Origin of the sequence: Amycolatopsis sp. CB00013, from assembly GCF_001905755.1 — a bacterium.
Lineage (GTDB): Bacteria > Actinomycetota > Actinomycetes > Mycobacteriales > Pseudonocardiaceae > Amycolatopsis > Amycolatopsis japonica.
In genome coordinates this window covers 168896-223742 of sequence record NZ_LIWC01000004.1, presented here as the reverse complement: position 1 = coordinate 223742, position 54847 = coordinate 168896, and the positions used below count along the sequence as shown (strand labels likewise).

The window sequence follows — 54847 nt, the reverse complement described above, 5'->3', positions numbered from 1 at the left end:
GCCGGGCATGCGCTGCACCACGGAGACGTCGACGGTGCCACCGCCGAGATCCAGGACCGCCAGAGCGTCTCCCGGGCGGCCGCTGAACTCGACGGTGCGTTCGGAGTTGAGGTCGGCCGGGGCGAACGTCGCCGCGTGATAGACCGCCGCGGCGACCGGCTCCGGCACGAGCGCGACCTGGCGCGCGAGCCCGCCCGCGGCCTGCCGGAGCAGCCGGGTCCGGGTCGCACCCCAATCCGCGGGATGGGTCAGGACGAGCAGCTCGACCTCGGCGTCACCGGCGAGCCGCCGCGCCTCGGTCACCGCGCGCTTCAGCACGGCGTGGACGACGTCGGTCACGCGCAGGACGTTGTCGCCCAGCAGCAGGTCGCCTTCGTCGATCCGGCGCTTCGGATTCGGCTCGTAGCGCGACGGGTCCACCGCCGCCTGCCGTTCCGCCTCCTGGCCGACGAACAGCGTCCCGTCCGGCGCGGCGTAGACCGCCGACGACATCAAGGGCTGCCCGTCCACCACGACGACCTGCGGCTCGCGGCCGTTGATCGAAGCGACTACGCAGGTGCTCGATGTCCCGAAGTCCACCGCAACCCGCACTGTCACAAGCCACTCCCGCAGATCGTCGTCGTCACCCCACGCCCGGCCCTTCCCTCACCTGGTTCCGCGGGAGGTCAGTCCGGCTGGATCCACGAGACCTGCATGAGCTGCTTGCCGTGCTTCCGGGTGACGAGGTTTCCTCGTCCCGGCGGCATCTGGCTCGGCTTCACGTTGGCGACCAGGTTGCCCTCGTCCCGCGAGCCGTTCATGACCATACCGGGCGCCGCGATCTCCCTGAGCTTGCCGAGGATCGGGTCGAACATCGCCCGGCTCGCGCCACCACTGCGGCGCACGACGACGATGTGCAGACCGACGTCCTTCGCCTGCGCGAGGAACTCGGCGAGCGGCTTCAGCGGGTTGCTCGTCTGCGTGGCGACCAGGTCGTAGTCGTCGACGATGACGAACAGCTCCGGACCGGTCCACCAGGACCGCGTCTTGAGCTGTTCCTGCGTGACGTCCGGGCCGGGGAGGCGCCGGGTCATCGACCCGTGGACGTCCTTGACCATGCTCTCCAGCTGCGCGGCGGACACCGCGTAGCCGAGCAGCTGGTCCCCGCCGATGAAGCCGAGCATCGTGCGCCGGTAGTCGACGAGGATGATGACCGCTTCCTGCGTCGTGTACCGCTCGGTGATGCCCCTGGTGATCTGGCGCAGCAGGTTCGTCTTGCCCGACTCGCCGTCCGCAAACGCGTAGAAGTGCGAGTCGGCGGCGAAGTCGAGGTAGATCGGCTGGAGGTCTTCCTCGTTGACGCCGATCGGCACCAGCTTCGTGTTGCGCTTGGAGTCGATGGACAGGACCTCGTCGTAGGTGACCATCTCCGGCAGCAGGCGGACCTGCGGCGCCGGGCGGCCCTTCCACGCGGCCTTGATCTTCGCTACCGCGTCGGCGACACCGGCGGCGACGTCGTCCGGGTTGCTCGATCCGTCGATCCGCGGCAGACCGGTCAGCAGGTGGAGCTTGTCCCTGGTGAGACCGCGGCCGGGGCGCCCGGCCGGGACGTTCACCGCGACCCGGCGGTCGATGTCCGACTCGCTCGGGTCACCGAGGCGGAGCTCGAACCGGGTACCGATCATGTCCTTGATCGCCGGGCGGATGTCCGCCCACCGGTTCGCCGCGATGATGACGTGCACGCCGTAGGAAAGACCCTGGGTGGCGAGCTTGGTGATCGAGGTCTCCAGCTCGTCGAAGTCGTCCCGCAGGGCCTTCCAGTTGTCGACGATCAGGAACGCGTCGCCGAAGGCGTCTTCCTCGGGCTTGATCTCGCCACGCCGCTTGCGGTTGCGGAACTCGTTCATCGAGTCGATGCCCATGGCACCGAACCGGCCTTCCCGCTCGGTGAGCAGGGTGGTCAGCTCGGCCACGATCCGGCGGGCCTTGTCCGGCTCGCGCCGCGCGACCGCGACGCCACCGACGTGCGGCAGGCCCTGGAGACCGGCCAACGTACCGCCACCGAGGTCGAGCGCGTAGAACTGCGCTTCCTCGGGGGTGTGGGTCAGCGACATCGACATGATCAGCGTCCGGAGCATGGTCGACTTGCCCGACTGCGGGCCGCCGACGATCACACCGTGCCCGGCGCCACCGGAGAAGTCGGCCCACAGCAGGTCACGACGCTGCTCGTACGGGCGGTCGACGATGCCCATCGGCACCTGCAGCCGTCCGTTGCCGAAGAACCCGACCGGGGAAAGACCGCGGTCGTCGGTGGGGTTCAGGTTCGGGAGCAGGGTGTCGAGCGAGTTCGGCTCCTTCAGCGGCGGCAGCCAGACCTCGTGCGCGGGCGGGCCCTGGCCGATCAGCCGGGACACGATCACGTCGAGCTCACTGGGCTCGACGGCCTCCTCCGACTTGGCCTCTTCCACCGGTGCGGCCTCGATCTGCTGCGGCTCCGGTTCCTTCGGCAGTTCGACGAAGTCCGGGACGAACAGCTGCGGGCGCTTGTCCGCGCGGACGACGGTCGCGACCGGGCCGGCGGCCTTGATACCCGCGGGTCGGTACGGGCCCGAGACGTACGAAGCCTTGAAGCGGACCAGCGTCGAGGTGTCGTACTTGAGGTAACCGCCACCGGGAACGGACGGCAGCTCGAACGCGTCGGGCACGCCGATCGCGGCACGGGATTCCGCGGCGGAGAACGTCTTCAGACCGATGCGGTAGGAAAGGTGCGAGTCGAGACCGCGCAGCTTGCCCTCTTCCAGCCGCTGCGACGCGAGGAGCATGTGCATCTGCAGCGACCGGCCCAGACGGCCGATGGCGACGAACAGGTCGATGAAGTCCGGCTTCGCGGCCAGCAGTTCGGAGAACTCGTCACAGACGATGAAGAGCGCGGGCAGCGGGTCGAGGTCGGCGCCGTTCTCGCGGGCCTTCTCGTACTCCCAGACGTTCTTGAAGTTACCGCCGTTCTTCAGCGCTTCCTGGCGCCGGTTCATCTCGCCGGCCAGCGCGTCCTTCATCCGGTCGACCAGCGTGACTTCGTCCGCGAGGTTGGTGATGACCGCGGAAACGTGCGGAGCGGCGTCCAGACCGAGGAACGTCGCACCACCCTTGAAGTCGACGAGGACGAAGTTCAGCGTGCTCGACGAGTGCGTGGCGAGCATGCCGAGCACCAGGGTGCGGAGGAACTCCGACTTACCGGAACCGGTCGCACCGATGCACAGGCCGTGCGGGCCCATGCCCTCCATCGCGGCTTCCTTGATGTCCAGCTCGACGGGCTGGCCGTACTCGCCGACGCCGAACGGGACGCGGTAGCGGTCTCGCACCGGGCGCGGCCGCCAGGCCTGCTGGACGTCGAAGGTCATCGGGTCGCCGGGGATGCCCAGCAGTTCGAGCAGACCGGGGTTGGACAGCAGCGGCTCTTCCTCGGCGGCGTCCTGCGCGGCGGTGCCGACGCGGTACGGGGCGAGGAGCCGGGCCAGGGCTTCGGACTCGACCACGCTGAGCGTGTCCGGGCGGCCGAACCATTCGACGCCGCCGGCGCTGCGCGCGCCGAGACGGTCTTCCTCGACGACCAGCCGCAGACCACGACGGGCCGCGAGGTTGCCGATGGAGTCGGAAAGGTCGATCAGGGTGACGCCGACCAGACCCTCTTCGAGGATGATCTGCTCTTCGCGGGTGACCTCGGCGTCGTCGACGATGATGACGATGTGCGGCTGGTCCGGGGCGGGCGTCGCGTTACGGGAGAACCGCTGGCGGTCACGGAGTTCTTCGTCGAGCCACTGCTCGATCTGCGCGAGGGAGCCCGCCATCATCCGCAGCTGGCCGATACCGTCGGCGAGCGCCGGGTGCTGGGCGTGCGGCAGCCACTTCGCCCACTCCCACTCCTCCTTGGCGCGGCCCGCCGTCGCGACCGCGATGAGGACGTCGTCGGGGCTGTGGAAGGTGACCAGCTGGGCCAGCATCGCCCGGGTCAGGCCGCGGGTGAGACCGCGGTCGCCCTGCATGCTGACCGCGGCGAACCCGCGGAGGGTGATCTGGGTCGGGAGGTCCGGGACGATCGAGTGCGCGCGGACGAACCGGCGCAGCGCGAGCGTGGCGATCGGCTCCAGCTCGTCGACCGGGCCGGTCTGCGGCGGCACGAGCCGCGTCGCGAGGCGGTGCGAGCTGCGGCCGACGCGGAGGTGGAGGAAGTCCTGGTCGTTCTGGCGGCGTTCCCACATGCGGCGGCTCGCGGCCAGTGACCACAGGGTCTGCGGGTCGGGGTGGACCCATTCGAGCGCGGCGCGCTGATCGACCATGGCCTCGCGGGCCCTGTCGCGCATCTGGCCGAGGTAGCGCAGGTAGTCCTTGCGGTCCTCGTCCATCTCGGCCTTTTTGGCGCCGCCGCCCTTGCCCGCGCCGCCGGCCATCATGCCGACGGTGCTGAGCACCATCATGCCGCCCATCATCATCATCATGGGATTGCGTCCACCCGTGGTGAACATGAAGACCATCATCCCGAGGGAAGCGACGATCATCACGGCGGGGAGCAGCTTCATGACGATGTTGCCCGGGATGGTGCGCGGCACCTCAGGCGGCGGTTCGAGATGCACCTCGCCGCCCGGCGGCCGCGGCGCCGCCAGGCGCGGTGACTTCTTGAACTGCAGCGTGCTCATCGAAGGACCCCTCTTCAAACTCGACGATGGCGGCCACCGTTGGTGCGCGTACGGGTGCGCGAGACAACCTATCGAACGTGGCCGGTGAAATCCGGACAACGCCGAGAACGGCCCCGACCGGGACCATACGCATTCCGGGAGTGTAGGGCTCCGGCTGCGCCGACGTGCGTTTAGCGGCCTAACTGCGATCCGGCCGCCCAGACGCCCGACGTGCGTTTCGCCCCCTAAACGCGATCCGGCCCGCCCAGACGCCCCACGTGCGTTTCGCCCCCTAAACGCGATCCGGCGGTCCGGGGCCCCCAGGTGCCCGGGGCTCCGGCGCGTCGCGTTTAGCCCGCTAAAGTCGACGCGCCGGCAGCCGGGAGCGGGCTTCGGAGGTCGCCTCTCCTACTTTTGCCGGTCTTTTTCCGACAGTCGATGATGTGGGCACCCGGGTTCGGTATAGGTTCCCCCGGGAGCAGACTCTCAGGGCAGGGGGAAGGCAGTGGCAACGGGCACGACGGTATTCAGCAGGGTGACGGTGGTCGCGCCACGCACCCGGATCGACGTGGCTTTGCCGGCTGACGTCGCGGTGGCGGACCTGCTGCCCATGCTGTTGGAGATGGCGAAGGAGGCGACGCCGGACGGCGGCGCCCGCCATGGCGGCTGGGCGCTGGCGAAGCTGGGCGACGCGCCACTCGACCCGAGCCGGACCCTCGCGTCCCTCGGCGTCGTCGACGGCGAGCTGCTGCAGCTGCGCAAGCGCAACGAGAACCCGCCTCCCCCGCTCTACGACGACGTCGTCGACGCGATCGCCGAGTCCTCCCCGGACAGCTTCCGTCCGTGGACCAAGGAGACGGCACGCCGCTTCGGGCACGTCGCGGGAGGCCTGGCGCTGTTCTTCGCGGCCCTCGCGCTCTTCACCAGTGGCTCTTTCTACGGCGGCAACGCACTCGCCGCCGCGATCGCCGGCGGTGTCGGCGCGATCGCGTGCGTCGCGATCGGCGCGACACTGGCCAAGGCCTACCAGGCCGAGGCGACCGGTGTGCTGATCGCCGCGGCGGGTGGTCTGCCGCTGGCGTTCGTGAGCGGTTTCTACATCGTGCCAGGGCTGTCCCTGTGGGCGAACCTGCTGCTCGCGAGCACTCTCGTGATCATCGTGGCGGCGGTCTGCATCCTCGTCATCGGACACGGGATCACCACCTTCATCGCGGCCGCGACGACGGCCACGATCTCGGCGCTGACGTTCTTGGCCGCGACGCTCATCGACACCCCGATCGCCGGGATCGCCGCCGGCGCGACCGCGTTCTCGCTGGCCTGCATCTCGATCCTGCCGCGCGCGACGATCAAGCTCGCGGCCCTCCCGACGCCGCACGTCCCCGGCAGCGCCGAAGAGCTCAAGGAAGACTCGGGCTTCCCGGACTACCGCGCCATCGAACGCCGCACCGCGGTCGCCCACGAGTACATGACCGGTCTGCTGACCGGTTGCGGCGCGGCCACGGCACTGTTCGCGATCATCGCTTCGACGTCGCCGACGGTCTTCGGCCCGATCCTCGGCGTGATCGCCACGCTGGTCCTGCTCCTGAGGGCGCGGGCGTACGCGAACGGCGCGCAGGCCATCGCCCTGCTGACCACCGGCATGGTGTCCGGCGCGGGCATCCTGCTCGGCTGGATGTGGTCGGCGAGCCCGCTGAACCGCGTTCTGTTCGTGTTCGGCGCGCTGTTGCTGATCGGTGCCGGCGCGCTCGTGGTCGGCGTGATCTTCCCGAACCAGCGTTTCTCGCCGCCGCTGCGGCGGACCGTGGAGATCTTCGAGGCCGTCTTCATCGCGACGGTGCTGCCGCTGGCGCTCGGCGTCATGGATCTCTACACGACGCTGCGCCACCTCAACTTCAAGTGACGACCCGATCGGATGATGCTCTGATGGCCGTAGCGCGGAAGTCCAGGGGGACGCGCGTCCGCCACCTCGGCCTCGCCGGACGTACCGGAACGGTGCTGCTGGCGGCCGGTATCGGTGTTCTCTCGCCGGCGTCGGTGGCTCTTCCCGCGTGGGCGCAGCAAAGCAGCGTCGCGCCGGACGCCGGTGGCTACTACGCGACCCCGCCGCCGGTGGACAAGTCCAAGAAGCCGACCGACGAGGGCAAGCCGGACAAGACCTACGAGAAGAAGACCGAGTGCGTCCAGCGCAGCAAGCTCGGCGGCGACCAGGTCGACATCAAGAACCGGCCGTGGGGCCAGGAGTACCTGCAGATCGAGAAGGTGCACCAGCTGATGCGCGGCGCCACCGGTTCGGTCGGCGCGAACGTCAAGGTCGCGGTGATCGACACCGGCGTCTCCGCGCACCCGTACTTCAAGAACCCCGTCGAATCGGGTGGTGACTACGTCGCGACCCCCGGCGGTGGCAAGGCACCGGGGCTCGAAGATTGCGACGGCCACGGCACCGAGGTGGCGGGGATCATCGCCGCGAACCCGCCCGACGCGAGCATCGGGTTCCGAGGGGTCGCGCCGGACGCCACGATCATGTCGATCCGGCAGTCCAGCCAGAACTACGAAGAAGCGGAGAAGAAGTCCGAGGCGCCGCCGGCGTCCCCTGGCAATTCGGCTCCGCCCTCTTCTTCGAACAATCCGGGTTCGCAGCTTCCGCCGTCCTCCGGGAACGGCACCGGAGGCGGCGCGGCGGACGGAACAGCGCCGGGGCAAGACAAGGGTGGACGGCAGCAGGAACAGGGCAAGACCGCAGGCACGCTGAAGACGCTCGCGCAGGCCGTGGTCCGGGCCGTCGACAAGGGCGCGAATGTGATCAACATGTCGGTCGACAACTGCCGCAAGGCCGACGGCGGCATCACCGAGGGCGAGCAGCAACTGCAGGCCGCGGTGAACTACGCCGTCGATCACGACGTGGTCGTCGTCGCGGCGGCGGGCAACGTCGGCGACAAATGCCCGCAGAACGATCAGCCGGACCCCAAGTCCCCCAAGATGATCGTCACGCCGCCGTGGTTCGCCGACGACGTCCTGTCGGTCGCGGCGATCGACGACACCGGTGGCGTGGCGGAGTTCAGCGTCCACGGGCCGTGGGTGAGCGTCGCCGCTCCGGGCACCAAGATCATCTCGCTGGACCCGGCTGAAGGGTCCAGCAGCCTGGCCAACCTGACCATCGAGGGCGGCAAGGATCCTGGCCCGATTCAAGGGACCAGCTTCGCCGCCCCGTACGTCGCCGGCGTGGCCGCTCTTGTGCGCGCGAAGTTCCCGGGGCTGAAGGCTCGTGACGTGATGACCCGGATCAAGGAGACGGCGCAGCACCCCGCGGCGCCGGGCGGACGGGACAACTTCGTCGGCTTCGGCGTCATCGACCCGATCGCGGCGCTGACGGCGATCGTGCCGGCGGAGGCGGACAAGGCGAAGCCGGTTCAGCTGCCCGCGAATCTGCCGCCCGCTGACGACCGTGACCCCGCCCCGATGATCGTCGCGCTCGCCGGAACCGGCGGGGGCCTGGTGGCGCTGCTCGTCACCCTGTTCGTGGTGCACTCGGTCCGCCGCAACCGGCCGGCCGCCTCACCAGGCCGCAAAACCCCGTAGCACGTGCGTTTCGCGGGCTAACCGCGATCCGGGCTCGCCTCAGACCGGCCCAGATCGCGGTTAGCCCGCGAAAGTCGCTCCGGGCCCCGGGCGCTCCTACTTGGCGGGCTTGGGCTTCGGGGCGGGCTTCGGCGGGGTCTCGTCCTCACCGATCACGGGCGGGACGACCTGGCCGGGCTCACCGACCACATCGGACGGTTTCGAAGCGGGCCTTGTCTTGGACTGGTGGGCCGTCTGGCCTCCACCACCCATGCCGCCCATCCCCATCATGGGCGCCATCCCCATCGGCATCATCGACGAACCGGCACCGGCCACGCCCGATCCCTGCGTCGGCGCGGCCTGAACGGGCGCGACCTCCGGGATCAACGCCTGTCCTTGCTCGATCAATGGTTCCTGCGATCCGGTCTGCCTGCCTTCGGCCGCGGACGGCGACGTCGACTGGTCGTCGGACGCGGCACCGGAATCGGTCTCGGCATCGGCGGAGGTCTTCTCCTGGACCGGCGCACCCGGCGCCTCGGAATCGTCGTGGAGCTTGAACTCGTCCTGCGGGTACCGATGGGTGATCTCGATACTCCGCGAGCCGGCGTCAGGATCGTCGACGCCGTCACAGAACCGCACAAAGCCCTCGAGGACGTTACGAGCGGCCTCGAAGAGCGCCTTGGCCGACTCCTGCGCCTCCTCCAGCTGCGTTCGCGCCCGCCGCACGCCGCCGACCGGCAGCATCGCGGTCTCGGAGGTCAGTTCCGCCGTGTCGACGAGGACCTCGACGAGGTCGGTCAGGATGCGACGGATCGACAGCACCAGTTCGTCGAGCGAACTCGCCAGCGTCGTGAGGGCGTCTTCGACGTCCGAGCCCGCGGCGTGGATGTCCACGATGTACGCGACGAACGCGTCGGCGTCCTTGCCGGACCACCCCGCGTCGAGACGCCCGAGGTCCTCGGAGAGCTCCTTCGAAACGTTGCCCGCGGTCTTCGCCGCTTTCCGGAGGAGGTCCGCCTCGTTCTTCAAGTCCTCCCAGCGTCCCACCAACGGGGTCAGGTAGGTCTCGACCGGATCGATCAGCCCCAGATGGCCGGACAGCTCCGAAACGAAGGCGAGATGCGGTGCCGCGGCCTCGACCAGCTCCTCCCCGCCCGAACCCGTCGCGTTTAGCGGGCTAAACGCGCTCGGGGCCGGCTCGGGGGCAGCCGGGCGGGCGGCGGCAGCCATCGGGTGCGGGATGGAATCCGTCGGGTTCTCCGATTCGGCGATCATGCGGTTCAGAGCTCCACGGCGCGCTTGATCATCTGCGCTGCCTCGTCGTCGTGCCCGGCATGCCGCGCGGTCACGGTGTGCAGGGCCTCGGACGCCGACCTCAGCGCGGCCGCGCCCTCCACCAGCTGACGCCGGATGGCCTCGGCCGCACGTCCGTAGGACGCGCCGAGGCCCAATTCCTCCCCCAGCGTGCCGTGGGATTCGACGGTGACGCCCTCACCGGTCACCTCCGCGGCCGCCAGGTCGAGCTCTCCGGCGGCCGCGTCCACCCGCTTCGCATAGTCACCGACGACGTCACCGTCGATCTTCAGGCCGGCCACTGCACCCTCCACTCACCCGATACCGCTCGGGCGTTGAGACGCTCGGGCCGTCCGGCGGGTTCCCGTGATCAGTTACCCGCCGGAGCCTGCTGCGACTGCGTGGCGACCGAACCGGCCCTGTCGTCGATCGGCACCGTGTCGAACGTCCGGAGCACGTCCTGCGTGTTCAGCGAAGCGCCGGTGGGCAGGATCCTGACGATGGCCTCGGGCGCCGGAACCCGCTTGTTGAGCCCGATCGAATCCGCTGTCACGGCGTCAGGGACGCCATAACGGATCCCTCGATCGGAGATCAGCTGGATCGGCCCCTTGTCGAAGGTCTCCTTGCCGGTCGCCGACTGGACGACGGCCGCGAGGCCGGGCTCCATGTAGAAGCTGTTGATCGGCGCTCCGACCGGGCCGGGGGTACCGATCTTGACGCCGGGCGCGGATCCGTCGGCGTTCCTGCCCTTCGGCAGCTTGTCGTCGACGAACACCGCCGTGTGCCCGTCCCGGGTGGCTCCGTCGCCCGCGATGGACCAGCTCAGGCAGGAGACCCGGGAACCCTGGGTCGCGTTGAGCACCGTCGGCACGGTCTGCGGGTAGGCGTCGAGCTCGACGACCTGGGAGACCCGCGTGAGGTTGCGGATCTTGCCCAGCGGCACGGACATGACCGACGTGCTGCCGTCGTTCTTCCCGGTCTGCACGATGTCGGCGACCGCCGGCGAGATGGCCTGGATTCCTTCCTTCGTGATGAGGTAGAAGTCCTTCCGCCCTTCGGCCTGCTCCGTCGAGAAGACGTCGCCGACCTTCATGTCCTCGATCTCGTAGTTGGGCCTCTCGCCCTTGCCCGGCACGTCCGGGAGCTTCAGCTCCGGCACTTCGGGGATCGCGTCCAGCAGGCCCTGCGAGATACCGCGGGGCTGGTCGGACAGCTTCAGCGCGGAACGGACGGCGTTCGCGTCGGGCTTGATCTCGGCCTTGACGGCGTTCGCGTTCCGGGCGTTGGGATCCGGCGTCTGCCGGTAGATCAGGTACTCACGGCCGTTGGCGCCCTTGGCGAGCAACGCCTCGTTCTGACCGAGTTCGCGGTTCCCGAGCTGCTTCACACCCGCGTAGACGGTCGTCTCCGTCTTCGAGAGATCCGGCTGGGGTACCGACGGGTCGTACATGACCTCGTCGCAGACGCCCCATTCCGGGGAGACGCGCTGGGTGTCCGTCGGCATCAGCTGCGGGCCGTTGGGAATGCCCATGAGCTGGCCGCGGGGAATGCTCTTCAGCTGTTCGTCCGAAACGACTGTGGGGTTCTTCACTTCGGAGGCCTGCGCGGGTCCGGAAGGCTTGCTCCCCGCCTGCTGCGCCCCTTGTTTCGACTGCGCGATGATCAGCAGTCGCGCGGAGGCGAGGTTGAAGGTCGGAATCAGTTTCTTCGGGTTCCCGGCGACGACGTACACCGTTCCGGACTGTTCGCCGATGACGATGTTGCCCGCGTCCGGCACGGAGGGCTTCGGGCTCAGCAGGCCCCAGATGACGAAGACCAGGACGCCCAGCGCGGCCAGCACGACACCCACGATGGTGGCCCGCGTGTGCGTGCGCATCGGGTCGTGGAGCATGACGGCGTCGCGACGGACCAGCGCCGATTGCATCCGTCGCAGAACGAACTGATAAGCCTGAACTTGAGACTTAGTAGTCGGTGTTGATGGCATTCTCGACCTACAGTCCTCCCCGTCGCGGTACGGTTCCGCAGGATAGCCGTACGGGGACCGTCTGGTGTGGGGTTTCTACCAACTCCAGCTAGTGTCAAGTTCCTCGGGACCGGCTTTCCGGGTACGCAGCAAGCACGAGGGGAAGAGAAAGCGCGGATGTCCGTCACCACTCCTCCACGTCCGCCCGGCCCTCCGGGGTCTCAACCTCCTGGTCGTCCGCCGGGGCCGCCGCCAAGGCCCGGCAGACCGGGTGGTCCGGGCGGCCCGGCCGGAGGCCCGGGAGGTCCCGGTGTTCCTCGCGGTCCCGGTGGCCCAGGCGGCCCGGGAGGTCCTGGCGGCCCGCAGGGTCCCGGTGGCCCCGGTGGTCCAGGAGGCCCCAAGGGACCCGGTGGCCCCGGCGGACCTGGTGGCCCGGGAGGCCCCGGTGGGCCAGGCGGCCCGGGCGGTCCTCCGTCCGGCGGCCCCGGCCCGCAGTCCGGTCCCCCGCCCACTCCGGCGGTGCGGATCGCCGCGCCCGCGCGGCGCCGGACCGGCGGGATCAACCTCGGCCCGCTGCCCGTGGCGAACCTGGTCGTGCTCGAACTCGGGCTCGCGATCGGTCTCGTCCTCCTCGCGATCGACATGAAGCTGAAGTACATCGCGATCGGCGTGCTCGGGTTCGCGATCATCGTCGCGTTCCTGCGCTGGGGCGGCCGCTGGTTCACCCAATGGGCTGGACTCACGATGCGGTACATGTTCCGTTCGCACGATCGGGTGGCGAATCCGCTTCCGCCGAGCAGCATCGAATCGCTCGCCGCCGAAGAGGACGCCGTCACCGGCCCGGACGACGCCCGCGTGAACCTGCTTCGCCTCGCCGTTCCCGATCTCGTCGTCGCGCACGGCGTGGACCACGAACGCCAGCAGGTCGGCATCGCGTGGAACGACGGCACGTGGACCGCGGTCCTGCTCGTCGAACCCGCGCCCGCGCTGATCACCCAGGCGGGTGGCGCGCCGAGCCTGCCGCTGTCCGCGCTCGCGCCGTGCCTCGAAGACCGCGGTGTGGTCCTCGACTCGATCCAGATGATCTGGCACTGCTACCCGGGCAGCGCCGCGCTTCCGTCGGACTCGCCCGCCCTCAGCTCCTACATGGAGGTGCTCGGCCCGCTCCCCGCGGCCGCGCGGCGGACGACGTGGGTCGCCATCCGGCTCGACCCGCGCCGGTGCCCGGCCGCCATCCGCGAACGTGGCGGCGGCGTCGTCGGTGCGCACCGCGCGCTGATCGGCGCGCTGTCGCGGGTGCGCAACGCCTTGGAATCGCAGGGCGTGCCGACCCGGCCGCTCGACCCGGACGAGTTGCTGCGGTCCAGCATTTCGGCCGCGGAACTGACCGCGGTCGCCGGCTCGCAGGGGAAGGTCGGTCTGCAGGAACGCTGGACCGGCGTCACCGCGGCCGGCATCGGGCACGCGAGCTACGCGATCACCAGCTGGCCGAAGGGCAAGATCAGCGGCAGCCTGAACGCGTTGACCAGTGTCCGCGCGCTGTCGGCGACGGTGGCGATGTCGATCTCGCCATCCGCGGACGAGGGCAAGATCGGCCTGCGCGGAATCGTTCGCCTGAGCGCGCGGAACCCGCGTGAACTGGACGCGGCCGACCAACGGCTGCAGGGCATCTCGGACCGGCTGGGTGTGACGCTGACGCCGCTGCGCGGCCTGCAGATCTCCGGGTTCTCCGCGACTTTGCCGATCGGAGGCACGGCATGAGCACCCGCATGCGCGACGCAGGCCAGAGCGCCGGTGTCGCCCCGGAATTCACCGTCGACCCGGCGATGCTCGACGCGATCAGCCCCTCCGGTGACCGCGGCGGGATCGTCCTCGGCTCCGGGCTCAAGGGTGAGCCGCTGACGATCTCCGCGCTGCGCTCGACGCCGACCCGGATCGTGCTGGTCGGTGGCCTCTACCTGGCTCGCCAGGTGGCGTTGCGCGCGATGGCGGTCGGGGCGTGGGTCGTCGTGGCGACCGGGCGCCCGGCCGCGTGGCAGGTGCTCCCCCAGGCCGCGGGGAATCAGCCCAACGGCAGGCCTTCGCCGCTGGTGCAGATCCGGCGGCTGTCGCCGGTGGATCTCCCGCGGCCGTCCGAGGACGCGCCGCTGCTGGTGGTGACCGACGGCGGTCCGACGCCGCAGGATCTGTTCCCGCCGCGGTCACCGTGGCAGACGACGGTGTACGTCCTGCCGTACCTGCACCCGCAGGCCGGGGCCACCGCGAACGCGGCCGACCTGGTGCTGATGCAGCGGCTCCCGCCGGGCCAGGCCGAACTGGCGGCCCGCATCTGGCGGCTCCCGCCCCAGATGATGAAGCAGCTCACGACGTTGAAGGACGACCAGGTCGTCGCGCTGGGCCGCAACCTGTGGCGTCCTCTTCGCCTGGTCACCACCGCGAAAGAGCAGCAGATCCTGGGCCCGGTCCGGCGAGGCGACTAACCCGCGCCCCGCATCGACTTTTGCGGGCTAATCGCGCTCCACGGGGGCACTGTCCATTTCGGACGGTGCCCCCTTTGCGTGCCGCCGCGTCGCGTTTTGCCCCCTAAACGCGATCCGGGGCGCGGGGTTTGCCAGTCAAGGGGCAATCGCGTCGGCTGTGGATAAGCCGGGGGTTGTGGATAAGTCGCCCTGAAATGGCATCGACGGCCACGGGTTGTCGGTCTTGTCGGTCACCGTGTCGACATGACCAGACCCTTCGATTCATCTCATCTCCCCGATGTCTTCCGCGGCTCGGAAGCGCGCAAGGCGGGTCTCATCACGGCCAGCCAGCTACGCGGCTCAAGCGTCCGACGGCTGTTTCAGGACGTCTACACGCGCGCCGGCGTCGAGGTCACCCACGAGCTGCGATGCCGAGGCGCCGCCCTGCTGGCCCCTCCGGAAGCAGTCCTGACCGGGCGATCTGCCGCGACCGTTCACGGCGTCGAGCTGGCCAACCCCAGCGACCCCGTCGAGATGATCGTGCCGGAGAAGAATCGCTTCGGCCCGATCGTCGGTATCAAGGTTCGGCGAACCGAGGTCAAACCCGAAGAATCGAGACCCTGGAACGGCATTCGCATCGCACGGAAACGTCGAATAGCTCTGGATCTCCTGCTTCGGCTTTCTCCCCGCAAATCCAGCTGGACGCGACGGCTCCGTATCGGCGTCCCGGATCTGGACCAGTTCATGAGAGCGAACAACCTGACCGACCTGCACCTCAACGGCGAGTTCTACGGTCGCCGAAATAGAGGAATCCGCTTGGCCAGACATGCTTTACGCCTGTCCGATCCTCGTGCGGAATCGCATCCGGAATCGGAGCTCCGCATCGTGCTCGCAGCCGGTGGCATCACGGCGACGCCCCAGGTCGAGGTCAAGTCCCGAACCGGCCGTTTCCTCGCTCGTCTCGACCTCGCGGACGAGAAGTTCCGGGTCGCCATCGAGTACGACGGCCGATGGCACAACACCCCGAAGGAACAAGCCTATGATCGCAAACGCCGAAGACGCGTGGAGGCCGAGGGATGGCGATTCGTCATCGCCACCGCGGAAGACCTGGCGAACGATTTCAAAGGCATCGTGGACGCCGTCTGGCAGGCCCGCCGCGGCGCGTTTAGCCCGCGAAAGGCGCCGCGTCCGGATCAGGAGGGGGTGCGCATGGCGCGCGTTTGATCGGCACGCGCCGCGAGTTCGGCGTCTGGCGGGTAGTCGACGGCCATCAACGTCAGGCCATGTGCGGGAGCGACTGCGCTGTCACGCGTCCGGCTCTCCAAAACGTCACCCGGCCAATCGAGCGGACGTCGGCCGTCGCCGACCAAGAGCAGCGCGCCCACCAGACTGCGCACCATCGAATGGCAGAACGCATCGGCGGAGACCTCGACCTCGACCGCGTGCGGCCCGGTTCGCCGCCACACGAGCCGCTGCAGCTCGCGAATGGTCGTCCCGCCTTCGCGCTGCTTGCAGAACGCGGCGAAGTCCTGGAGCCCCAAGAGAGCCGCCGACGCCTCATTCATCGCGTCGACGGAAAGCGGCCGCCCCCAGGCCAAGGTGTCGTGACGCCGCAACGGATCCACGCCCCACGGCGCGTCCGAAACGCGGTACAGGTAATGGCGCCGCACGGCCGAGAACCGCGCGTCGAATCCGGGTGCCGCCACCCGGGCATCCAGCACCCGCACGTCACCCGGCAGGTACCGATTCCAGCGGTGCCGCATCCGCCCCAGGTCAGGGATGCCCTGCTCGTCCAGTTCCAGACGACCGGATCGCGTTTTGCCCGCTAAAGGCGACGCATCGACGTGGACCACCTGGCCCGCAGCATGCACACCGGCATCGGTGCGGCCGGCGACGACGACGGACTTCGGGACCGAGGCCCCTGGGGGCTGCTTCGCGAGCGCCTCTTCGAGGACTCCCTGCACCGTGCGCCGTCCGGGCTGCCGCGCCCAGCCGGAGAAATCGGTGCCGTCGTAGGAGAGGTCCAGACGCAGACGAACGAGCCCGCCCTCCGCAGTGGGAGTGGCGGGCTCGTCCGGGGTGTTCGGTGCCGTCAGGACGTCAGTCCTTCTTGCTGTCCGCGTCCGCGGCGGGGGCCTCAGCGGCCTCGTCGGCGGCGGGAGCCTCGGTGGCCTCCGGAGCCTCGGTGGCGGCCGTGTCGGCAGCCTCAGTGGCCTCGGTGGTCTCCTCGGCGGCCGGAGCGGCAGCCTTCGGCTCGTCCTTGGCGAACTTCGTCTTGCGCGCGGCCTCGGCCTCGGCGGTGACGGTCTTCTCGGCCACCAGCTCGATGACGGCCATGGGGGCGTTGTCGCCCTTGCGCGCCATCGTCTTGGTGATCCGGGTGTAGCCACCCGGACGCTCCGCGAAGAACGGACCGATCTCGGCGATCAGCTTGTGCACGACGTCCTTGTCGCGCACGATGCGCTGGATCTGACGACGGTTGTGCAGGTCGCCCCGCTTCGCCTTCGTGATCAGCTTCTCGGCCAGCGGGCGCACCCGCCGGGCCTTCGCCTCGGTCGTCGTGATCTTGCCGTGCTCGAACAGCTGGGTGGCCAGGTTGGCCAGGATCAGCCGTTCGTGCGCGGGCGACCCGCCGAGACGGGGTCCCTTTGTGGGGGTGGGCATCGGTTCTCCTCGTTCAGCTCACAGCTGAAGGCCGGCGCTCCCCCACCCGACCGGTGAGGGAGCCGTAGCTGGCCTTACAGCTGCTCCGTCTCTGCGTAGTCCTGGCCATCGTCGTGGCCGTTGTCCGAAATTCCGTCCGTGATGCTGTCGACGCCCTCGGACCAGCCTTCACCGTCGTAGCTGGCCGCGGCCGCGGTCGGGTCGAACCCGGGCGGGCTGTCCTTCAGCGCGAGGCCGAGACCGACGAGCTTGAGCTTGACCTCGTCGATCGACTTCGCACCGAAGTTGCGGATGTCCAGCAGGTCGGCCTCGCTGCGCGAGACCAGTTCGCCGACGGTGTGGATGCCCTCGCGCTTGAGGCAGTTGTACGACCGGACGGTGAGGTCCAGGTCCTCGATCGGCATCGCGTAGGCGGCGATGGTGTCCGCCTCCTGCGGCGACGGGCCGATCTCGATGCCTTCGGCGTCGACGTTCAGCTCGCGCGCGAGACCGAACAGCTCCACCAGCGTCTTACCGGCCGACGCGACAGCGTCCCGCGGCGTGATCGACGGCTTCGTCTCCACGTCCAGGATCAGCTTGTCGAAGTCGGTGCGCTGCTCGACACGGGTCGCCTCGACCTTGTAGGTCACCTTCAGCACCGGGGAGTAGATGGAGTCGACCGGGATCCGGCCGATCTCCGCGCCCGCCTGCTTGTTCTGCAGGGCCGGAACGTAACCGCGGCCGCGCTCGACGACGAGCTCGATCTCGAGCTTGCCCTTGCCGTTCAGCGACGCGATGTGCAGATCCGGGTTGTGCACGGTGACACCGGCCGGGGGCACGATGTCGGCGGCGGTGACCTCACCGGGGCCCTGCTTGCGCAGGTACATGGTGACCGGCTCGTCCTCTTCCGAGGAGACCACGAGCTCCTTGAGGTTCAGGATGATGTCGGTGACGTCTTCCTTCACCCCGGGAACGGTGGTGAACTCGTGCAGCACGCCGTCGATGCGGATGCTCGTCACGGCCGCGCCCGGAATGGACGACAGCAGCGTGCGCCGCAGCGAGTTGCCGAGCGTGTAGCCGAAGCCGGGCTCCAGCGGTTCGATGGTGAACCGGGAGCGGGTCTCGTTGACCGTCTCTTCGCCGAGAGCCGGTCGCTGGGAAATCAGCATCTTTCCTAGTTCCTTTCCAAACGGCGCCCGCCATATGACACCGAAAGGGATGGCGAAGCGGCGGCGCACTCCGGGCGCCGCCGCCCGTGCCCACATCGGGCCGGGGAAACCCCGGCCCGATGATGGATCACTTCGAGTAGAGCTCGACGATCAGCTGTTCCTGGACCGGAACATCGATCTGAGCGCGCTCCGGGAGCTGGTGGACCAGCACACGGAGGTTGGACGGAACGACCTGGAGCCAGGCGGGAACGGGACGCTCGCCGAACGACTCCTTGGCCGCGACGAAGGGCAGCATCGCGAACGACTTCGGCCGCACGTCGATGATGTCCCACTTCGTGACCTGGTAGGACGGGACGTTGACCTTGACGCCGTTGACCAGGAAGTGGCCGTGGCTCACCAGCTGACGCGCCTGACGGCGGGTGCGGGCGATGCCGGCGCGGTAGATCACGTTGTCCAGACGGGACTCGAGGATCTGCAGCAGGTTCTCACCGGTCTTACCGGGACGCCGGACGGCTTCCTTGTAGTACCGGACGAACTGACGCTCGAGAACGCCGTAGGTGTAGCGAGCCTTCTGCTTCTCCTGCGACTGCAGGAGGTACTCGGACTCCTTGATGCGCCCGCGGCCGTGCTGGCCCGGCGGGTAGGGGCGACGCTCGAAAGCCTGGTCGCCGCCGATGAGGTCAACCTTGAGGCGACGCGAAATACGCGTCGCGGGGCCGGTGTAACGAGCCATTTCTTCTTACTCCTCCCCGTTCCTCAGACCCGGCGCCGCTTGGGCGGGCGGCAGCCGTTGTGAGGCTGCGGGGTCACGTCCTGGATGGTGCCGACCTCGAGGCCGGCCGCCTGCAGCGAGCGGATCGCCGTCTCGCGACCCGAACCCGGGCCCTTCACGAAGACGTCGACCTTCTTCATGCCGTGCTCGGCAGCCTTGCGGGCGGCGTTCTCGGCGGCCATCTGCGCGGCGAACGGGGTGGACTTACGCGAGCCCTTGAAGCCCACGTGACCACTCGACGCCCACGCGATCACGGCACCGGTCGGGTCCGTGATCGAGACGATGGTGTTGTTGAAGGTGCTCTTGATGTGCGCGTGACCGTGCGCGACATTCTTCTTTTCCTTACGGCGGACCTTCTTGGCCCCCGCCGCAGTACGAGACTTCGGTGGCATGTTCTGAGGGTTCTCCTGTTAGCGCGCGTTCTCTTGGTGAGCGGCGACCGCTTCGGCCTGTCCGCGCCGGATGATCGAACCGGCGTCGGTGTACAGGTTGCGGAGCGCCATCGGGCGGGCGTAAAGCGCCTTGGGCGAGACACAAGCCGAGCCGCGGCGGTGGACGCCGCCCATACGCACGACCTTCTTGCCCTGGACGCTCACTTCTTGCCAGCCTTCTTCTTGCCGGCGACCGTCTTCTTCGGACCCTTACGGGTGCGGGCGTTCGTCTTGGTGCGCTGACCACGGACGGGAAGTCCGCGACGCCAGCGAAGGCCCTCGTAGCACCCGATCTCGATCTTCCGACGGATGTCGGCGTTCACCTCACGGCGAAGGTCACCCTCGACCTTGAAGTTCTCCTCGATGTAGACCCGCAGCTTGGCGAGGTCGTCATCGCTCAGATCCTTGACGCGAGTGTCCGCGTTGAGCTCGGCAGCCGCGATGAGCTGCTTCGAGCGGGTACGGCCGATGCCGTAGATGTAGGTCAGCGCGATCTCCAACCGCTTTTCGCGGGGGAGGTCTACGCCAGCGAGTCGTGCCATTGGCGTTGATGCTCCTTCATAGAATTCATCTCCAGGTCTGCTCCCCGTCCGGTCCCGGGACCGACTCGCCTGTCGTGCCCTTGGCTTGCGCTTCGGGTGTCCCGGCCCCGGCCTGAAGTCCGGGGGTGAACCGGGCCGTTCACACGGCCCGGCAGGTGCGGGGAGATTGTGTAGCCGTCAATCCACTCTGTACGAGTGCGAGTGATCAGCCCTGCCGCTGCTTGTGCCGCAGGTTCTCGCAGATCACCATGATCCGGCCGTGACGGCGGATCACCTTGCACTTGTCGCAGATCTTCTTGACGCTCGGCTGGACCTTCACGTCTCCTGCTCTCCTGCTTGTGCTAACTCGTCGTGATCACTTGTAGCGGTAGACGATGCGACCACGAGACAAGTCGTAGGGCGAGAGCTCCACGACAACCCTGTCCTCGGGCAGGATGCGGATGTAGTGCTGCCGCATCTTGCCGCTGATGTGTGCAAGGACCTTGTGGCCGTTCTCCAACTCGACGCGGAACATCGCGTTGGGGAGCGGCTCGACTACGCGGCCTTCGACCTCGATGGCCCCGTCTTTCTTGCCCATGTCCTCCGCATTTCCTGTCGCTACGCTGTGTTATCAGTCAGAGCTTGAGTGCTTGGCTGGGTGGTGCATCGGCACACTCCTACCCGGCTCCAATGTCCGTTCGCGAGAATTCACGAGCGCGCAGGATCCGGGCGCGATGAGTACACCGACTTGACAGTGTACGCAACCCGTGTCGTGAGCCCCAAACGGGGGGTGACTGTGTTACGTGACCCCTGAGCCCGCCGGATGCGACCTCTCCATCGTACGCACGCGCCGACCTGCGTTTCGCGGGCTAATCGCGCTCCGATGGAGGCTGGACCTGGCGCGCTCGGCGGCCGAGGTGCACCCGATGGGGGTAGCTGGCATGGGCCCCAACGGCGGGCCCGGGCACTGCGCCGACCGGCGGGCCGACCTGCGTTTCGCGGGCTAATCGCGCTCCCGGACTTCCGTTCGCCTTTCGCGGGCTAAACGCGATCCCGGCGCGCACCTGCGTTTCGCGGGCTAAACGCGCTCCGGCGGGAGCAGGGGCAGGTCAGGCGTCTTCGGGGGCGGTCAGCACCCACGGGCCGTCATCGGTGATGGCGACTGTGTGCTCCCAGTGCGAGGCCCGCGAGCCGTCCGCGGTCACGACGGTCCACCCGTCCTCGAGCTCGACGGTCTCCCCGCCGCCGCCCGTCAGCATGGGCTCGATCGCGAGCGCCATACCGGTCTTGAGCCGCGGTCCCTTGCCCGGTTTGCCCAGGTTCGGCAGGAACGGGTCCATGTGCATCTGGCGCCCGATACCGTGACCGCCGTACTCGACGATCATCCCGTACTCGATGCCGTCTTCCCGGCCGGCCTTCTCGGCCGCGGTTTGCACCGCGTGTGAGATGTCCGTGAGCCTGCCGCCGGACGACACCGCGGCGATCCCGGCCCACATCGCCGCCTCGGTGGCAGCCGAGAGCGCGAGATCCGCCTTCGACACCTCACCGATCGCGAGAGTGACCGCGGAGTCGCCGTGCCAGCCGTCGAGGATGGCGCCACAGTCAACCGAGATGATGTCGCCGTCGTTCAGGACCTGCGTCTTCGACGGGATGCCGTGCACGATCTGCTCGTTCACCGAAGCGCAGATCGACGCCGGGAAGCCGTGGTAGCCCTTGAACGAGGGCACCGCGCCGGCGTCGCGGATCGTCTGCTCGGCGAGCTCGTCGAGGTCGGCCGTGGTCACCCCCGGCTTGGCGATCTCGCGCACCGCGGTGAGGGTGCGCCAGACCACCAGACCGGCGGCCCGCATCGCCTGGAGCTCGCCAGGGGTCTTGATTTCGATCATGCGCCCACGACGAAGCCGTTGCAGTACACGCAGTCCTCCGAGATTCACGTGCGGTCGCGCAGCGCTTCCAGCACGCGGGCGGAGATCTCGTCGACCGAGCCGACGCCGTCGACCGTGACCAGGATGTCCGCGTAGTACTCGAGCAGCGGAGCCGTCTCGGACACGTAGATCTGCTGGCGGCGACGGATGACCTCTTCGGTGTCGTCCGAACGGCCGCGGGACAGCAGCCTATCGACGACGACGTCTTCCGAGACCTGGAGCTGGATGACCGCGTTGAGCTTGGTGTCGACCTCGCCGAGGATCTCGCCGAGGACGTCGGCCTGCTTCGTGTTCCGGGGGAACCCGTCGAGCAGGAAACCGACCTTGGCGTCGGGTTCGGCGAGACGCTCACGCACCATCTCGTTCGTGACCGAGTCGGGCACGAGTTCACCGGAGTCCAGGTAGCGCTTGGCTTCCTGGCCCAGCGGCGTCTGCTCGCCCACGTGGGCGCGGAACAGGTCGCCGGTCGAGATGTGCGGGATCCGGAGCTTCTCCGACAGTGCTACCGCCTGAGTACCTTTGCCCGCGCCAGGAGGGCCAACGAGAACCAGGCGCGTCACTTCAAGAACCCTTCGTAGTTACGTTGCATCAGCTGGCTTTCGATCTGCTTCACGGTGTCGAGACCGACACCGACCATGATCAGCACAGCCGTGCCACCGAACGGGAAGTTCTGGTTGTTCCCGCTGCCGGTGACGGACAGGAAGAAGTTCGGAAGGATCGCGATGATGCCCAGGTACAGCGAGCCCGGCAGGGTGATGCGGCCGAGGACGTAGCTGAGGTACTCCGCGGTGGGACGGCCCGGGCGGATGCCCGGGATGAAGCCACCGAACTTCTTCATTTCTTCCGCACGCTCGTCCACGTTGAACGTGATCGTGATGTAGAAGTACGTGAAGAAGATGATCAACGCGAAGTACAGCAGGACGTGCGCCCAGCTGGACTGGTTGACGATGTAGTTCTGGATGAAGACCTGCCAGCCCGCGTTGCTGTTGGCGTCGCCGACGAGGCGGCTGATCAGGTCCGGCAGGTAGAGCAGCGACGAGGCGAAGATGACCGGGATGACACCGGCCTGGTTCACCTTGATCGGCAGGTACGTCGAGGTCCCGCCGTACATGCGGCGGCCGATCATGCGCTTGGCGTACTGCACCGGGATCCGGCGCTGACCCTGCTCGACGAAGATGACGCTCGCGATGATCACCAGGCCGAACACGCAGATCAGGGCGAAGACGACGCCACCCGCGCTGCTGAGGATGTTGCCACCCTCGATCGGGATCCGGGCCGCGATGTTCAGGAAGATGAGGACGGACATGCCGTTGCCGACGCCGCGCTCGGTGATCAGCTCACCCAGCCACATCATGACGGCGGTACCGGCGGTCATCGTGATGACGATGATGGCCAGCGTGTAGACGCTGTTGTCCGGGATGATCGCGGTGTCGCACTGCGGGAAGAGCTGCTTGCGGTCGGCGAGCGCCACCACACCGGTCGCCTGCAGGACCGCGAGGGCGATCGTCAGGTACCGGGTGTACTGGGTCAGCTTGCCCTGGCCGGCCTGGCCTTCCTTCTTCAGTTCCTCGAACCGCGGGATGACCACGGTGAGGAGCTGGACGATGATGCTCGCCGTGATGTACGGCATGATGCCGGTCGAGAACAGCGACAGCTGCAGCAGTGCACCGCCACTGAACAGGTTCAGCAGCTGATAGACGCCCTCCTGCGACCCGGTCTCCGTACATTGCTGCACGGCGGAATACGAGATACCCGGGGCCGGAATGGTGGCACCGATTCGGTAGACCGCGACGATGGCTAGCGTGAACAGGATCTTCTTACGTAGATCCGGCGTCGCTAGAGCCGAGCGGAAGGCGCTGAGCACGCGGGGAACCTCCTCGGCGTCGTCGGCTGTCTTACCGACGATCGGCTTGGCCGGCCTGGGGCCGGCGGGAACACACAGCTTTCTGGCACAAGCCAGGAACGCTTCGGGGCACACTCGTCCCGAAGCGTGCCGCCGACTCTAACAGCTTCACAGGGCGTGTCCGCAGTGCGTGTGGGTTTTCCGAACGAAGGTTGGTCCGCGGGGTTGATCGACTTGTGCTTCTCGCTCCGGAACCTTGACAGATCGCCTTACCGTTCCCCACTTTCCCGGCCCCGCCGGATCGCGATTAGCCCGCTAAACGCACTGTGATCAGGGAGGGCGTTCAGGAGCTCGAAGTTGCCAGGGCTCCCGCCATACCGAGGAGCACGACCCCGGTGCCGCGGTCGACGTTGCGGGTCGCCCGGCGGGACAGCCGAAGCGTCTTCACGAGCGCGCCCGCGCCGATGTAGGTCGCGCCCGCGACGAACTCGGCGAGCAGGTAGACGGCGCCGAGAATCGCGATCTGGGCGGAAAAGGACCCGTGAGCAGCGTCGATGAACTGGGGTACGAACGCGGTGAAGATGAGGATCGCCTTCGGGTTCGTGATCGCGACGACGAATTCCTTCCTCGCGATCTTCAGCGCCGGCACGGATTCAGTGCGTCGTGGCGTCTGGATGAGCGTCGCGCGACCGGCACGGAAGGTCGACCACAGCAGCCGCGCGCCGATCCAGGCCAGGTAGGCGACGCCGGCCCATTTGATCACCGTGAGTGCAAGTTCGGATGCCGCGAGGAGCTGCCCGAGACCTGCGGCGACGGCCGCGATGAGCACCGTGAATGCGGCCAATCGGCCTAACAGGCCGGCGAGCCCTTTCCAGGCCCCCTGCGTCATTCCGTGATGCAGGCCGAGCAGATTGTTCGCCCCTGGCGTAAAAGCCACGAGCACCGCCGCTCCGAAAAAGACCACCGCCCAAGTCATCGGTCACCTCCTCCCCCACCGTATCGGCGACCGCGAGCGCGTTTAGCGGGCTAATCGCGCTCTTTCGCGCCGGAATCCGGCGGCGGCGCGAAGGCCGAATAGTCCGGGACCTCCGGCTGTGGCTCCGGTGGGAGCACCGTGATGGAGATGCCGTCCTTCGGTGTGGGCATTTCCGCGAAAGCCGAGTCGCCGCTCATCGGGACCTCTTCGTCTTGGACACGGTGGCTCATGACCGCCGCCCCCGCCGCGGCGACGACTGCGGCGAACAGCGCCCACATCCCCGCGCCCACCGTCAGTGTCGTCTCACTGTCTCCGTCTACCGGGCGGCCGAACGCCAGCGTGGCGGCGGTGATGACGACTCCGGCGAGGAACACCGACCCGATGGTGCTGAGCCATCGGTCCAAGGCGACCGGACGACGGAGTCCGGCGGCGCGAGCGCAGACGATCGTGGCCGCCAGGAGGATCGCCGCGGCGATCAGGAGCGGGATGCCGACAGGCGCCGTCGACGTGGTGAAGGGCTGGTCGTTGGGCTGGATGAGCTGCGTATCCCAAGCTCCCTGCACGACCACGAGGACGACCGAGGCACTGCGATCGAAGCTGAGGCGATGCTCGATGTTGAAGAACGGGAAGAAGCAGCCCACGAGGGTCAGCACCAGGGCCAGTGCGGCCAATCCCGCCGCGACCAGCCTGCGGGGCTCGAGTCGGCCAGACCGCGCCGGCTCGCCTACAGGATCCATCGGGCCTGAAACCGATACGACCATCGGCGGGGCGTCCGGCTGCTGCTGATGGGGCTGCGGATCCTGCCCTGGAGGTATGGCCACCTCACGATCCTTCCAGCTCAGGCACCCCTCCGCCACGCTCGCGGCCGCCGGGGCCGACTTGCGTTTCGCGGGCTAAACGCGATCCGGGCGGCGGGCACCTGCGCGACCGTCGGAGCGCGATTAGCCCGCGAAACGCAAGTCGGAGGCGAGACGGCGGCCCACGGCCCGGATCGCGATTAGGGGGCGAAACGCAGGTCCGCGGGCGGGGCGAAAAGGGCCAGATCGCGGTTAGCCCGCGAAACGCAGGTCGGGACAGCCGGAGGGAGCGCAAGCGAAAGGCCCGCCTGGCGAAGCCTGGCGGGCCTTTCGGTGAAGCGAGCGAAGAAAGCTCAGAGCGTGGTGGCGGAGCCACCGGCGGCGGAGAGCTTCTCCTTGGCGGAGCCGGAGAAAGCGTCGGCGGTGACGTCCAGCTTGACGCCGTTCACGTCGCCGTTGCCGAGCACCTTCACGAGCTTGCCCTTGCGGACCAGACCGTTCGCGACGAGCTCCTCGGCGCCGACCTTGCCACCGTCCGGGAAGACGCGGGCGATGTCGCCCACGTTCACCGGCTGGTACTCGGTGCGGAACCGGTTCTTGAAGCCGCGCAGCTTCGGCAGCCGCATGTGGATGGGCATCTGCCCACCCTCGAAACCGGCGGGCACGTTCTTCCGGGCCTTGGTGCCCTTGGTACCGCGACCGGCGGTCTTGCCCTTCGAGCCCTCACCACGGCCGACGCGGATCTTGTCGCGCTTCGCGCCCGGAGCCGGACGAAGGTGGTGGATCTTGATGGCAGTCATGCCTTGACCTCCTCGACCTCCACCAGGTGGCGGACGGTGTGGATAAGGCCGCGCACCTCGGGAGTGTCATCACGCACGACGCTCTGGCGGATCTTGCGCAACCCGAGGGTGCGCAGCGACTCGCGGTGAGCGTGCTTCGTGCCGATCTTGCTCTTGACCTGGGTCACCTTGAGCTGAGTCATGATCAGACCCCCTGACCCGCGCGCTGACGCAGCATGCGAGCCGGAGCGACGTCCTCGAGCGGGAGACCGCGGCGGGCCGCGACCTCTTCGGGACGCTGCAGACCCTTCAGGGCAGCCACGGTCGCGTGCACGATGTTGATCGCGTTGTCGGAGCCGAGCGACTTCGACAGCACGTCGTGGACGCCCGCGCACTCCAGCACCGCGCGCACCGGGCCACCGGCGATGACACCGGTACCGGCCGAGGCCGGACGGAGCAGCACGACACCGGCGGCTTCCTCACCCTGGATGGGGTGGGGAATGGTGCCACCGACGCGGGGAACGCGGAAGAAGTTCTTCTTCGCTTCCTCGACGCCCTTGGCGATGGCCGCGGGAACTTCCTTGGCCTTGCCGTAGCCGACGCCGACCTGACCGTCGCCGTCACCGACGACCACCAGGGCGGTGAAGCTGAAGCGACGACCACCCTTGACGACCTTGGCGACGCGGTTGATCGTCACGACCTTCTCGAGGTGCGGGGTCTTCTCCTGGCCGGCCCCGCCACGGCCGCTGTCGCGCCGGTCACGGCGGTCGCGACGGTCATTGCGGTCGTTGCCGCCCTGCCCGCCGGGTCCGCCCTGGCCGCCGCCGAATTGCCGTGTACGTCCCGGCATCAGGCTTTCCTTCCATTCACGAGCATCTGCATCAGAACTCCAACCCCGCCTCACGGGCAGCGTCGGCGAGCGCCGCGATGCGGCCGTGGTAGGCGTTGCCACCACGGTCGAACACCACGGTCGAGACACCGGCGTTCTTGGCGCGGGCGGCGACGAGTTCCCCGACCTTGGCGGCCTTGGCCTTCTTGTCGCCTTCCAGCGCGCGGACGTCCGCCTCGAGGGTGGACGCCGACGCCAGGGTCTTGCCGGCGAGGTCGTCGATCAGCTGCACGGCGATGTGCCGCGACGAACGCTTGACGACCAGGCGCGGACGCTGGTCCGTGCCGTTGATCTTCTTGCGAAGGCGGAAGTGCCGACGGGCCTTCGCGACGCGGCGGCGGGTCGAGATGTCCTTGCCGACCGGCTTGCGCTTCGTAGTCGTGTCGCTCATGATCACTTACCCGTCTTTCCGACCTTGCGGCGGATCTTCTCACCCTCGTAGCGCAGGCCCTTGCCCTTGTACGGGTCCGGGCGGCGCAGCTTGCGGATGACCGCGGCGATCTGGCCGACCTTCTGCTTGTCGATGCCCGAGACCGAGAACCGGGTGGGGGTCTCGACCTTGAAGGTGATGCCTTCCGGAGCCTCGATCTTCACCGGGTGGCTGTAGCCGAGGGCGAACTCGAGGTCCGAGCCCTTGGCCTGCACGCGGTAACCGACACCGTGGATCTCGAGCTTCTTCTCGTAGCCCTCGGTCACACCGACGACGAGGTTGTTGACCAGCGTCCGGGTGAGACCGTGCAGGGCACGGCTGGTGCGCTCCTCGTCGGGCCGCTTGACCTCGAGCGTGCCGTTTTCGGCCTGCTCGACGGTGATGGGCTCGGCGATGGTGTGCTCGAGGGTGCCCTTGGGCCCCTCGACCTTGATCTGCTGACCGTCGATGGTCACCTTGACCCCGGAGGGGACGGCGACCGGCAGCTTTCCAATGCGTGACATGTCTGTGCCCCCTTCCTTACCAGACGTAGGCGAGGACTTCGCCGCCCACGCTGTTGCGCTTGGCCTGACGGTCGGTCTGGAGGCCGGACGACGTCGAGATGATCGCGACGCCGAGGCCACCGAGAACCGACGGCAGTTCGGTCGATTTTGCGTAGACCCGCAGGCCGGGCTTGGACACGCGGCGGAGGCCGGCGATGCTGCGCTCACGGTTGGGGCCGTACTTCAGCTCCACGATGAGGTTCTTGTGCTTCTCGCCCGGCTCGTCGCGGTAGCCCGAGATGTAACCCTCGCGCTTGAGGATCTCGGCGATGTTCGCCTTGATCTTCGAGTGGGGAAGCACGACCTCGTCGTGGTAAGCCGAGTTCGCGTTACGCAGACGGGTCAAGAAGTCTGCGATGGGGTCGGTCATCGTCATGGTGACCTGTCAACCTTTCTCGCCCTGGTTCCCTGCAATCTCTGCAAGGCCTGTGGCGAAGTGGGAGTTAAAAAAGACTCTTACCAGCTGGACTTGCGGACGCCGGGCAACTCGCCCGCGTGTGCCATCTCGCGAAGGCAGATCCGGCAGAGCCCGAACTTGCGGAACACCGAGTGCGGGCGACCGCACCGCTGGCAGCGCGTGTAACCGCGAACCTTGAACTTCGGCGTCTTCGCGGCCTTGTGGACCAGTGCTTTCTTGGCCATCGACTCAGTTCTCCTTGAACGGGAAGCCGAGCTTGCGAAGCAGCGCGCGGCCCTCGTCGTCGGTGTTGGCGGTGGTGACGACAGTGACGTCCATACCGCGCGGGCGGTCGATGGCGTCCGGGTCGATCTCGTGGAACATGGACTGCTCGTTGAGACCGAACGTGTAGTTGCCGTTGCCGTCGAACTGCTTCGGCGAAAGCCCGCGGAAGTCACGGATACGCGGCAGCGCGATGGTCAGCAGCCGGTCGAGGAACTCCCACATGCGGTCGTTGCGCAGCGTGACGCGCGCACCGATCGGCTGGCCCTCACGCAGCTTGAACTGCGCGATGGACTTGCGAGCCTTGCGAACCTCGGGCTTCTGCCCGGTGATCGCGGCCAGGTCGCGGATGGCGCCTTCGATCAGCTTGCTGTCACGGGCGGCGTCTCCGACACCCATGTTCACGACGACCTTGACGACGCCCGGGATCTGGTGGACGTTCTCGAAGGAGAACTCCTCCTGGAGCTGTCCCTTGATCTCCTCGCGGTACCGCACCTTGAGGCGCGGGGCGATCTTCTCTGCGGTGGTCATGATCAGATGTCCTTACCGTTCCGGCGCGAGACCCGGACCTTCTTGCCGTCCTCGCCGATGCGGTAGCCCACCCGGGTCGGCTTGCCGTCGGAGTCGACGACCATCACGTTCGAGACGTGGATGGGCGCCTCCTGCGTGACGATGCCGCCGGACTGCGCGCCGCGCTGGGTCTGGGAGATCCGCGTGTGCTTCTTGATCCGGTTGACGCCCTCGACCAGCACGCGCTCGCGCTCGGGGTAGGCCTGGATGACCTTGCCCTTGGCACCCTTGTCCTTGCCGGCGATGACGACGACCGTGTCGCCCTTCTTCACCTTCATGCTCTACAACACCTCCGGCGCGAGCGAAATGATCTTCATGAACTTTCGGTCGCGCAGCTCGCGGCCGACCGGCCCGAAGATGCGGGTGCCGCGGGGCTCATTGTCGTTCTTGATGAGCACAGCAGCGTTCTCGTCGAAGCGGATGTAAGAACCGTCCGGACGACGGCGCTCCTTGCGCGTGCGAACGATGACCGCCTTGACGACGTCACCCTTCTTCACGCCGGCAGCCGGCATGGCGTCCTTCACGGTGGCGACGATGATGTCGCCGATGCCCGCGTAGCGCCGCCCCGAGCCACCGAGAACGCGGATGCAAAGGATCTCCTTCGCGCCCGTGTTGTCGGCAACCCGAAGCCGCGACTCCTGCTGGATCACGTCTACTCCTGTATGTCGCGCTGGTTCTCGCGATGAACCGCGAGCCTTGCGGAACTAAGGGACTCAAAAAGAGCCCTACTTACTTGGCCTTCTCCACGATCTGCACCAGACGCCAGCGCTTGGTCGCCGACAGCGGGCGGGTCTCCATCAGGGTGACCCGGTCGCCCACGCCCGCCTCGTTGTTCTCGTCGTGCACCTTGACCTTGCTGGTGCTGCGGAGAACCTTGGCGTAACGGCGGTGCTTCTTGCGGTCTTCGAGCTCGACCACGATCGTCTTGTTCATCTTGTCCGAGACGACATAGCCCTCACGGACCTTACGGTCGTTGCGGCCGGCCGCCTCGGTGGGCTGCTCGCTCATGCGGCACCTTCACTCTCGGCGTCAGGGGAAACGGACAGGCCGAGTTCACGCTCGCGCATGACCGTGTAGATCCGCGCGATGTCCGTGCGGACGGTGCGCAGACGGCGGTTGTTGTCGAGCTGTCCGGTCGCCATCTGGAAGCGGAGGTTGAAGAGCTCCTCCTTGTATTCCTTCAGACGCAGAACGAGCTCTTCCGCGGTGAGCTCACGCAGCTCCGATGCCTGGGCGGCACCTGCCTTCGCCATCAGAACTCACCACCTTCACGGGTCACGATGCGGCACTTCATGGGCAGCTTGTGGATCGCGCGACGGAGCGCCTCACGGGCGGTCTCCTCGTTCGGGAACGAGATCTCGAACATCACGCGGCCCGGCTTCACGTTGGCGATCCACCACTCGGGCGAACCCTTACCGGAACCCATGCGGGTTTCCGCCGGCTTCTTGGTCAGCGGGCGGTCCGGGTAGATGGTCGTCCACACCTTGCCGCCACGCTTGATGTGACGCGTCATGGCGATACGAGCGGACTCGATCTGCCGGTTGGTCACGTAGCTGTGCTCAAGCGCCTGGATGCCGTACTCGCCGAAGTTCACCTTCGTACCGCCCTTGGCGGCACCGTGGCGCTTCGGGGAGTGCTGCTTCCGGTGCTTGACCCTGCGCGGGATGAGCACGTGTCAGCCCTCCGTCTTTTCTGCAGTCTCAGCAGCCGGGGCCTCGGTGGCCGTGTCGCTCTTCGGAGCGTCGCCGCTCTTCGCGGCGGCGGCGGCCCGGCCGGCTTCGGTCGAGGTCGGCGTCGTGCCCGACGAGCCGGAACGGCGCGGTCGGGAGGGACGGTCGCCACGGTCACGGCGCGGGGCGCGCTCGGCGGCCGCGGCGGCGTCACGCGCCTCCTTGGCCTTGAGGCCACCCACGAGCTCGCCCTTGTAGATCCACACCTTCACGCCGATGCGACCGAACGTCGTCTTGGCCTCGAAGAAGCCGTAGTCGATGTCGGCGCGCAGCGTGTGCAGCGGGACGCGGCCATCGCGGTAGTGCTCGGAGCGGGACATCTCGGCACCGCCGAGACGACCGCCGCACTGCACGCGGATGCCCTTGACCTGCGGCGAACGCATGGAGGTCTGGATCGCCTTGCGCATCGCGCGGCGGAACGCCACACGGTTGCTCAGCTGCTCCGCGACACCCTGCGCGACGAGCTGGGCGTCGGCCTCGGGGTTCTTGACCTCGAGGATGTTCAGCTGGACCTGCTTGGCGGTCAGCTTCTCCAGCGCGCCGCGGATACGGTCGGCCTCCGCGCCGCGACGGCCGATGACGATGCCCGGCCGGGCGGTGTGGATGTCGACGCGGACCCGGTCACGGGTGCGCTCGATCTCGACCTTGGAGATCCCGGCGCGCTCCATGCCCGTGGACAGCAGCTTCCGGATCTTGACGTCCTCGGCCACGTACTCCGCGTACTGCTTGTCGGCGTACCAACGCGACTTCCAGTCCGTGGTGATACCCAGGCGGAAGCCGTGCGGGTTGATCTTCTGGCCCACTACCGGCCACCTGCCTTCTTCTTGCCCTGTGCCTTCTTGGCCTCGGCCTTGGGACGCGACTCCACCTCGACGGTGATGTGGCTGGTCCGCTTGCGGATCCGGTACGCGCGGCCCTGGGCCCGCGGACGGATGCGCTTGAGGGTCGGGCCCTCGTCGGCGTAGGCGTTCTTGACCCAGAGGGTGTCCGGGTCGAGATCGAGGTTGTTCTCGGCGTTGGCCACGGCGCTGGCGAGCACCTTCGCGACCGGCTCGCTTGCCGCCTGCGGGGCGAACTGGAGCACGGCCAAGGCGTCGGCGGCGCTACGTCCCTTGATCAGCTCGATCACCCGGCGCACCTTGGTAGGCGAGTCCCGGACGAAGCGAGCCCGCGCGTAAGCCGTCGGCAAAGCCTCGGCCACGTCGTTCTGGGCGTTCATCGCTAGATTCCTTGTTCTCTCGTGCCCGCTCAGCGGCGGCGCGACTTGCGGTCGTCCTTGATGTGGCCCTTGAAGGTCCGAGTCGGCGCGAATTCGCCCAACTTGTGACCCACCATCGCCTCGGTGACGAACACCGGGACGTGCTTGCGGCCGTCGTGCACCGCGATCGTGTGACCCAGGAAATCCGGGATGATCGTGGAGCGACGCGACCACGTCTTGATCACGGTCTTCTTGCCCGACTCGTTGAGAGCGTCCACCTTCTTGAGCAGGTGGTCGTCCACGAAGGGGCCCTTTTTGAGGCTACGTGGCATGTTCTTCTACCTCCCTGCTCAGCGCTTCTTGCCGGTACGCCGGCGGCGGACGATCATGGCGTCGGAAGCCTTGCGGCGGCGGGTGCGGCCTTCGGGCTTACCGTTCGGGTTCACCGGGTGGCGACCACCGGAGGTCTTACCCTCACCACCACCGTGCGGGTGGTCGACCGGGTTCATGACGACACCACGGACGGTGGGGCGCTTGCCGCGCCAGCGGTTACGGCCCGCCTTGCCCCAGTTGATGTTCGAGTGCTCGGAGTTGCCGACCTCGCCGATGGTGGCGCGGTTGCGCACGTCGACGTTGCGGATCTCGCCCGAGGGGAGACGAAGCTGGGCGTAAGGCCCGTCCTTCGCCACCAGCTGCACCTTGGCACCGGCGGACCGCGCCATCTTCGCGCCGCCACCGGGGCGGAGCTCGATCGCGTGGATCACGGTGCCGACCGGGATGTTGCGCAGCGGCAGGTTGTTACCCGGCTTGATGTCGGCGCGGGGGCCGTTCTCGACCGTGTCACCCTGCTTGAGCTTCTCCGGGGCGATGATGTAGCGCTTCTCGCCGTCGGCGTAGTGCAGCAGCGCGATCCGAGCGGACCGGTTGGGGTCGTACTCGATGTGCGCGACCTTGGCGGGAACGCCGTCCTTGTCGTTCCGGCGGAAGTCGATCAGCCGGTACGCACGCTTGTGGCCACCGCCCTTGTGACGGGTGGTGATCTTGCCGCTGGAGTTACGGCCGCCGGACTTGCTCAGCGGACGCAGCAGCGACTTCTCCGGGGTGGACCGAGTGATCTCGGCGAAGTCGGAGACGCTGGAACCGCGACGACCCGGGGTCGTCGGCTTGTACTTGCGGATGCCCATGTGTCAGCTCAGTCCTTTACGCGGTGGGTCCGCCGAAGATCTCGATCGGCTTGCTCTCAGCCGAAAGAGTCACGATGGCGCGCTTGGTGTCCTTGCGCTTGCCGAAGCCGGCGCGAGTCCGCTTACGCTTGCCCTGGCGGTTGGCCGTGTTGACGCTGACCACCTTGACGCCGAACACCTTCTCGACCGCGATCTTGATCTGGGTCTTGTTGGCGTCCGGGCGGACGATGAACGTGTACTTGTGGTCCTCGAGCAGCCCGTAGGACTTCTCGGAGATCACCGGCGCGAGCAAGATGTCGCGGGGATCGGGGATGGCGATCGCACTCACTGCTCGTCACTCCCTTCAACCTCGCTCGACCGAGCCGAAGCCTTCGCGCCCTTGCCCCGGACGGGGCCGGCGACGAACACGTCGTAAGCGGCCTTGGTGAACACCACGTCGTCGTTGACCAACACGTCGTAGGTGTTGAGCTGGTCGGGCGTGATGATGTGGACCTCGGCCAGGTTGCGCACGGAGTTCCAGCTCAGCTCGTCGTCGCGGTGCAGGACCACGAGAACGCGCTTGGCCTGGGTCACCGCGGCGATGGCGGCCTTGGCGGACTTGGTGGACGGCTTCTCGCCGGTCACCAGTTCGGTGATGACGTGCAGCTGTCCGGCACGGGCCCGGTCGGAGAGGGCGCCACGCAGAGCGGCGGCCTTCATCTTCTTCGGGGTCCGCTGGGTGTAGTCACGCGGCGTGGGGCCGTGGACGACGCCACCACCGGTGAACTGCGGCGCACGGGTCGAACCCTGGCGGGCGCGGCCGGTGCCCTTCTGGCGGTACGGCTTCTTGCCACCACCGCGGACTTCACCGCGGGTCTTGGTGTCATGCGTGCCCTGGCGCGCGGCGGCCAGCTGGGCCACCACGACCTGGTGCATGAGGGGCACGTTGGCCTGCACGTCGAAGATCTCCGAGGGGAGCTCGACCGTGCCGTCGGCTTTACCGGCCGGGGTCTTCAGCTCGACGCTGGTCATGTTCAGTTACCACCCTTCGCGGCGCTGCGAACGAACAGCAGGCCGCCCTTGGGACCGGGCACGGCGCCCTTGATCAGCAGCAGGCCGTCCTCGGCACGCACCGCGTGCACGGTCAGGTTCTGCGTGGTGACCCGGTCGTTGCCCATCCGGCCCGCCATGCGCAGGCCCTTGAAGACGCGGCCCGGGGTGGCGCAGCCACCGATCGAGCCGGGCTTGCGGTGCACGGCCTGGGCACCGTGGCTCGCGCCCTGGCCCTTGAAGCCGTGACGCTTCATGACACCGGCGTAGCCCTTGCCCTTGCTGGTACCGGTCACGTCGACCTCGATACCGGCCTCGAACACCTCGGCGGTGATCTCCTGGCCGACCTCGTAGGTCTCGGCGTCGGTGGTACGCAGCTCCGCAAGGTAACGACGCGGGGTCACGCTCGCCTTGTCGAAGTGGCCGGTGCGCGGCTTGTTCACCCGGCGCGGGTCGACCGCGCCGAAAGCCAGCTGCACGGCCTTGTAGCCGTCGTTCTCCTGGGTCCGAACCTGGGTGACCACGTTCGGCCCGGCCTGGACGACGGTCACCGGGACGACCCGGTTGTTCTCGTCGAAGACCTGGGTCATGCCGAGCTTGGTGCCCAGGATGCCCTTCACTTGCCTGTCAGACATGAGTCTCTTACTCTCCGCCGCTCGCCAGCCGCTGCTACTGGATGTTGACGTCGACGCTCGCCGGCAGGTCGATGCGCATGAGCGCGTCGACCGTCTTCGGCGTCGGGTCGAGGATGTCGATCAGACGCTTGTGCGTGCGCATCTCGAAGTGCTCGCGCGAGTCCTTGTACTTGTGCGGCGAGCGGATGACGCAGTAAACGTTCTTCTCGGTGGGCAGCGGCACCGGCCCGACAACACGGGCGCCGGTACGCGTGACCGTCTCGACGATCTTGCGTGCCGAGGTGTCGATCGCCTCGTGGTCGTAGGCCTTGAGCCGGATGCGGATCTTCTGTCCCGCCATGGTGGCTGCTCGTTCCTTGTCGTCTCGTGCCGCTTTTGTCTTTTCAAACCTCAGCCTGGCTGAGGTTTTCCCAGTTCAACGGCCCTGTCCCCGGTCCACGCGGTCGGGCGTGTCGTGCCCGACGCACAGACGGATCCCGCGGGATCTTCGTCTTGCCTGGTCTTCCTCAACGTGAGGAGGCATCGAGCCGGCGGAAATGCTTGGATCGCCGTCTCAAACGCCCTTGCCCGCTAGCCTCACCCGAAGGAAGTGCTCCGCGGACCGTGGCCGCTCATACCAGGGCGGCCGGAACCTGTCTTCCGAAGGAAGTACGAGTTCGGCCGCCCCAGGACGAGCAACCTGAATAGTGTCGCACACGTGATTTGACGCCCCTAACCCGGGGGTGTATTACCCCCGGGCGGGGCGTCTAAATCACTTGTTGATCTTGGTGACCTGGCCGGCGCCGACGGTCCGTCCACCCTCACGGATGGCGAAACGCAGACCCTCGTCCATGGCGACCGGCTGGATCAGCACGACGCTGATGTCCGTGTTGTCGCCCGGCATGACCATCTCGACACCCTCCTTGAGGGTGACGACGCCGGTCACGTCCGTGGTACGGAAGTAGAACTGCGGGCGGTAGTTGTTGAAGAACGGGGTGTGACGGCCACCCTCGTCCTTCGACAGGATGTAGACCGAGCCCTCGAACTCCGTGTGCGGGGTGGTGGTACCCGGCTTCACGACGACCTGGCCGCGCTCGACGTCCTCGCGCTTGATACCGCGGACCAGCAGACCGACGTTGTCGCCGGCCTCACCCTGGTCGAGCAGCTTGCGGAACATCTCGACACCGGTGACGGTGGTCTTGGTCGACTTCTCCTTGATGCCGACGATCTCGACCTCTTCGTTCACGTTGACGCGGCCACGCTCGATACGGCCGGTCACGACCGTGCCACGGCCGGTGATCGTGAAGACGTCTTCGATCGGCATCAGGAACGGCTTGTCGAGCTCGCGCACCGGGTCCGGCACGTTCTCGTCGACGGCTTCCATCAGCTCGAGAACGCTCTCGCCCCACTTGGCGTCGCCCTCGAGGGCCTTCAGGCCGGAGACCTTGATGACCGGAGCGTCGTCACCCGGGAAGTCCTGGGAGGACAGCAGCTCGCGGACCTCGAGCTCGACGAGCTCCAGGATCTCCTCGTCGTCGACCATGTCGGCCTTGTTCAGCGCGACCACGATGTAGGGCACGCCGACCTGCTTCGCGAGCAGCACGTGCTCACGGGTCTGCGGCATCGGGCCGTCGGTCGCCGCGACCACGAGGATCGCGCCGTCCATCTGCGCCGCACCGGTGATCATGTTCTTGATGTAGTCCGCGTGACCGGGGGCGTCCACGTGGGCGTAGTGACGCTTCTCGGTCTGGTACTCGACGTGCGAGATGTTGATCGTGATACCGCGCTGCTTCTCTTCCGGCGCGTTGTCGATCTGGTCGAACGCCGAAGCGGTGTTCAGCTCGGGGTACTTGTCGTGCAGAACCTTGGTGATCGCCGCGGTCAGAGTGGTCTTACCGTGGTCGACGTGACCGATGGTCCCGATGTTGACGTGCGGCTTGGTCCGCTCGAATTTCGCCTTCGCCACTGGAATGTCCTCCTGGACTGTTTTGCTTACTCACCGGCCAACGTGGCTGTCGGACGGGGATTCGTTTCTTGACGGATGCTGCGGACGTTCAGGAGTGTTCCTTATGCCCGCGAGCGGACGGGAACTACTCCCCCGTCGCCTTCGCGATGATTTCCTTCGCGACGTTCGCGGGAACCTCGGCGTAGGAGTCGAACACCATGGAGTAGTTGGCACGTCCCTGCGTACGCGAACGCAGGTCGCCGACGTAACCGAACATCTCCGACAGCGGGACCAGTGCCTTGACGACACGGGTACCGGCGCGCTCCTCCATGGCCTGGATCTGGCCACGGCGGGAGTTGAGGTCGCCGATCACATCGCCCATGTAGTCCTCGGGCGTGGTGACCTCGACGGCCATCAGCGGCTCGAGGATGACCGGACCGGCCTTCTTCGCGGCTTCCTTCATCGCCATGGAGCCGGCGATCTTGAAGGCCATTTCCGAAGAGTCGACCTCGTGGTACGCGCCGTCCAACAAGGTGAACTTCAACCCGACGAGCGGGTAGCCGGCCAGCACGCCGTACTGCATGGCGTCCTGCGCGCCCGCGTCGACCGACGGGATGTACTCCCGCGGCACGCGGCCACCGGTGACCTTGTTGTCGAACTCGTAGAGGGCACCGTCGGTGGACTCGAGCGGCTCGAGCTTGACGATGACCTTCGCGAACTGACCGGAACCACCGGTCTGCTTCTTGTGCACGTAGTCGAGCTTCTCGACCGTCTTGCGCACCGTCTCGCGGTAGGCGACCTGCGGCTTACCGATGTTCGCCTCGACCTTGTAGTCGGACTTCATGCGGTTGACCAGCACCTCGAGGTGCAGCTCGCCCATACCGGCGATGATCGTCTGGCCGGTGTCCTCGTCCAGGTTGACCTGGAACGTCGGGTCCTCTTCGGCCAGCTTCTGGATCGCCAGGGACAGCTTCTCCTGGTCGGCCTTGGTCTTCGGCTCGATCGCGACGCGGATGACCGGCGCCGGGAACGTCATCGACTCGAGGACGACCGGGTTCTGCGGGTCGGCGAGGGTGTCACCGGTGGTGGTGTCCTTCAGGCCGATGACCGCGTAGATGTGGCCGGCCTGGGCCTCGTCGACCGGGTTCTCCTTGTTGGAGTGCATCTGGAAGAGCTTCCCGATGCGCTCCTTGCGCTCCTTGGTGGCGTTGATCAGCTGCGCGCCGGAGGAGACCTTGCCCGAGTACACCCGGATGTAGGTCAGCTTGCCGAAGAACGGGTGCGCGGCGATCTTGAACGCCAGAGCGGAGAACGGCTCGTCGACGGACGGCTTCCGGGTGACCGGGGTCTCGCCGTCGGGCAGCGTGCCCTCGACGGCCGGGACGTCCAGCGGCGACGGAAGGTAGTCGATGACCGCGTCGAGCATGGGCTGGACGCCCTTGTTCTTGAACGCGGAACCGGTGAGCACCGGGTACGCCTCGCGGGCGACGGTGAGCTTCCGGATGCCGGCCTTGATCTCGGCCTCGGTGAGCTCTTCGCCCTCGAGGAACTTCTCCATCAGCGAGTCGTCGGTCTCGGCGACGGCCTCGACCAGCTTCTCCCGGTACTCGGCCGCCTTGTCGGCGAGCTCGGCCGGGATCTCCTCGACGGCGTAGTCCTCGCCCTTCTGGACCTCGCCGCGCCAGGTCAGCGCCTTCATGCGGACCAGGTCGACGACGCCTTCGAACTCGCTCTCGGCGCCGATCGGCAGCTGGATGACCAGCGGACGGGCACCGAGACGCTCCTCGATGGTGCGGACGGTGAAGTAGAAGTCCGCGCCGAGCTTGTCCATCTTGTTGACGAAGCAGATACGAGGAACCTCGTACTTGTCCGCCTGACGCCAGACCTGCTCGGACTGCGGCTCGACACCTTCCTTGCCGTCGAAGACGGCGACGGCACCATCGAGCACGCGGAGCGAACGCTCCACCTCGACGGTGAAGTCGACGTGGCCCGGAGTGTCGATGATGTTGATCTGGTGGTCGGCCCAGAACGTGGTGGTGGCAGCCGAGGTGATGGTGATACCCCGCTTCTGCTCCTCCTCCATCCAGTCCATGGTGGCGGCGCCATCGTGGACTTCACCGATCTTGTAGTTGACCCCGGTGTAGAACAGGATCCGCTCGGTGGTGGTGGTCTTACCGGCGTCGATGTGGGCCATGATGCCGATGTTGCGGACCTTGTTCAGGTCGGTCAGCACTTCACGTGCCACGAGAGTGTTCCCCTGTCTCAAAATTGGGGCCCGGCAAGGCTTTGATCGGCAGCCGGGCGGTCATCACCAGCGGTAGTGCGCGAAGGCCTTGTTGGACTCGGCCATCTTGTGGGTGTCCTCACGCCGCTTCACGCTGGCGCCGAGGCCGTTGCTCGCGTCGAGCAGTTCGTTCTGCAGACGCTCGATCATGGTCTTCTCGCGGCGGGCCGCGGAGAAGGAGACGAGCCAGCGCAGCGCGAGGGTGGTGGAGCGGCCCGGCTTGACCTCGATCGGCACCTGGTAGGTGGCACCACCGACGCGGCGGCTCTTCACCTCGATGGTGGGCTTCACGTTGTCGAGGGCGCGCTTCAGCGTGACGACCGGGTCGGTGCCGGTCTTCTCGCGAGCACCTTCGAGGGCGCCGTAGACGATGCGCTCGGCCAGGGACCGCTTGCCGTCCTTCAGCACCTTGTTCACCAGCTGGGTGACCAGCGGGGATGCGTAGACGGGGTCAGAGATCAGCGGCCGCTTCGGGGCCGGACCCTTGCGGGGCATTAGCTCTTCTCCTTCTTCGCGCCGTACCGGCTGCGCGCCTGCTTACGGTTCTTGACACCCTGGGTGTCGAGCGAACCGCGGATGATCTTGTAACGGACACCCGGCAGGTCCTTCACACGACCACCGCGCACGAGCACCATCGAGTGCTCCTGCAGGTTGTGGCCTTCACCGGGAATGTAGGCGGTGACCTCGATGCCGCTGGTCAGCTTCACACGAGCGACCTTGCGAAGCGCCGAGTTCGGCTTCTTGGGGGTTGTGGTGTACACGCGAGTGCACACGCCACGCCGCTGCGGGCTCCCCTTGAGGGCCGCGGTCTTCTGCTTGGCAGCCTTGTCCTGGCGGCCCTTACGGACCAGCTGCTGGATCGTGGGCAATGGACCAGCTTTCTGTTCGCGATCTTGCTACTACGTGTTGTCTCCGGCCCCCGCGGTCGGGCGTGTCGGCCCGCGTCACGGTCTTGCGACCGGTAACTTCCCGTAGGGATTTTCCGTCGGATCCCGCGTGGGCGAAGCCTTCGGACCGGATGCCTGAGCACCCCGTCCGTGCCGCACGGCACACGGGACGGCCCGACGCCTGCCGGGCACGGTCTCCAAAGATACCCGGCCACTTCCGGACCGGCCAAATCGGGGGGTCGATAACTATATCGTGCCGGGCGTCACGCCGCGGCCACCCTGATGGAACGGCGTTTCGGGCGACTTCATTCCCCGTCGGCCTTGGCATGGCCCCCTCGGCAGAGGACCTATTCCTCTTCGGGCTTCGCGTGGTCCGCCCGGCCCGGGTGCGGGTCACGGGAAAGATCGATCAACGGATGCACGGGAGCCCCCTCCGGCGCCGCGTGACTTCCCCGCTTGGGTTCCTCGGTGCTTTCCTGCTGCTCGGCGTCCATGACGCCCTCCCCTCGTCGGTACTGATTCCGTACTTGTGGATCACTGCTCGGCGAACCACGCTACCTATTCCCCTATCGGGTGAGCCGGATGGATCCGAGAAGCACCCCGTCGCGTCGAACCGGTGAATGAGTCACGATGAGACTGGTCACAGCGTCGGTTCGCCCGGCGTACCGCAAGTATGGGGAGGCTCCATGTCCGCCGAGTTCGAGCAGCTGGTCGCGCAATTCGACAAGTTCCAGTCCCAGCTCCAGAACGTCGACGACCGGCTCGCGAACGTCGGCGGGATGCAGGACGAGCTCAGCAGGATCGAGGCGACGGCCTCCTCTTCGGACCGTTCGGTGACGGTGGTCGCCGGGCCCGGCGGCGCGATCATGGACGTCAAATTCACCGAGGACGCCCTTCGCCAGCGTCCGGACGCGCTTTCCGCCGCGCTGATGTCGACCATCCAGCAGGCCGTGGCCGAAGCGGCCCGCAAACAGGCCACGATCGTCGAAGAGCACATGGGCGACGACCTCAATCTGGTCGACCAGGTGCTGGAGACCCAGGCGGACCTGTTCGGCACCACCGTCGAGGAGATGCGGGCGCGGATGGAAGAGGAGTCCCCGTCGCGGCCGGCCGCCGAGCAGCAGGCCGACGACTACTCCGAGCGTTCCGTCCTCAAATCCGCCGACGAACCGCAGCGGCCACAGACCCCGCCGCCCCCGGCGTCGAGCCCCTCGGATGGCGACCGTTTCCTGAAGAACCTGTTCGACGACGACCACTGACCCCCAGGACCGGATCGCCTTTAGCGGGCTAAACGCGATCCGCGGCGCTGGGAACCGCAGGCGGGGCAGCCGGGTCCAAGGCGCCGATCACGACGAGCCGCATCGGAAGGTGCGCGAAGGGAGGGACCGCCGATGGCCGGAGGGCATGAGGTGGTGATCAGCGCTCTGCGCACCTACTCGGGCAAGCTCGGGCAGGACGTCCAGATCCCGAACGAGGTCGGACGGCTGACGCAGCAGTCCGACGTCGGCGACGAGTCATGGGGAGTCGTCGGCCTGTTCGTGAAGCACGAGTACACGTCGATGCTCACCGATCTGCAGGATCTGCTGATCGAGATGTCCGCGGGGCTGACCGCGGCATCGGAGAAACTCGGCAACGCCGCCACCGCCTACGAGCGGAACGAAGACGACAACGTCAAGGCGCTCAACGAAATCCTCAAGCTGCTGGAGCAGCCGGCGCAATCGAGGACACCGAAGATGGGGCCGGCCAAGTAGCGAGGGGGACTGATCGTGGCCGATCAGAAGATCACCGGCGAACACACCAAGATCCAGATCAACGACTACAACCCGGACACCATCCGCACGGACAAGATGCTGACCTCGCTGCCCGGGCCGATCGGCAGTGGCTTCAGCACCTTCGACACCGTCAAGAAGGCGACCGCGGACGGGTTCCAGGCCAGCGACATCGGGACCATCGCGGCCAGCGGCGCCGGCTTCGTCAGCTCGTGCATGGGCGTCGCGGACATCGCCAGCGATCCGATCGGCTGGCTGGTCGGCCAGGGGCTCAGCTTCCTGATGAACGTGTGCCAGCCGATCCAGGACGCCATCCACATGGTGAGCGGCGACGGTCCGGCGTTGTCGAACGCGGCGGGAAACTTCAACAACATCGGCGTCTACCTGCAGAACTACAGCAAGAAGTTCGACGAGGACGCGAAGACGTCGCTGTCCCAGTGGACCGGTGACGCGGCGAACGCGGCGGGCGAGAAGCTGGCGAAGTTCGCACAGGGCATCGACGGCATCGCCGCGCAGGCCGGGGACATCGCCCAGCTGCTGCAGATCTCCAGCATGGTGATGACGGTGATCGAGGAGTTCATCAAGGCGATCCTCACCGAGTTCATCACGTGGCTGATCATGATCTGGATCCCGGCGCTGGCCGCGGCCGTCCCGACCTGCGGTGGTTCGACGGCGACGGCGGGCGGACTGACGGCCACCCGCGCGGTCTCGACGACGTCGAAGGTGCAGAAGTTCCTGAACAAGCTCCGCCAGCTGCTCGACAAGATCAAGCAGTTCCTCGGCAAGCTCAAGGAGTTCTTCGGGAAGTGGAAGGGCAACTACAAGGAGCTGATGGCCCACAACAAGTCCACCGCGCAGCTGGCGGCCGGGCCGGGCGCGTCCGCGTGGGGCAAGTTCGCCTCGAAGGACGGCGCCATGGGCGGCAGGCTCGCGGACGGCTTCGGTGAGCGGATGACGTCGGCCACGAAGAAGGCCGCGCTGAACACCGTCGGGCTCGGCAAGGCCACGAATCCGGACGGCAGCTGGAAGACGCCGGAGACGGGCCGCGAAAAGGGTGAGGTCGCGGCGGGTGTCGCCGGGAAGGCCGGCACGTACACGTCGGGCGGGATCAAGGCGGGCCAGTACGGTTCGGTGGGTGACGACGAACAGACACCCGAGGAAGCCTCCGACAATCTGGACTTCTGAGCCGTGACCGCGTGGATCATCGCCATCGTCGCGGTGGCGTTGCCGATCGTGCTCGCCGTCTGGTGGATTCTCGCCGGGGCGGCGAAGAAACGCGGGCTGGCCACGTTGGCGCGGGAACGGGGCTGGGACTTCTACAGCGGTGCCCGGCTCGGCGCCGCGGGCGGGCGGCACGAGCAGCCCGCGACGGGCCGGGCGCCCGCGCCGTTGCGGCGGGCGGGCGAGTCGATCGACCAGGCGGTGGTGGGCACGCATCGGGGGAAGCCGTTCGGTGTCTACCGGTATCACCGGCCGGGCGCCGGGTTCCGCCAGGACGGCACCCGCGAGTCCGGTTCGCTGCGGACGGTCGTGCACGTCGAGGCGGGCGCGGCCATGCCGGACTGCACGCTCTCGATCAGCGGATCCGAAGTGGACTGCTCGAATCCCGCGGTCGTCCTGCGTCCCGACGTCCGTGAGTGGCTGACGGCGAACGCGGGCCGGTGCCGTGAGTTCCACACGTCCGGGCGGACGGTGGCGGTGGTGCCGAAGGTGCTGCCGAGCGGGAAGCAGCTCCTGCGCACTTTGGACTACCTGGCCGATGTCGCCGACCGGGCCCCGCTCACCTCCACCCCACCGGATCGCGTTTAGGGGGCTAAACGCAGGTCAGGCCTCCCGCCGCCGTCCGCGTCACCTGGATCGCGTTTAGCGGGCTAAACGCGATCCGGGACTTCCAGGGATTTCGCGAAGAAGTGGTGGGCGAAGGGTTCGTTGTTGAAGGGCTCGACCTCGTCGTAGCCGAGGCGCGCGTACAGGGCCCTCGCCTCGACGAGGTCGCGCCTGGTGTCGAGCCGGATCAAGGAGGCGCCGAGGCCGCGGGCGACGTCTTCGGCGGCGGCCACGAGCAGCGCGGCGCCGCCGTTGCCGCGTTCGGACTTCCGCAGGAAGACGCGGGTGAGCTCGGTGATGTCGGGTGAAGCGACCCGCAGCCCGGCGCACCCGGCGAGCACCCCATCGCGCCAGGCGAGGAGGAAGGTGCCGGTCGGCGGGACCAGATCACGGCTGTGGTGCTCCAGGAGCAAGCCGTCGAGCTCCTCTTCGGTGACCTGGCGCTCGTAGAAGCGGGACGCGATTTCGTCCAGGTACTCGCGCAGCAACCGGGCGGCGTCCGGGTGATCGACGGGGGTGACTTCGAAGCTCCAGGTCATGACTACATTCTGCCGACCCTGGCCACCGGTTTTCCCCCTGCCGCCGGATCGCGATTAGGAGGCTAAACGCAGGTCAGGAGGGGGCAAGGCGGCCGGCGCAGGTGGCGACCTCACCGGGGGCGGACTTCTCCGACGTGACCACGGCGCCGCCTACGGCCACCCGGCATTCGACGGCGCCCTCGCCCTGCCCCATCAGCTGGACGGTCGGCGGGGTGCCGGTGTTCTTCCACGTGAGCTCCTTGCGCCACGGCAGCGTCACCTGCAGCTCCTGGTGCACGAGTCCCAGGCCGTTGGAGTCGTAGACCACGGTCGCGGTCCCCGTCCCGGCGAGCTCGTACGCGATCTGCCAGTCGTTCGACACCGGCTGCGGCTGCGCCTGGCTGAGCGTCCGCGTGATCGTGCGGTCCGGTCCCCGCGACGGCGCGGCCTCGGTCGGTTCGCCGACCACGGCCACGGTCTCGGCCCGCGGCTCCTCACCACCTTTGAGCAGCACCACACAGGTCGCGAGCGCGGCCACCACGATCCCCGCGATGGCGATGCGCCCGATCAGTTGTCTGTCGGCCATCGGTCTCCTCACCTAAAGCGGCGGCGCGGCCCGTGAGCCGCGCCGCCACGGAAGTCAGGACGGCAGCAGCCGGCCGGGGACGCCGTTGAGCGACTGGATCAGCCCCAGCACCGGGACGCCGAGCGGCGCGAACGTCCAGATGTTGTTGAGGTCGCTCGTGTCGGGTTCGTCGACGACCACGACATCGTTCGGGGCGTCCTGCGCGGCGAGTGCCGGAGCCGCCGAGCCGAGCACGACGAGACCGGCGAGCGCGGCGCCGGTGACCGCGCGGACGAAGGTCTTCTTCATGAGATTCTCCTTTGCTGGTAACGGTTTTACGAAATGGGCGTGATGATCCCGTAGATCGGGGCGAGGACGTCGGTGGGCACGGGGACGGCCGGGCCGAGCAGTCCGCCGAGATCGAGGCCGGGGATCAGCCAGACCGCGGGGTTTCCGCCGCCGGTGGGCAGACCCGGCAGCGGGTCGGCCGAGGCGACGCCGCCGGCGAGTCCGGACAGCGCGCCCGCGAGGGCGAGTGGCAGCAGCACACGGGCCGCGATTCGCTTCATTTCTTCTCCCATTCTTTTGGTGAAATCACCGCAGTACCGAACTGACCGGCACGATCGTTCCGTCGGGGATCCATTGCCCCGCGTAGTTCCGGTCGGCGATCATCCCGACGGCGTGCGGTTCGCCCGGGTACATCGGCATGGCGTTGACCTGCGCCGCCGCGAAGATCTGGACGTCACCGTTGATCGACCGCCACTGGTCGCCCAGCCAGCTCCGGAACCCGCCGAGCGTCGGACTTTCGCCACCGAAGGCGTTGCCCGCCGCGACGGCGAAGCTGACGGCGACCTGCTCGCGCGGGTCGAACCTCAGCGGTATCGAAGAGCTCGCGACGGAGTTGACGATCGGCCCGTTCAGCAGCCAGGGCGCCAGGTACAGGCCGTACTGATGGGTCGGCTTGAGCCGTTGGGACTCGGCCGCGCGGGTCATCGCCGTGTAGCCGCCCGCCCAGCCGGACACGACGAGCAACGCGGTGTTCGGCCCCGCCTCGGCCTGCACCGGCAGACCGGCCCGCGCGGCGGTGTCACGAACCAGCTTCGCGGCGGCCACGCTGCGCGGCGAGGCGTCCTCGACGAGGGTGAGCGCGGAAGGTTTGCGCCCGGCGAGGAATTCGACGAGTTTGACGAGAGAACCGCTGTCCTCACTGGAAAGCGCGTCCGCGGGGCAGGACGTGAGAACTTCGCGGCGGTCGGCGATCAAGCCGCCAAGGGCGGCCGAAGCGCATTCGGGCGCGTCCGCGTCTTCGATGGCGAGGCCCTGCTCCTCCCCCGCGTCGACCTCGATCGTCGTCTTCTCCCCGCCCCGGCTGATGATCAGGTCGCTGCGGCCCTTCGGCAGGTCGACCTCGGCCCAGGTGCCCTCGGCGCCGGGGCGCACGATGGCCTTGCCGATCAGGCCGCCTTCGATTCCGGCGGACAGGTCTTCTCCCGCGCTCGCGGGGAAATGGACGAGGTTCTTGCCGGGCCGCTGCGGGCTCACCAGCACCGGGAACCGCTGCTCGCCGATGGCCGCGTCGGCGAGCAGTGCGACACCGGGAGTCGGCAGCTTGGGCGGTTCGGGAATGGCCGCGAGGGCGCTCCAGGCGACGAAACCGACGGCCACGGCGGCCGCGCCGAACCGATAGGCACGCGTGGATTCCTTGTCCGAGAAGAAGAAACCCGCGAGGACGGTGGCGACGATCGGCAGCAGAGCGATCACCAGCAACGTCAGACCGAAGAGCGTGCCGTAGATCCGGCGGTCGAACCCCAGACCGGAGGAGAACAGCTGGACCGCACCCGCGACGACGAGAAGTCCGCCCAGGGTCAGGGAAAGCGGGCCGAGCCGGAAGTTCGTCTGGCGCCACTGCTCGGCAGGCACCCAGATGGAGAGAACGGTGACGCCGAACCACAAGGCGGCGGCCGCGACGTAGACGGTGTCGATGGCGAATTCGACGCCTGTCCGTCCGAGCGAGGTTTCGAGCACGACCAACGCGGCGAGCGCGAGCGAGGCCCAGCGGCCTGCCGATGGACGGCGGATCAGAACGGGAATCGACAGCGCCAGCACGAGATGCACGATCAGCGCGATGACGTTGACGTCGGTCGCGAAGGCGGAAACCGCGGCGAGCACGGCGGAAATCCCGCCGAGGGCGGCGATGGTGAGTCGAAGACGGCTGGGCAGCTCACCCACCAACGGGCGCAGAATCCCTGCGCCCGCGAGGAAAGCGGTCGCCAGCAGAAGTCCGAGCCGGAGCAGGACGAGGGCGATGTCGGCTCCGGCCGAACCCGAGCTCGCCGGTATGACGTGGTGATCCATGGGGACCTTCTCCGAGCAGATCGGCGGAGCCGTGGGTGGCGGAGTGTGCCCGCCACCCACGACCTTCCGCGCCGAACAGGGTTACTTGAGATCCGCGTCCGCCACGACGAACAGTTCGGAGTGCGGCTTGGCGTTGCCGAAGGACCCGTGCGGCCAGGTCTTCCGGTTGAAGTTGATCCCGACCTGCCCGGTGAACTCGTCCCGGAAGTTCTGGTCGACCGCGACCTTCCCGTCCTCACCGAGGTTCAGCAGGTTCACCTTGTGGTCACCGTCCAAACCGGACCGTGCGACGAAGTAGTTCGACACCGCGAGGTGCTGAGGCTTGTCGGTTTCGTGGTAGTACCCGTCGTCGCCGAGCACGAAGTTGTCGTACGCGCCCCAGTGCGGGCCGCCGCCGGAGGTACCCGGATTGATCGGCGCCGCGCCGACGACGGTCGGCAAGTCGCCGCCACCGCCCTGCTGGGACTTCTCCTTCGTGTCGATCCGGCCCTTGATGTTCTCGACCTTGTCGCCGGCGGCGAGCAGCTTCTGGATGTCGAGGACGTACACGCCACCGGTGGTGCCGGGGTCGTCCGGGCCGAGCGCGCCCTTGGACCGTCCGGTGATCGCGCGGTAGAGGTACTTGTCGTCGGGGCTGGTCTGGATCCAGCCACCGTTCGACCCGCCACCGTTGGAGTCGTTGTTCGGGTGGATCGCCTTGTTCGCGGCGCCATCGTCGAACACCTGGATCCAGTGCGGCTCCTTGGCGGTGATGTCCGGCGTGTAGAACACCGCACCGCCCTGCATGGTCTGGGCGAACGCGCCCTTGTGCCCCGGCAGGTTGGTCACCGTGGTCTCCATGACCGCGCGGCTTTCCGCGTGCAGCGGGTCCGCGGGATCGGCCCTCGGGCCGTCCGGCAGGTACGAGACCGTCTTGAGCTTCGGCTTGTTGCGGTCGGAGATGTCCCATGTGCGGACGGTCGGCCGCCGCAGATACGGCGACGGCTGCTTCACCGGGTCGAGGATGATGTTGCGCGGCTCGGCGTAGTCACTGGTGACCAGGGTGTTGAGGTCCTCGCGTGCCTGGATGCCGTGCGGGTTGGCGCAGGTCGGCTTGTCCAGTTGCGGAAGGTTGTCGCACAGCTTCTTGTTGTCGCCCTGCGGTGTCGCGGCCGGGGACTCGGAAAGCACCTGCGCGTTCTGGTCGAAGCGGACGACCTCACCGGGACTGCCGGCGAAACCGTTGCCCACCACGGTGGAACCGTTGGCGTAGGTGTGCGGGCCCGGCACGACCGGCCCGCCCATGTACGTGCCGTAGGCGGTGCCGTCCTTGAGCACCCAGTACGCGTCCGGCACGGAACCGCCGAGGGTCTGGGTCGGGAGGCTGACGCCCTTGAGTTTCAGCTGCGGCAACGCGGAGACGTCGAAGGCGTACGTCGCGGCGGCGAACAGCGCGCCGGCGTAGATCGTGTCGCCCTTGTGCCACACGTACTGCATATGGTGCGGCTCGTTCTCGACGAGCGGGCCGACGGTGGCGGTGTTGACGACCTTGCCGTAGGTCGGCGAACCCTGCGTCGCGTCGATCACGGCGAGGAAGTCCGGACCGGGCAACGCGTTCTTGATCTTGTTCAGGCCGCCGCCGAGCGAGCCCGGCAGGTTCTTGATGTCCTTGACCAGGGTGTCGGCGATGTTCTCGTCACCGGCCCAGACCAGCAGCCATTTCTTGCGCTTGCCGTCCGCGCTCCGGGACGCCGCGACGTCCTTGGACACGAGATGGTTCTGGACCCAGTACTCCTTGCCGTCGGCCGCCTTCTTCGCGTCCTTGACGACCTGGACGTCGGCGTAGGCACTCGTCGACGAGCCGGTATAGGTCACCGTGCCCGCGGCGAGTACCGCCGCCAAGGCGCCTATCACCACTTTTCGCCACTTGGGCGAGTTGGATAGCATTCTTTCTCCCTGTTTTCGCTACCGAAGCGCCAGACAATCGGCACACCTCTCCCCTATTCCGCGCAGGCGTAACCGCACGGATCGAAGGGGAAAGCAATCAACCGCCGGTTCGCCCAGGGAACCGTTGCGGCACAGTGGAAAACGTCAGCGCACGGGAACCGGCGCATCCGTTTCGGATACGCGAATCAGCCTGCGTCGCGACAAACCCGGAATAGGTCAGGAATCCATACACAGCGCGCTTGCTTGCTGCCGCAAGTCAACGTGCCGGCGCCACACCAAGGCGACTGGGGATTGCATGGGCGAAATACTCGTGTGAACCCGCCGGAGTGTCAATCTCGTGATCAAAGAATGAGACATGCCACGGCCGGGTGATTTTCCCACGATGCGGATGGGCCATTGGGCCGAACGGGTGGCGGTTTTCCGAGCAGTGGGAATTAGACCACTTGGCGGCACTACCGCAGGTCACAACGGACCAGTAACCCCGCCCGCAGCCCTCATCGTGGCGTTATGGTTTCGTTACTCAATCCCGGGAACTCTGGTGCCGCGACGCCCTCAGGGACGAAGTTGCCATCGGAGCTTTTCGCTCCGCTCCTCGCGCTACGCCCCGGCCCCGACCTGCGCCCGCCCGCTCCGGATCGCGTTTAGGGGGCGAAACGCAGGTCGGCGCCGGATCGCGATTAGGGGGCTAAACGCAGGTCGGAGGCGGGGCCGCAGAGGGCCTGGTGCTTGAGGGTCGCCAGGGCGTCGTCGATGGGGTGCGGGGTTCCTTCGGGGTCCGGCTTGCGCCACCGCACGAGGTTCATCGCGGCGGAGAACTGCCGTCCGCCGTCGGGGCCGGCCCAGGCCATCGTCAACGCTCCCCAGACCGTGCCGTCGTGACCCCAGAAGACGCCGTGCCCCGGGATCTCGGTCTTGTACAGGCCGAGCCCGTAGTCGATCAGCCGCCCGTCCTGCGCGATGACCGGCACCAGACGCTGCATCTCCGCCAGCGAAGACGGGCTGACGATCTCCCCGTCCAGCAGTTTGCGGTAGAAGCGGTTGAGATCGTCGACAGTCGAGACCAGACCGGCGCCGGCCATCACCCAGGACATGTTGTAGACGCTGTAGTCGCGCGGCGGATCGATCGCGCCGAACAGCGCTTCGTACATCCGCGAGTGCGGCTCCTCGATACGCGGACCGGCGGGAAAGCCGGTGTTCGCGAGACCCGCGGGTTCGATGATGGCGCGGGAGATGTGCTCCTCCATCGGGGCGCCGGTCAGGTGCTCCAGCAGTTCACCCAGCAGCAGGTAGTTCGTGTTGGAGTAGATCCCGGGCGTGCTGCCCGGCTCGCCGGTGGCGGGCGCGCCGACACCGATCGCGATCAGCTCCGCCGGGCGGAACTCCTGAAACCGGTTGTCGTCGAGGCTCTCTGGGGCGAGTTTCTGAAGCGACGGGAACGCGTAGGGCAGGTACTCGGCGAGGCCGCTGGTGTGGTTGAGCAGCATGCGGATCGTGATCGCCCGGCCCCGTTCACCGGGGACCAGCCGCGGCTGGAAGTCGCCGATCGGCGCGTCGAGGTCGAGCCGCCCCGCCTCGACCTGACGCAGAACCGCGGCCGAGACGAACGTCTTGGTGATACTGCCGACGCGCTGCCGCATCCCGGTCCCGACGGGGCGCCCGGTTTCCAGGTCGGCGACCCCGGCGGCACCGCGCCAGATCCGCCCATCCGCCCGCACCTCGGCGAACACCCCCGGCACCCCCGCCCGATGGACGTCCTCCAAGGCAGACCGCAGGTTCTTCGTGGCCGAGTTCTCTTCTGTCACAAGGGATTCCATATCGACCATCCTTTCGACCGGCGGTCGCGGGATCGCCCGCCATCCGTCGCGCATCCAGGCGGATACCGCGCCGATCGTCGGCCGGATCGCGATTAGGGGGCTAAACGCAGGTCGGGGCGGCCAAAGGGAAAGCCCCCGGTCTGGGAGCGACCGGGGGCTTTCTCGGGGTGATGGCCGCTATTCGGCAGGCTGACGACGGCGGCGGGCGCCGAAGACCAGAACCGCTCCGAGGCCCAGCGCGGCGAGCGCGAGCGCGCCGAGCCAGATCACGTCGGCACCGGTGCTGGCCAGCCCCGAACCACCTTGGCCGCCACCGCTGCCCTGCCCGGCGGGCGTGGTCGTCGGCGCCGGGGTTTCGGATTTGCCGCAGTCCGCGGGCTGCGTGGGCACGGCGGGCGCGGGCGCCTCACCAGGTTCCGCCTCCACTCGTACCTGCGACGGCTTGTCCTCCGGCCCGGCGACATGGATCGGCCTCGGGTTCTCGTACTGGATCCGCCATCCCTGCGGCGTCAGGAGGTACAGCTTGTACGTGGGCCCCGGCACCACCTTGCGGAATTCGAAGCGGCCTTCGGCGTCGGTCGTCCGCTCACCGATGACGGGGCATTTTCCGTCGGAGACGAGCACGACCTTGACCCCGCTCACGCCCTTCGGATCACCCTGGCCTGCGAAGTGGACCACGTCACCGACGACGGTGGCCAAGGCCCCGGGGACGGCTGCCTGGTCGTAGGCGTGTGCGTGACCTTCGTTATCGACGTCGCGGTAACCGAAGTCGCAGCTCACCGTGACCAGGCCCCGGTCGCGAGTGGCGTCCGGGACCTTTTCGGACACGTCGATCGCGCGAGTCTCGCCGGGCGCGATCGTCACGCCGTTCCCGAGGTAGTCGAGGTCTCCCCAACCCGCACCGCCCTTCAACGCGTAGTCGGATCCGAAGCGGTCACAACCGGAGACGATGCCCGTGAGCGGGACCGAACCGGAGTTGGTCAAGGTCACGGTGACATGCGCGAGATCGCCGGGTTTGTAGCTGTCCTCGGTGAAGGCCATCGACGCTTTCAACGCACCGTTCAGCGGCGGCGCTCCGCGTACGAGCAGATCCTTCGAGTCCGGCCCGATCCGGACGATCTCGAACGGGAAGTGCCAACCCTTGATTTCGACGCCGCCGAGGTAGTACTTGGCGGCCGGAACATCACCGAAGTCGATCTTCCCGGCCGCGTCGCTCGTGGCCTCGTACTTGGCGGAGCCGTTGAAGTACCTCAAGGTGAGGGTGATTCCGGACAGCTGTTCGCCGTCGTCGGCTCGGCCGTTGCCGTTCTTGTCACCGAACACGGTGCCCGCCGCGTGCCCGGAGACCTTGACGATGCCGACAGACTCCTGGAATTCCCCGCCGCCTGCCCCGGTGCTGTCTTGAACGAAGCCGCGGACGACGGTCTTGGCGGACGTGAGATCTTGGATCTGTCCGGCGACCTTGACCTCGTAAGTCTCTCCTGGCTGGAGCGTCTTACCGGACCTAACGCGTTCCAGTTCTCCCCAGCCGGGATCGAACGGGACCGACAGGTCGGACGGATCGCTGATGAACTGGAACACCTTGAGCCCCACAGCGGGGACGGTGCCGGTGTTCTTGATTTTGAAAGTGAAGGTGACGTTCTCGTCGGTCCGGAATTCGCTCTTGTCGAAGGCGACCGACGATACGAGCTGCAGCCGCTCGGCCTGCGGCTTCGGCGCCACCGGAGGTGCGCTTCCCGCAGCCGACGAACTAGGCGGCGCGCTGGAACTCGCCGGTGCCTCGGATGTCGCCGGCGCACTCGACGCGGGTGACGAAGGTGCCGGATCCGCTCCGGCGGGCGCGGCGAATACGCCGGTCAATGCCGCTACCGCGGCGAAGGTCGCGAGATAGACCGCCCCAGTACGTGAGCGGGATCTACCACTTGGCGATTTGTTCACGCAGAGTCACCCCTGATTACCAGATGGAAATGCGCATAGCCCCCGAATCGCGTAGAACCGGATCACCCTATCGGGATTCGCCAGGAGCCAGGACCCATTTCGGGTACTCCGGAAACGGGAAGGGCCCCCGCCGGATCGGCGAGGGCCCTTCTCGTGGATTTCGCTTCGGTCAGCGGAAGTCGCGGCCGAAGTCGTAGTCGTCCAGCGGCACCGCGGCGCCCGGCGTGGAGCCGAACACGTCCGGGGTGTAGTAGCCGTCGTCGTAGGACGGGATCGCGTAAGCGGCGACCCGCGCCTCCTCGGTCGGCTGCACCTGGATGTTGCGGTACTTGTTGATCCCGGTACCGGCCGGGATCAGCTTACCGATGATCACGTTCTCCTTGAGGCCCACGAGCTTGTCCGAGCGGCCGTTGATGGCCGCGTCGGTCAGGACACGCGTGGTCTCCTGGAACGAGGCCGCCGACAGCCACGAGTCCGTGGTCAGCGAGGCCTTCGTGATCCCCATCAGCACCGGGCGACCCGAGGCCGGCTCGCCGCCTTCGGCGACCGACGCGCGGTTCTTCGCCTCGAACTTGGTCCGCTCGGGCAGCTCGCCCGGCAGGAAGTCCGTGGCACCGGAGTCGATGATCGTCACGCGGCGCAGCATCTGCCGCACGATGACCTCGATGTGCTTGTCGTGGATCGACACACCCTGCGCCCGGTACACCTTCTGGACCTCGTCCACCAGGTGCATCTGCGCCTCGCGCGGCCCCATGACCCGCAGGACCTCGTGCGGGTCCGGCGTGCCTTCGAGCAGCTGCTGGCCGACCGCGACGCGGTCACCATCGCCCAGCGGGCCGTTCGGGGTGTTCGCGAGCCGCTGACGCTTGGACAGCTTGTCGAAGACGATCTCTTCGCTGCCGTCGTCCGGGATCAGCGTGATCTTCCAGAACCGCTCGCTCTCCTCGATGCGCACGCGGCCATCGACGTCGGCGATCGGCGCCTTGCCCTTCGGGACCCGGGCTTCGAACAGCTCCTGGACACGGGGCAGACCGGTCGTGATGTCGTCACCGGCGACACCACCCTGGTGGAACGTACGCATCGTCAGCTGCGTACCCGGCTCACCGATCGACTGGGCCGCGACGATACCCACGGCCTCGCCGACGTCGACGAGCTGACCGGTCGCCATGGACCGGCCGTAGCAGGTGGCGCAGATACCGACGGCCGACTCGCAGGTCAGCACCGAACGCACCTTGACCTTGGAGATCCCGCTCGAGATGAGCTTGTCGATCGCCGGGTCACCGATGTCGTCACCGGCGTTGAGCACGACGTTGCCCTTGGCGTCGACCGCGTCGGTCGCCAGGTTCCGCGCGTACACGCTGGTCTCGACGTGCTGGTCGCGCAGGACCTTGCCGTCGCCGATGTCCTCGCCGATCGGCATGTTGATACCGCGGGTGGTGCCACAGTCGATCTCGCGGACGATGACGTCCTGCGACACGTCCACCAGACGACGGGTCAGGTAACCCGAGTCGGCGGTACGGAGCGCCGTGTCCGCCAGACCCTTACGGGCACCGTGCGTCGCGATGAAGTACTCCGCCACCGACAGGCCTTCACGGAAGTTGGCCTTGATCGGACGCGGGATGTACTCACCCTTCGGGTTCGACACCAGACCACGCATACCGGCCAGCGAACGGACCTGCGTCATGTTGCCCGCCGCGCCCGACTTCACGATCATCGCGATCGGGTTGTCGTCCGGCAGCGCCGTCTCCATGATCTTGTGGACCTCTTCGGTGGCCTGCGTCCACACCTTGACGAGCTCGTTGTTGCGCTCGGCGTGCGACAGCTGACCACGCTGGTACCGCTTCTCGACCTGGTCGGCCTTGCCTTCGTACTCGTCCAGAATGGCCTTCTTGCCTGCCGGGACGAGCACGTCGGAGATCGCGACCGTGACACCCGAACGGGTCGCCCAGTAGAAACCGGCGTCCTTCAGGCGGTCCAGGGTCTGCGCGACCTGGGTCATCGAGTAGCGCTCGGCGAGGTCGTTCACGATCGCGGCCTGACGCTTCTTCGGCATCGGCTCGTTGATGAACGGGTAGTCCGCCGGCAGCAGCTCGTTGAACAGCACGCGGCCCAGGGTCGTCTCGGCCAGCCACGCCTTGCCCGGCTCCCAGCCGTTCTCCGCGAGCCTCGCCTCGTCGGCCTTGGCGGGCTGACGGTCGGTGACGCGGATCTTGATCGGGGCGTGCAGGCTCAGCGCCTTGCGGTCGTACGCCATGATCGCCTCAGCGGGCGAGGAGTAGGCGTTGCCCGCACCGTCGGCGTTCTCGTTCAACCGGGTCAGGTGGAACAGACCGGTCACCATGTCCAGACGCGGCATGGCGAGCGGACGGCCCGACG

The 54847-nt window shown here is 67.6% G+C and carries 64 protein-coding genes (2 of these 64 cut by a window edge); 10 read left to right on the top strand and 54 right to left on the bottom strand.

The annotated features are described in order from the left end of the window. On the bottom strand, positions 1-597 hold the start of the coding sequence (locus tag AMK34_RS27700) for a type VII secretion-associated protein (protein WP_073847322.1). The gene continues 1347 nt to the left of window position 1, outside the view; only the first 597 of its 1944 coding nucleotides appear in the window; the start codon lies at positions 595-597; its stop codon lies off the left edge, out of view. 68 nt (positions 598-665) lie between these two features. Further along, positions 666-4673, bottom strand: coding sequence for a type VII secretion protein EccC (locus tag AMK34_RS27695; protein ID WP_038519796.1), 4008 nt, complete (start codon positions 4671-4673; stop codon positions 666-668). 514 nt (positions 4674-5187) lie between these two features. Here AMK34_RS27695 and eccD point away from each other — a divergent pair. Further along, complete coding sequence (eccD, locus tag AMK34_RS27690) at positions 5188-6552, top strand: type VII secretion integral membrane protein EccD (protein WP_083650020.1); 1365 nt, start codon at positions 5188-5190, stop codon at positions 6550-6552. Positions 6553-6575: 23 nt separating this feature from the next. Beyond that, complete coding sequence (locus tag AMK34_RS27685; protein ID WP_073847321.1) at positions 6576-8228, top strand: S8 family serine peptidase; 1653 nt, start codon at positions 6576-6578, stop codon at positions 8226-8228. 96 nt (positions 8229-8324) lie between these two features. Here AMK34_RS27685 and AMK34_RS27680 read toward each other — a convergent pair whose 3' ends face one another. The 3 genes from AMK34_RS27680 to eccB all read right to left on the bottom strand — a co-directional run bounded on the left by AMK34_RS27680 (position 8325) and on the right by eccB (position 11484). Then, positions 8325-9482, bottom strand: coding sequence for a WXG100 family type VII secretion target (locus AMK34_RS27680; RefSeq protein WP_073847320.1), 1158 nt, complete (start codon positions 9480-9482; stop codon positions 8325-8327). Positions 9483-9487: 5 nt separating this feature from the next. Further along, positions 9488-9802 carry a type VII secretion target gene (locus AMK34_RS27675; RefSeq protein WP_016331105.1) on the bottom strand — a complete coding sequence of 105 codons (315 nt, stop codon included), beginning with the start codon at positions 9800-9802 and terminating at the stop codon, positions 9488-9490. A gap of 68 nt (positions 9803-9870) precedes the next feature. Further along, on the bottom strand, positions 9871-11484 hold the full coding sequence (eccB, locus tag AMK34_RS27670) for a type VII secretion protein EccB (RefSeq protein ID WP_073847319.1): 1614 nt from the start codon (positions 11482-11484) through the stop codon (positions 9871-9873). A gap of 558 nt (positions 11485-12042) precedes the next feature. Here eccB and eccE point away from each other — a divergent pair. From eccE to AMK34_RS27650, 3 genes are all read left to right on the top strand, one after another. Continuing rightward, entirely contained in the window at positions 12043-13224 is a 1182-nt protein-coding gene (gene eccE / locus AMK34_RS27660; protein WP_073847614.1) for a type VII secretion protein EccE, read from the top strand. Further along, positions 13221-13943, top strand: a complete 723-nt coding sequence (locus AMK34_RS27655; protein ID WP_007031058.1) for a hypothetical protein — start codon at positions 13221-13223, stop codon at positions 13941-13943. Before eccE ends, AMK34_RS27655 begins: the two co-directional genes overlap by 4 nt. A 243-nt stretch (positions 13944-14186) precedes the next feature. Next, on the top strand, positions 14187-15146 hold the full coding sequence (locus AMK34_RS27650) for an endonuclease domain-containing protein (RefSeq protein ID WP_073847318.1): 960 nt from the start codon (positions 14187-14189) through the stop codon (positions 15144-15146). Here the strand turns inward: AMK34_RS27650 and truA are convergent. From truA to AMK34_RS43275, 40 genes are all read right to left on the bottom strand, one after another. Next, positions 15116-15949, bottom strand: coding sequence for a tRNA pseudouridine(38-40) synthase TruA (truA, locus tag AMK34_RS27645; protein WP_083650035.1), 834 nt, complete (start codon positions 15947-15949; stop codon positions 15116-15118). The two genes, AMK34_RS27650 and truA, sit on opposite strands and share 31 nt — an antisense overlap. Positions 15950-16022: 73 nt before the next feature. After that, on the bottom strand, positions 16023-16586 hold the full coding sequence (rplQ, locus tag AMK34_RS27640; protein ID WP_038519813.1) for a 50S ribosomal protein L17: 564 nt from the start codon (positions 16584-16586) through the stop codon (positions 16023-16025). Positions 16587-16660: 74 nt separating this feature from the next. Beyond that, positions 16661-17734: a DNA-directed RNA polymerase subunit alpha gene (locus AMK34_RS27635; RefSeq protein WP_005166811.1), complete on the bottom strand. Its 1074-nt coding sequence runs from the start codon at positions 17732-17734 to the stop codon at positions 16661-16663. Positions 17735-17861: 127 nt separating this feature from the next. Continuing rightward, complete coding sequence (gene rpsD / locus AMK34_RS27630; RefSeq protein WP_007031054.1) at positions 17862-18467, bottom strand: 30S ribosomal protein S4; 606 nt, start codon at positions 18465-18467, stop codon at positions 17862-17864. Positions 18468-18490: 23 nt separating this feature from the next. Beyond that, positions 18491-18898, bottom strand: a complete 408-nt coding sequence (gene rpsK / locus AMK34_RS27625; protein WP_004558885.1) for a 30S ribosomal protein S11 — start codon at positions 18896-18898, stop codon at positions 18491-18493. A gap of 18 nt (positions 18899-18916) precedes the next feature. Continuing rightward, positions 18917-19102: a hypothetical protein gene (locus AMK34_RS27620; protein ID WP_005166807.1), complete on the bottom strand. Its 186-nt coding sequence runs from the start codon at positions 19100-19102 to the stop codon at positions 18917-18919. After that, positions 19099-19479 carry a 30S ribosomal protein S13 gene (gene rpsM / locus AMK34_RS27615; protein WP_005166805.1) on the bottom strand — a complete coding sequence of 127 codons (381 nt, stop codon included), beginning with the start codon at positions 19477-19479 and terminating at the stop codon, positions 19099-19101. The genes AMK34_RS27620 and rpsM overlap by 4 nt, the downstream gene beginning before the upstream one ends. A gap of 205 nt (positions 19480-19684) precedes the next feature. Beyond that, the gene (gene rpmJ, locus AMK34_RS27610; RefSeq protein WP_004558882.1) at positions 19685-19798 is read right to left on the bottom strand and encodes a 50S ribosomal protein L36; all 114 of its coding nucleotides are present in this window, start codon (positions 19796-19798) and stop codon (positions 19685-19687) included. 36 nt (positions 19799-19834) lie between these two features. Beyond that, positions 19835-20056, bottom strand: coding sequence for a translation initiation factor IF-1 (infA, locus tag AMK34_RS27605; RefSeq protein ID WP_005166804.1), 222 nt, complete (start codon positions 20054-20056; stop codon positions 19835-19837). Between the two features lie 511 nt (positions 20057-20567). Next, the gene (gene map, locus AMK34_RS27600; protein ID WP_038519818.1) at positions 20568-21344 is read right to left on the bottom strand and encodes a type I methionyl aminopeptidase; all 777 of its coding nucleotides are present in this window, start codon (positions 21342-21344) and stop codon (positions 20568-20570) included. 44 nt (positions 21345-21388) lie between these two features. Further along, on the bottom strand, positions 21389-21943 hold the full coding sequence (locus tag AMK34_RS27595; protein WP_038519820.1) for an adenylate kinase: 555 nt from the start codon (positions 21941-21943) through the stop codon (positions 21389-21391). Beyond that, the gene (gene secY / locus AMK34_RS27590; RefSeq protein ID WP_007031051.1) at positions 21940-23247 is read right to left on the bottom strand and encodes a preprotein translocase subunit SecY; all 1308 of its coding nucleotides are present in this window, start codon (positions 23245-23247) and stop codon (positions 21940-21942) included. Before secY ends, AMK34_RS27595 begins: the two co-directional genes overlap by 4 nt. A 322-nt stretch (positions 23248-23569) precedes the next feature. Further along, complete coding sequence (locus AMK34_RS27585; RefSeq protein ID WP_073847317.1) at positions 23570-24202, bottom strand: LysE family translocator; 633 nt, start codon at positions 24200-24202, stop codon at positions 23570-23572. Between the two features lie 50 nt (positions 24203-24252). Continuing rightward, positions 24253-25023 carry a hypothetical protein gene (locus AMK34_RS27580; RefSeq protein WP_241832878.1) on the bottom strand — a complete coding sequence of 257 codons (771 nt, stop codon included), beginning with the start codon at positions 25021-25023 and terminating at the stop codon, positions 24253-24255. A 329-nt stretch (positions 25024-25352) separates the two neighbouring features. Beyond that, on the bottom strand, positions 25353-25799 hold the full coding sequence (gene rplO, locus AMK34_RS27575; protein ID WP_038519824.1) for a 50S ribosomal protein L15: 447 nt from the start codon (positions 25797-25799) through the stop codon (positions 25353-25355). Further along, positions 25796-25981, bottom strand: a complete 186-nt coding sequence (gene rpmD / locus AMK34_RS27570; RefSeq protein WP_007031047.1) for a 50S ribosomal protein L30 — start codon at positions 25979-25981, stop codon at positions 25796-25798. Before rpmD ends, rplO begins: the two co-directional genes overlap by 4 nt. Positions 25982-25983: 2 nt before the next feature. Then, entirely contained in the window at positions 25984-26628 is a 645-nt protein-coding gene (rpsE, locus tag AMK34_RS27565) for a 30S ribosomal protein S5 (protein ID WP_005166795.1), read from the bottom strand. 31 nt (positions 26629-26659) lie between these two features. Beyond that, on the bottom strand, positions 26660-27058 hold the full coding sequence (rplR, locus tag AMK34_RS27560) for a 50S ribosomal protein L18 (RefSeq protein WP_007031045.1): 399 nt from the start codon (positions 27056-27058) through the stop codon (positions 26660-26662). A gap of 2 nt (positions 27059-27060) precedes the next feature. Then, positions 27061-27600 (bottom strand): 50S ribosomal protein L6, encoded by a 540-nt coding sequence (rplF, locus tag AMK34_RS27555; RefSeq protein WP_005166793.1) that lies wholly within the window; start codon positions 27598-27600, stop codon positions 27061-27063. 16 nt (positions 27601-27616) lie between these two features. Continuing rightward, on the bottom strand, positions 27617-28015 hold the full coding sequence (gene rpsH / locus AMK34_RS27550; protein WP_005166791.1) for a 30S ribosomal protein S8: 399 nt from the start codon (positions 28013-28015) through the stop codon (positions 27617-27619). 80 nt (positions 28016-28095) lie between these two features. Beyond that, positions 28096-28281: a type Z 30S ribosomal protein S14 gene (locus AMK34_RS27545; RefSeq protein WP_005166789.1), complete on the bottom strand. Its 186-nt coding sequence runs from the start codon at positions 28279-28281 to the stop codon at positions 28096-28098. A gap of 4 nt (positions 28282-28285) precedes the next feature. Then, positions 28286-28849, bottom strand: a complete 564-nt coding sequence (gene rplE / locus AMK34_RS27540) for a 50S ribosomal protein L5 (RefSeq protein ID WP_016331092.1) — start codon at positions 28847-28849, stop codon at positions 28286-28288. A gap of 2 nt (positions 28850-28851) precedes the next feature. Then, positions 28852-29166, bottom strand: coding sequence for a 50S ribosomal protein L24 (gene rplX, locus AMK34_RS27535; protein WP_005166786.1), 315 nt, complete (start codon positions 29164-29166; stop codon positions 28852-28854). A 3-nt stretch (positions 29167-29169) separates the two neighbouring features. Then, the gene (gene rplN, locus AMK34_RS27530) at positions 29170-29538 is read right to left on the bottom strand and encodes a 50S ribosomal protein L14 (RefSeq protein ID WP_005166785.1); all 369 of its coding nucleotides are present in this window, start codon (positions 29536-29538) and stop codon (positions 29170-29172) included. 79 nt (positions 29539-29617) lie between these two features. After that, the gene (gene rpsQ, locus AMK34_RS27525; RefSeq protein WP_005166784.1) at positions 29618-29896 is read right to left on the bottom strand and encodes a 30S ribosomal protein S17; all 279 of its coding nucleotides are present in this window, start codon (positions 29894-29896) and stop codon (positions 29618-29620) included. Next, entirely contained in the window at positions 29893-30141 is a 249-nt protein-coding gene (gene rpmC, locus AMK34_RS27520) for a 50S ribosomal protein L29 (protein ID WP_007031040.1), read from the bottom strand. The genes rpsQ and rpmC overlap by 4 nt, the downstream gene beginning before the upstream one ends. Next, a complete protein-coding gene (rplP, locus tag AMK34_RS27515) occupies positions 30141-30560 on the bottom strand; it encodes a 50S ribosomal protein L16 (RefSeq protein ID WP_005166782.1) in 420 nt (139 codons plus the stop codon). The genes rpmC and rplP overlap by 1 nt, the downstream gene beginning before the upstream one ends. A gap of 3 nt (positions 30561-30563) precedes the next feature. Continuing rightward, positions 30564-31421: a 30S ribosomal protein S3 gene (gene rpsC, locus AMK34_RS27510; protein WP_073847315.1), complete on the bottom strand. Its 858-nt coding sequence runs from the start codon at positions 31419-31421 to the stop codon at positions 30564-30566. After that, on the bottom strand, positions 31421-31837 hold the full coding sequence (gene rplV / locus AMK34_RS27505; protein ID WP_005166780.1) for a 50S ribosomal protein L22: 417 nt from the start codon (positions 31835-31837) through the stop codon (positions 31421-31423). The genes rpsC and rplV overlap by 1 nt, the downstream gene beginning before the upstream one ends. A 29-nt stretch (positions 31838-31866) precedes the next feature. Next, complete coding sequence (gene rpsS, locus AMK34_RS27500; RefSeq protein ID WP_003102083.1) at positions 31867-32148, bottom strand: 30S ribosomal protein S19; 282 nt, start codon at positions 32146-32148, stop codon at positions 31867-31869. Between the two features lie 18 nt (positions 32149-32166). Further along, complete coding sequence (gene rplB, locus AMK34_RS27495; RefSeq protein ID WP_005166779.1) at positions 32167-33000, bottom strand: 50S ribosomal protein L2; 834 nt, start codon at positions 32998-33000, stop codon at positions 32167-32169. 16 nt (positions 33001-33016) lie between these two features. Continuing rightward, entirely contained in the window at positions 33017-33328 is a 312-nt protein-coding gene (gene rplW / locus AMK34_RS27490) for a 50S ribosomal protein L23 (RefSeq protein ID WP_005166778.1), read from the bottom strand. Then, entirely contained in the window at positions 33325-34011 is a 687-nt protein-coding gene (gene rplD / locus AMK34_RS27485) for a 50S ribosomal protein L4 (RefSeq protein ID WP_016331090.1), read from the bottom strand. Before rplD ends, rplW begins: the two co-directional genes overlap by 4 nt. Positions 34012-34013: 2 nt before the next feature. Further along, positions 34014-34664, bottom strand: coding sequence for a 50S ribosomal protein L3 (gene rplC / locus AMK34_RS27480; RefSeq protein ID WP_007031036.1), 651 nt, complete (start codon positions 34662-34664; stop codon positions 34014-34016). Positions 34665-34698: 34 nt separating this feature from the next. Next, positions 34699-35004, bottom strand: a complete 306-nt coding sequence (gene rpsJ, locus AMK34_RS27475) for a 30S ribosomal protein S10 (RefSeq protein ID WP_003102098.1) — start codon at positions 35002-35004, stop codon at positions 34699-34701. A gap of 411 nt (positions 35005-35415) precedes the next feature. Further along, the gene (gene tuf, locus AMK34_RS27470; protein ID WP_073847314.1) at positions 35416-36609 is read right to left on the bottom strand and encodes an elongation factor Tu; all 1194 of its coding nucleotides are present in this window, start codon (positions 36607-36609) and stop codon (positions 35416-35418) included. Positions 36610-36733: 124 nt separating this feature from the next. Next, complete coding sequence (gene fusA, locus AMK34_RS27465; protein WP_038519841.1) at positions 36734-38833, bottom strand: elongation factor G; 2100 nt, start codon at positions 38831-38833, stop codon at positions 36734-36736. A 63-nt stretch (positions 38834-38896) separates the two neighbouring features. Further along, entirely contained in the window at positions 38897-39367 is a 471-nt protein-coding gene (gene rpsG, locus AMK34_RS27460; protein ID WP_005166770.1) for a 30S ribosomal protein S7, read from the bottom strand. Beyond that, a complete protein-coding gene (gene rpsL, locus AMK34_RS27455; protein WP_003102113.1) occupies positions 39367-39741 on the bottom strand; it encodes a 30S ribosomal protein S12 in 375 nt (124 codons plus the stop codon). Before rpsL ends, rpsG begins: the two co-directional genes overlap by 1 nt. 365 nt (positions 39742-40106) lie before the next feature. Continuing rightward, complete coding sequence (locus tag AMK34_RS43275; protein ID WP_167551728.1) at positions 40107-40253, bottom strand: hypothetical protein; 147 nt, start codon at positions 40251-40253, stop codon at positions 40107-40109. Positions 40254-40445: 192 nt separating this feature from the next. Between AMK34_RS43275 and AMK34_RS27450 the strand changes: the two genes are divergently transcribed. The 4 genes from AMK34_RS27450 (at position 40446) to AMK34_RS27435 (ending at position 43337) form a co-directional block, all read left to right on the top strand. Next, positions 40446-41018, top strand: coding sequence for a YbaB/EbfC family nucleoid-associated protein (locus AMK34_RS27450; protein WP_073847313.1), 573 nt, complete (start codon positions 40446-40448; stop codon positions 41016-41018). Positions 41019-41150: 132 nt separating this feature from the next. Next, positions 41151-41510, top strand: coding sequence for a type VII secretion target (locus AMK34_RS27445; RefSeq protein ID WP_037332695.1), 360 nt, complete (start codon positions 41151-41153; stop codon positions 41508-41510). Positions 41511-41525: 15 nt separating this feature from the next. Further along, a complete protein-coding gene (locus AMK34_RS27440; RefSeq protein ID WP_051972692.1) occupies positions 41526-42713 on the top strand; it encodes a hypothetical protein in 1188 nt (395 codons plus the stop codon). Between the two features lie 3 nt (positions 42714-42716). Further along, a complete protein-coding gene (locus AMK34_RS27435) occupies positions 42717-43337 on the top strand; it encodes a hypothetical protein (protein WP_073847312.1) in 621 nt (206 codons plus the stop codon). Positions 43338-43399: 62 nt separating this feature from the next. On the opposite strand, the gene AMK34_RS27430 is transcribed toward AMK34_RS27435, so the two are convergent. The 8 genes from AMK34_RS27430 to AMK34_RS27395 all read right to left on the bottom strand — a co-directional run bounded on the left by AMK34_RS27430 (position 43400) and on the right by AMK34_RS27395 (position 52126). Next, complete coding sequence (locus AMK34_RS27430; RefSeq protein ID WP_073847311.1) at positions 43400-43894, bottom strand: GNAT family N-acetyltransferase; 495 nt, start codon at positions 43892-43894, stop codon at positions 43400-43402. Positions 43895-43967: 73 nt separating this feature from the next. Further along, entirely contained in the window at positions 43968-44459 is a 492-nt protein-coding gene (locus AMK34_RS27425; RefSeq protein WP_038519852.1) for a hypothetical protein, read from the bottom strand. A gap of 54 nt (positions 44460-44513) precedes the next feature. After that, the gene (locus tag AMK34_RS27420) at positions 44514-44747 is read right to left on the bottom strand and encodes a hypothetical protein (protein WP_016331079.1); all 234 of its coding nucleotides are present in this window, start codon (positions 44745-44747) and stop codon (positions 44514-44516) included. Positions 44748-44773: 26 nt separating this feature from the next. Then, on the bottom strand, positions 44774-45007 hold the full coding sequence (locus tag AMK34_RS27415; protein WP_073847310.1) for a hypothetical protein: 234 nt from the start codon (positions 45005-45007) through the stop codon (positions 44774-44776). Positions 45008-45032: 25 nt separating this feature from the next. Beyond that, entirely contained in the window at positions 45033-46793 is a 1761-nt protein-coding gene (locus AMK34_RS27410; protein WP_073847309.1) for a hypothetical protein, read from the bottom strand. 81 nt (positions 46794-46874) lie between these two features. Next, the gene (locus tag AMK34_RS27405) at positions 46875-48719 is read right to left on the bottom strand and encodes a selenium-binding family protein (protein WP_241832877.1); all 1845 of its coding nucleotides are present in this window, start codon (positions 48717-48719) and stop codon (positions 46875-46877) included. A gap of 677 nt (positions 48720-49396) precedes the next feature. Then, on the bottom strand, positions 49397-50521 hold the full coding sequence (locus AMK34_RS27400; protein WP_241832876.1) for a serine hydrolase domain-containing protein: 1125 nt from the start codon (positions 50519-50521) through the stop codon (positions 49397-49399). Between the two features lie 189 nt (positions 50522-50710). Further along, on the bottom strand, positions 50711-52126 hold the full coding sequence (locus AMK34_RS27395) for a hypothetical protein (protein ID WP_241832875.1): 1416 nt from the start codon (positions 52124-52126) through the stop codon (positions 50711-50713). Between AMK34_RS27395 and AMK34_RS43575 the strand changes: the two genes are divergently transcribed. Beyond that, entirely contained in the window at positions 52101-52424 is a 324-nt protein-coding gene (locus tag AMK34_RS43575) for a hypothetical protein (RefSeq protein WP_241832874.1), read from the top strand. The two genes, AMK34_RS27395 and AMK34_RS43575, sit on opposite strands and share 26 nt — an antisense overlap. 216 nt (positions 52425-52640) lie before the next feature. Here the strand turns inward: AMK34_RS43575 and AMK34_RS27390 are convergent, their stop codons facing one another. After that, positions 52641-54847: the 3' portion of a DNA-directed RNA polymerase subunit beta' gene (locus AMK34_RS27390; RefSeq protein ID WP_038519866.1), read on the bottom strand. It continues 1705 nt past the right edge of the window; only the last 2207 of its 3912 coding nucleotides appear in the window; its start codon lies off the right edge, out of view; the stop codon is at positions 52641-52643.

What these genes read in the sequence shown, in the direction of transcription:
- rpmD (WP_007031047.1), bottom strand. Translation starts at nt 25,981, where the DNA reads ATGACTCAGCTCAAGGTGACCCAGGTCAAGAGCAAGATCGGCACGAAG.
- rplD (WP_016331090.1), bottom strand. Translation starts at nt 34,011, where the DNA reads ATGACCAGCGTCGAGCTGAAGACCCCGGCCGGTAAAGCCGACGGCACG.
- AMK34_RS27655 (WP_007031058.1), top strand. Translation starts at nt 13,221, where the DNA reads ATGAGCACCCGCATGCGCGACGCAGGCCAGAGCGCCGGTGTCGCCCCG.
- map (WP_038519818.1), bottom strand. Translation starts at nt 21,344, where the DNA reads ATGATCGAAATCAAGACCCCTGGCGAGCTCCAGGCGATGCGGGCCGCC.
- AMK34_RS27410 (WP_073847309.1), bottom strand. Translation starts at nt 46,793, where the DNA reads ATGGATCACCACGTCATACCGGCGAGCTCGGGTTCGGCCGGAGCCGAC.
- AMK34_RS27405 (WP_241832877.1), bottom strand. Translation starts at nt 48,719, where the DNA reads ATGCTATCCAACTCGCCCAAGTGGCGAAAAGTGGTGATAGGCGCCTTG.
- rplE (WP_016331092.1), bottom strand. Translation starts at nt 28,849, where the DNA reads ATGACCACCGCAGAGAAGATCGCCCCGCGCCTCAAGGTGCGGTACCGC.
- rpsH (WP_005166791.1), bottom strand. Translation starts at nt 28,015, where the DNA reads ATGACGATGACCGACCCCATCGCAGACTTCTTGACCCGTCTGCGTAAC.
- AMK34_RS27680 (WP_073847320.1), bottom strand. Translation starts at nt 9,482, where the DNA reads ATGATCGCCGAATCGGAGAACCCGACGGATTCCATCCCGCACCCGATG.
- rpsJ (WP_003102098.1), bottom strand. Translation starts at nt 35,004, where the DNA reads ATGGCGGGACAGAAGATCCGCATCCGGCTCAAGGCCTACGACCACGAG.
- rpmC (WP_007031040.1), bottom strand. Translation starts at nt 30,141, where the DNA reads ATGGCGAAGGCAGGTGCCGCCCAGGCATCGGAGCTGCGTGAGCTCACC.
- rplX (WP_005166786.1), bottom strand. Translation starts at nt 29,166, where the DNA reads ATGAAGGTGAAGAAGGGCGACACGGTCGTCGTCATCGCCGGCAAGGAC.
- rpsM (WP_005166805.1), bottom strand. Translation starts at nt 19,479, where the DNA reads ATGGCACGACTCGCTGGCGTAGACCTCCCCCGCGAAAAGCGGTTGGAG.
- AMK34_RS27545 (WP_005166789.1), bottom strand. Translation starts at nt 28,281, where the DNA reads ATGGCCAAGAAAGCACTGGTCCACAAGGCCGCGAAGACGCCGAAGTTC.
- rpsS (WP_003102083.1), bottom strand. Translation starts at nt 32,148, where the DNA reads ATGCCACGTAGCCTCAAAAAGGGCCCCTTCGTGGACGACCACCTGCTC.
- AMK34_RS43275 (WP_167551728.1), bottom strand. Translation starts at nt 40,253, where the DNA reads ATGGACGCCGAGCAGCAGGAAAGCACCGAGGAACCCAAGCGGGGAAGT.
- rplV (WP_005166780.1), bottom strand. Translation starts at nt 31,837, where the DNA reads ATGAACGCCCAGAACGACGTGGCCGAGGCTTTGCCGACGGCTTACGCG.
- AMK34_RS27695 (WP_038519796.1), bottom strand. Translation starts at nt 4,673, where the DNA reads ATGAGCACGCTGCAGTTCAAGAAGTCACCGCGCCTGGCGGCGCCGCGG.
- AMK34_RS43575 (WP_241832874.1), top strand. Translation starts at nt 52,101, where the DNA reads ATGAACTGGAACACCTTGAGCCCCACAGCGGGGACGGTGCCGGTGTTC.
- AMK34_RS27420 (WP_016331079.1), bottom strand. Translation starts at nt 44,747, where the DNA reads ATGAAGAAGACCTTCGTCCGCGCGGTCACCGGCGCCGCGCTCGCCGGT.
- AMK34_RS27415 (WP_073847310.1), bottom strand. Translation starts at nt 45,007, where the DNA reads ATGAAGCGAATCGCGGCCCGTGTGCTGCTGCCACTCGCCCTCGCGGGC.
- AMK34_RS27635 (WP_005166811.1), bottom strand. Translation starts at nt 17,734, where the DNA reads ATGCTGATTTCCCAGCGACCGGCTCTCGGCGAAGAGACGGTCAACGAG.
- rplR (WP_007031045.1), bottom strand. Translation starts at nt 27,058, where the DNA reads ATGAGCGACACGACTACGAAGCGCAAGCCGGTCGGCAAGGACATCTCG.
- rplO (WP_038519824.1), bottom strand. Translation starts at nt 25,799, where the DNA reads ATGACTGCCATCAAGATCCACCACCTTCGTCCGGCTCCGGGCGCGAAG.
- rpsD (WP_007031054.1), bottom strand. Translation starts at nt 18,467, where the DNA reads ATGGCTCGTTACACCGGCCCCGCGACGCGTATTTCGCGTCGCCTCAAG.
- rpsE (WP_005166795.1), bottom strand. Translation starts at nt 26,628, where the DNA reads ATGCCGGGACGTACACGGCAATTCGGCGGCGGCCAGGGCGGACCCGGC.
- rpsQ (WP_005166784.1), bottom strand. Translation starts at nt 29,896, where the DNA reads ATGAGCGAGCAGCCCACCGAGGCGGCCGGCCGCAACGACCGTAAGGTC.
- rplB (WP_005166779.1), bottom strand. Translation starts at nt 33,000, where the DNA reads ATGGGCATCCGCAAGTACAAGCCGACGACCCCGGGTCGTCGCGGTTCC.
- AMK34_RS27445 (WP_037332695.1), top strand. Translation starts at nt 41,151, where the DNA reads ATGGCCGGAGGGCATGAGGTGGTGATCAGCGCTCTGCGCACCTACTCG.
- rpsK (WP_004558885.1), bottom strand. Translation starts at nt 18,898, where the DNA reads ATGCCACCGAAGTCTCGTACTGCGGCGGGGGCCAAGAAGGTCCGCCGT.
- rpsG (WP_005166770.1), bottom strand. Translation starts at nt 39,367, where the DNA reads ATGCCCCGCAAGGGTCCGGCCCCGAAGCGGCCGCTGATCTCTGACCCC.
- AMK34_RS27585 (WP_073847317.1), bottom strand. Translation starts at nt 24,202, where the DNA reads ATGACTTGGGCGGTGGTCTTTTTCGGAGCGGCGGTGCTCGTGGCTTTT.
- infA (WP_005166804.1), bottom strand. Translation starts at nt 20,056, where the DNA reads ATGGGCAAGAAAGACGGGGCCATCGAGGTCGAAGGCCGCGTAGTCGAG.
- rplQ (WP_038519813.1), bottom strand. Translation starts at nt 16,586, where the DNA reads ATGCCCACCCCCACAAAGGGACCCCGTCTCGGCGGGTCGCCCGCGCAC.
- AMK34_RS27430 (WP_073847311.1), bottom strand. Translation starts at nt 43,894, where the DNA reads ATGACCTGGAGCTTCGAAGTCACCCCCGTCGATCACCCGGACGCCGCC.
- rplF (WP_005166793.1), bottom strand. Translation starts at nt 27,600, where the DNA reads ATGTCACGCATTGGAAAGCTGCCGGTCGCCGTCCCCTCCGGGGTCAAG.
- AMK34_RS27650 (WP_073847318.1), top strand. Translation starts at nt 14,187, where the DNA reads ATGACCAGACCCTTCGATTCATCTCATCTCCCCGATGTCTTCCGCGGC.
- eccB (WP_073847319.1), bottom strand. Translation starts at nt 11,484, where the DNA reads ATGCCATCAACACCGACTACTAAGTCTCAAGTTCAGGCTTATCAGTTC.
- AMK34_RS27425 (WP_038519852.1), bottom strand. Translation starts at nt 44,459, where the DNA reads ATGGCCGACAGACAACTGATCGGGCGCATCGCCATCGCGGGGATCGTG.
- AMK34_RS27450 (WP_073847313.1), top strand. Translation starts at nt 40,446, where the DNA reads ATGTCCGCCGAGTTCGAGCAGCTGGTCGCGCAATTCGACAAGTTCCAG.
- AMK34_RS27685 (WP_073847321.1), top strand. Translation starts at nt 6,576, where the DNA reads ATGGCCGTAGCGCGGAAGTCCAGGGGGACGCGCGTCCGCCACCTCGGC.
- rplC (WP_007031036.1), bottom strand. Translation starts at nt 34,664, where the DNA reads ATGTCTGACAGGCAAGTGAAGGGCATCCTGGGCACCAAGCTCGGCATG.